This is a genomic window from Streptomyces sp. NPDC031064, from assembly GCF_055570965.1.
In genome coordinates this window covers 337,627-395,297 of the sequence record NZ_JBVIGF010000008.1, presented here as the reverse complement: position 1 = coordinate 395,297, position 57,671 = coordinate 337,627, and the positions used below count along the sequence as shown (strand labels likewise).

The following is a 57,671-nucleotide window of genomic DNA, read 5'->3' as shown; positions in this document are numbered from 1 at the left end:
GTGCTGCGGCATCTGGTGCGCCGGGCGCTGACCAAGCTGATAGAGCGGATGAACCGCAGCGCCCAGGCGGTCGAGGGGTCCGCGCTGGGCGGCCTCCTGGTGAACGCCGAGCGCCGCCGGCAGCGCTCGGAGGCGATCGGTTCGGTCCTCCGTTCCGTCGCCTCGTTCCTGATCATGGGCACCGCCGGGCTGATGATCCTCGGCGCCTTCAACGTCAATCTGGCGCCGCTGCTCGCCTCGGCCGGTGTCGCCGGTGTCGCGATCGGTTTCGGCGCGCGCAACCTGGTCACGGACTTCCTCTCCGGCGTTTTCATGATCCTGGAGGACCAGTACGGGGTCGGTGACTCGGTCGACGCGGGGGTCGCCTCCGGCGAGGTGATCGAGGTGGGGCTGCGCGTGACGAAGCTGCGCGGCGACAACGGTGAGATCTGGTACGTCCGCAATGGCGAGATCAAGCGGATCGGCAACCTGAGCCAGGGCTGGTCCACGGCCACGGTCGACGTGACGGTCCGCCCGACCGAGGACCTGGACCGCGTCCGCGCGGTGATCGGCGAGGCGGGCGACGCCATGGCCAAGGAGGAGCCCTGGAACGAGCGCCTCTGGGGCCCGGTCGAGATCCTGGGCCTCAACGAGGTGCTGCTGGACTCCATGACGATCCGGCTCTCGGCCAAGACCATGCCGGGCAAGTCCCTGGGCGTGGAGCGCGAGCTGCGCTGGCGCATCAAGCGGGCGTTCGACGAGGCGGGCATCCGCATCGTGGGCGGCCTCCCGGCGGCCCCGGCGGAGGACGGCCCGGCGGACCCGACGGCGGGCATGTCGCCCCCGTCCGCCTTCGCCTCCACCACCTCGCCCCAGTCGGTCGCGGCGACCCCGCTGACGCCCCCGCCGAACCTGACGAAGTAGCGCCCGGTACGACGCGAAGGGCGCCCCCGCCAGTACGGCGGGGGCGCCCCTTCGCCGTACCCCGCTCCCCGGGGTCTTGACGGGCTCCTGACATGCGCCTTACCGTCTCCGCAACCGAATAGGAAACTTTCCTAACAGTGTGAGGGCAGGTGCATCCCCTCGTGACCGGAACCTCCGGAACCACGCCCGGCACGCCCGGCACGCCACGCGTGCTGCGGGCCATGAACGACCGGGCCGCGCTCGATCTGCTGCTGGAGCACGGGCCCCTGTCCCGGACCCGGATCGGGAAGCTGACCGGACTGTCCAAGCCGACCGCCTCGCAGCTCCTGGCGCGGCTGGAGGCGGCCGGGCTGGTCGTGGCGACCGGGGTGACCGAGGGGCGACCGGGGCCGAACGCGCAGCTCTACGCCGTCAACGCGCGCGCCGCGTACGCCGCCGGGCTGGACGTGAACCCCCGGCGCATCCGCGCGGCCGTCGCCGACGTGACCGGCGCGGTGGCCGGGGAGTTCGAGCTGGCCACCCCGCAGCGGCCCGCCGGCGACGTCGTACGGCAGGTGACCGAGGCGCTGGACGGGGCGGTGAAGGCGGCCGGCATCACACGGGCCGAGGTGCACCGGCTGGTGATCGGCACGCCGGGCGCCTTCGACCCGTCGACCGGGCGCCTCCGGTACGCCTCCCACCTGCCGGGCTGGCACTCCCCCACGCTGCTGGAGGAGCTGGCGGCGGCCCTCCCCATGCCGGTCGAGTACGAGAACGACGTGAACCTGGTGGCGCTGGCCGAGCAGCGGCTCGGGGCGGCGCGGGGGCACGGGGACTTCGTCCTGCTGTGGAACGAGGAGGGGCTGGGCGCCGCGCTGGTGCTCGGTGGTCGGCTGCACCGGGGCTTCACCGGGGGCGCCGGCGAGGTCGGCTTCCTGCCCGTGCCGGGCGCGCCGCTGGTGCGGCAGGTCACCAGGGCGAACAGCGGCGGCTTCCAGGAGCTGGCCGGCGCCCAGGTGCTGCCCCGGCTGGCCCGCGAGTACGGCATCGACGACATCCCGCGCGGGGAACGCGGGGAGCGCGGCGAACACGCGGAGGTCGCCGCCGCGCTCCTGGCCAGGGCGGCGGCCGCGCCGGACTCGGAGCCCCACCGGCGGCTCCTCGACGCCTTCGCGACCGGGCTGGCCACCGGTCTCGCCTCGCTGGTCGCGGTCCTCGACCCCGAGCTGGTGGTGCTGTCCGGCGAGGTGATCGTCGCCGGGGGCGAGGCGCTGCGCACCCGCGTCCAGGCCGAGCTCGGCGAGCTGGCCGCCTCCCGGCCGCGGCTCGTCATCGGCGGCGTACAGCGACATCCCGTGCTGCGCGGCGCGCTGGAGAGCGCGCTGGCCGCCACGCGCGACGAAGTCTTCGACACCTCTCGCCACAGCTAGGGCGCGACGCCGGGCACCGGGCACCGGGCACGGCACCGGGCAGCGAACGGCGAGCACCGGGCAGCGATCCGGGACAGCGCACAGACGGTCCGCGAGCACGGAACGACTCGCGAGCGGAGAACAGCGAACGAAGCGAACTGGGAGACACCGCATGAAGCGCAGAACCGCCGCCGCAGCGCTCGCCTCGGCCGCCGCCGTAGCCCTGCTCACGTCCGCCTGTACGGGGTCGGCCGCGTCCGGCGCGAGCGATGACCCGAACGCCAAGGTCAGGCTGACGTTCTGGCACGGCTGGTCGGCGCCGAACGAGGTGAAGGCGGTGGACGCCGCCATCGACCGGTTCGAGGCCGCGCACCCCAACATCACGGTGAACGCCGTCCCCAACATCACCGACGACAAGATCCAGCAGGCGCTGCGCGCGGGCGGCTCGAACGCCCCGGACGTGGTGTCGTCCTTCACCACCGACAACGTGGGCAAGTTCTGCTCGTCCGGCGCCTTCGCCGACCTGAAGCCGTTCATCGAGAAGGCGAAGATCGACCTGGAGAAGACGTTCGCCAAGCCCCGCCTGGACTACACCCGGTTCGAGGGCAAGCGCTGCGCACTGCCGCTGCTGGGCGACGCCTATGGGCTGTACTACAACAAGGACGCCTTCAAGGAGGCGGGGATCACGGCGCCACCGAAGACGTGGAGCGAGTTCGACAAGGCCGCCGAGCAACTGACGAAGCCGAAGGGCGACTCCTACGAGCGGCTCGGCTTCATGCCCACCTTCCACGGGTACGAGTCCACGCCCGGCCACCTGGTCGCCCAGTGGAGCCCGACGTACTTCGACGAGAACGGCAAGTCCGCCATCGCCAAGGACCCCGCCTTCGCCGCCATGTTCACCTGGCAGAAGAACCTCGTCCGCAAGCTGGGCGGCTTCGAGAAGCTGGAGAGGTACCGCAACACCTTCGGTGACGAGTGGGGCGCCAAGCACCCCTTCCACACCGGCCAGGTCGCCATGCAGCTCGACGGCGAGTGGCGCCTGGGCATGACCGCCGACGCCAAGGTGCCCTTCGAGGTGGGCGTCGCGCCGCTGCCGGTCCCCGACGGCCAGGCCGCCGACTACGGCAAGGGCTACCTGTCCGGGACGATCGTGGGCATCGCCTCCACCAGCCGGAAGCAGAACGCCGCCTGGGAGCTGGTGAAGTACCTGACCACCGACACGGACGCGGTGGTGAACTTCGCCAACGAGCTGCGCAACGTCCCCTCCACGCACGCCGCGCTCGCCTCGCCGAAGCTGAAGCTCGACCCGCGCTTCAAGACGTTCCTGGACATCGCCCGGCACCCGAAGTCCAACACCACCCCCGCGTCCGTCAACGGGGGCGCCTACCAGGTGACCCTCCAGGAGTTCGGCTACCGGTACGAGGCCGGCAAGGTGGCCGACCTGAAGGCCGGCCTGGAGCGGACCGCCGCGCAGATCGACACGGACATCGAGAAGGCGAAGTGACGGTACGCACGCTGCGCGCGAAGCGCACCCGTGGCACGCTCCGCACCGTCGCCTTCCTCTCCCCCTGGCTGGTCGGCTTCGGCGTCTTCTTCGCCTACCCGCTCGTGTCGACCGTGTACTTCTCGTTCATGGACTACGACGGGTTCGGGGCGCCCGTCTTCAACGGCCTGGAGAACTGGCGTTACGTCTTCGCCGACTACCCGGCCTTCTGGCCGTCGATGGGGAACACCCTGTGGCTGGTGGTCGTCATGGTCACCTGCCGGGTCGTCTTCGGGCTGGGCGTCGGGCTGCTGATCACCAGGATCAGGACGGGCGCGGGCGTCTTCCGCACCTTGTTCCACCTGCCCTACCTGGCCCCGCCGGTCGCCGCGACGCTGGGGTTCGTCTTCCTGCTCAACCCCGGTACGGGCCCGGTCAACGCGATCCTCGCCGACCTGGGCCTGCCCGCCCCGGGCTGGTTCAACGACCCCGCCTGGTCCAAGCCCGCGCTGACGATGCTCGCGGTGTGGGGCGTCGGCGACCTGATGGTGATCTTCATGGCCGCCCTCCTCGACGTGCCGAAGGAGCAGTACGAGGCGGCCGAGCTGGACGGGGCGTCGGCGTGGCAGCGCTTCCGGTACGTCACGCTTCCCAACATCTCGCCGATCGTGATGTTCGCCGTGGTCACCGGGGTCATCCAGACCATGCAGTACTACACGCAGCCCCTCGTTGCCGGGAAGGTCGCCTCCGGGATCATCGGCAACAGCGGGCAGCAGTTCGAGCCGGGCTACCCGGAGCAGTCGACGCTGACCCTTCCGCAGCTCGTGTACAACCTCGGCTTCCAGCGCTTCGACTACGGCTCCGCCTGTGTCGTCGCCCTGGTGCTGTTCGCTCTCGCCATGGCCTGCACGGCGCTGCTGATGCGGCGCCGTGGCGGTCTCGTACAGGTGGGTGACTGACCGCCATGACCCATGTGCTGGACACGCCGCTGAAGGTCACGCCGGCCGCGCGCACGGCCCGCCGCAAGGCGGTGCTGCACTGGATCGCCGTGCACGCGCTGGGCGTGGCGGCCGCGCTGTTCTTCGTGCTGCCGTTCGTCTTCCTCTTCCTCACCTCGCTGATGAGCGACCAGCAGGCGCTCACCCGCGATCTCACCCCCGACACCTGGGAGTGGGGCAACTACGTCCGGGTGTGGGACACCCCCGGCTTCCTGACCTGGTGGCGGAACACCCTGCTCTACGCGGGGCTGGGAACGCTACTCACCGTGCTGTCGTCGATCCCCGTGGCGTACGCGCTCGCCAAGTTCCGCTTCCGGGGACGGCGGCCGGCGCTCATGCTGGTGATCTCGATGATGATGCTGCCGCCTCAGGTGATCATCATCCCGATGTACCTGTTCTGGGCCCGGCAGATGGACCTGTCCGGCTCCCTGTGGCCGCTGATCATCCCGATGGCGTTCGGTGACGCGTTCTCCATCTTCCTGCTGCGGCAGTTCCTCCTCACCATCCCGGACGAGTACCTGGACGCGGCCAGGGTGGACGGCTGCGGCGAGCTGAGGACACTCCTGCGGGTGGTTTTGCCGATGGCGAAGCCGGGCATCGCGGCTGTCGCGCTGTTCCAGTTCTTCTACGCCTGGAACGACTACTTCGGGCCGCAGATCTACGCGTCGGAGAACCCGGCCGCCTGGACGCTGAGTTACGGCCTGGAGTCCTTCAAGGGCGCGCACCACACCGACTGGAATCTGACCATGGCCGCGACCGTCCTGGTCATGGCCCCCGTGATCCTCGTCTTCTTCTTCGCCCAGAAGGCGTTCGTCGAGGGCGTCACGCTGACCGGAGTGAAGGGCTAGAAGGTATGAAGCTGGCTGTTGTGGGGGGCGGTTCCACGTACACCCCCGAGCTGGTCGACGGGTTCGCGCGGCTGCGCGACACCCTCCCCATCGGTGAGCTGGTCCTCGTCGACCCGGCCGCCGACCGCCTTGAGCTGGTCGGCGGGCTCGCCCGGCGGATCTTCGCCAAGCAGGGCCACCCCGGGCTGGTGACCACCACCTCCGACCTGGACGCCGGCGTGGCCGGCGCCGACGCCGTCCTGCTGCAACTGCGCGTCGGCGGACAGGCGGCCCGGCAGCAGGACGAGACGTGGCCGCTGGAGTGCGGCTGCGTCGGGCAGGAGACCACCGGGGCCGGCGGGCTCGCCAAGGCGCTGCGCACGGTGCCGGTCGTGCTGGACATCGCCGAGCGGGTACGGCGGTCCAACCCGCGCGCCTGGATCATCGACTTCACCAACCCGGTCGGCATCGTGACCAGGGCGCTGCTCCAGGCCGGGCACCGGGCCGTCGGGCTGTGCAACGTCGCCATCGGCTTCCAGCGGAAGTTCGCCCGGCTGCTGGACGTCCCGCCGGGCGCGGTCCACCTGGACCACGTGGGGCTCAACCACCTGACGTGGGAGCGCGGGGTGCGGCTCGGCGGGCCGGAGGGCGAGGACGTGCTGCCCGAACTGCTCGCCGAGCACGGGGACGCCATCGCCGACGACCTGCGGCTGCCTCGCCAGGTCCTGGACCGGCTGGGCGTGGTCCCCTCCTACTACCTGCGGTACTTCTACGCGCACGACGAGGTCGTACGGGAGATGCGCACCAAGCCGTCGCGCGCGGCGGAGGTAGCGGCGATGGAGCGGGAGCTGCTGCGGATGTACGGCGACCCCGCGCTGGACGAGAAGCCGGAGCTGCTCGCCAAGCGGGGCGGGGCCTTCTACTCGGAGGCGGCGGTGGACCTGGCGGCGGCGCTGCTGGGCGGTGCCGGCCCCGGTACCCAGGTGGTCAACACGTACAACCGGGGCACGCTGCCGTTCCTGCCGGACGACGCCGTGATCGAGGTCCAGGCCGCCGTGGACCGCTCCGGCGCCACGCCCCTGGCCGTGCCGGAGCTGGACCCGCTGTACGCGGGGCTCGTCGCCCATGTGTCGGCGTACGAGGACCTGGCGCTGGAGGCCGCGCTGCGCGGCGGGCGCGACCGGGTGTTCAAGGCGCTACTGGCGCACCCGCTGATCGGCCGGTACGAGGCGGCCGAGGGGCTCACCGACCGGCTGATCGCGCACAACCGGGAGCACCTGGCGTGGGCGTGACGGCCGCCGTCCTCGCGATCGACGCGGGCAACAGCAAGTCGGACGTGGCGTTCGTCGGCGAGGACGGCACGGTCCTGGCCTCGGCGCGCGGGCCCGGCTTCCAGCCGCCGAGGGTGGGCGTCGGGGCGGCGCTCGACGTGCTGGCGGCCACGGTCGGCGAGGCGCTCGCCTCCGCGCGGACGGATGTCGACGGCGTACGGCACGTGTCGGCCTGCCTGGCCAACGCCGACTTCCCCTCGGAGGAGGCGGAGTTGGCGGCCGCCGTGCACGCGCGCGCGTGGGGGCGCTCGGCCACGGTGCTCAACGACACGTTCGCGATCCTGCGGGCGGGCGTCGACGAGCCGCGGGGCGTGGCGGTGGTGTGCGGCGCGGGCATCAACTGCGTGGGCATGCTGCCGGACGGGCGCACCGCCCGCTTCCCCTCGGTGGGCCGCATCTCCGGTGACTGGGGCGGGGGTTCGTTCCTCGCGGACGAGGCGATGTGGTGGGCTGCCCGGGCGGAGGACGGGCGCGGTGAGCCGACGGAGCTGGCGCGTACCCTGCCCGCCCACTTCGGTCTGGACTCGGTGTACGCGCTGATCGAGGCGCTGCACCTGGGGAGCGTCCCGGCCGGGCGGCGGCACGAGCTGACGCCGGTGCTGTTCGCCACGAGCGCGGCGGGCGACCCGGTCGCGCGTGCCGTGGTGGAGCGGCAGGCGGAGGAGGTCGTCGCCCTGGCGGCGGTCGCCCTGGACCGGCTCGGGCTGCTGGACGAGGAGGTGCCGGTGCTGCTGGGCGGCAGCGTACTGGCGGCCCGGCACCCGGAGCTGACCGGCCGGATCGCCGAACTGCTGGCCGTCAAGGCGCCGAAGGCCGCCGTCCGCGTGGTGACCGAGCCCCCGGTGCTGGGCGCCGCGCTGCTGGGCCTGGACCACGTGGGGGCGCCCGCCGGGGCCCTGGCACGGGTGCGGGCGCACTACGGGCAGGGGCCGCGATAGCCGGGGCGGGGAACCGACCGGGACCGGGCGACGTGTACGGAGTGGGGAGATCGAATGGTGGTGCGAACGGGGCGGGGGCACCACGGCGGGCACGATAAGAACAAGATCGAGTCAAGCCTGGTGTGAAGACCGGCCCCTTTGGCCATACTGCGGTGAGCGACCGAGGGGGAGGTCACGTGACATACGCACCGGATGCGCCGGCCGCGCCGAGCACGCCACGTGCGCCGGCGACGCCCGCCGCGCCGCCACCGCCGCCACCGCCACCGCCGTCCGTGACGCCGCCCGCCGGGCGCGGGGCGTGGGCCGAGGGCGTGGCGCGGCTGCGTGCCGCCGCGACGACCGAGCCTGGGCGGCTGCGGATCATGGGTGCCGTCCTGGCCGTGCTGGTCGTGGCGTTCGGGGCGGTCACCGCGTTCGAGGTCGCCGACCGCGCGACGGCCGCCGACGACGTGGTGAACCGCAGTCAGCCGCTGAGCGCGGACGCGGCGGACATCTACCGCTCGCTCGCGGACGCCGACACCGCGGCCGCCGGGGGCTTCCTCGCCGGGGCGCAGGAGCCCACCGAGGTGCGCGAGCGGTACGAGAAGGACATCACCACCGCGTCCCGGCTGCTCGTCAAGGCCGCGGCGAACACGGACGGTTCATCGCCGTCCGCCCGTGACATCGCCACCCTCAACGAGTACCTGCCGCGCTACACGGGGCTCATGGAGCGCGCCCGCGCGGCCAACCGGCAGGGCCTGCCGCTGGGCGGCGCGTATCTGCGGTACGCCAACCAGCAGATGAGCACCCAACTGCTGCCCGCCGCCGAGCGGCTGTACGAGGCGGAGACCGCGCGGCTCGCCCAGGACGACCGGGACGCCCGCGCGTGGCCGTTCCTGTCGCTGGGCGCCGGGGTCGTGGTCCTGGCCGCCCTGCTGTGGGCGCAGCGCCGCACCTACCTGCGCACCAACCGGGTGTTCAACCAGGGCCTGCTGGCCGCCACCGCCGCGTCCACGGTGGTGCTGCTGTGGCTGGCGGCCGGGCACACGGTGGCGCGGGCGGAACTGAACGAGGCCAAGGTGCACGGCCAGGATTCGCTCAAGGTGCTGAACGAGGCGCGGATCAACTCCCTCAAGGCCCGCGCGAACGAGAACCTGACTCTGGTCGCCCGTGGCGCGGTGCTGACCGCCGACGGCAAGAGCGACAAGTACGAGACCGACTACGGCACGGGCATGCGCAAGTTGACCGCCGCGCTCGGCGAGGCGGGCCGGCTGGCCGACGACAACCCGGGCAAGGAGCCGGTCGCCGACGCCGCGCGGCGGGTGGCCGAGTGGCAGAAGCGCCACAAGGACGCCCGGGACACGGACGACGGAGGCGACTACGACGGCGCGCTGGCCAAGGTGATCGGCGCCAAGGGCTCCACCGGGGAGTCCTTCGACGACGTGGACGCGGCGCTGGAGAAGGCCCTGGACCACGAGCAGGGCGAGTTCACCCGCGCCGCCGACGACGGGCGCGGAGCGCTGACCGGCCTGCCGGCCGGCGCCGCCGCACTGGCGGTGCTGGGCGCGGCCGGGGCCATCATGGGGGTCAACCGCAGGCTGTCGGAGTACCGGTGAGGGCGAGGGGAGGCACGATGAAGGGCGACGACGACGCGGGCGCGCCGCACCCGGAGGGCGTGACGTGCCCGGACGGCGGCGCGTCCACGGCTGACGGCGGTGCCGCCGGCGCCTCCGGCACGGCCGCCGCTCACCCCGGGCCGCCGGCCGCCGGTGCGGGCCCCGAGGCGGCCCGACGCGAAGCGGCCGGCTCCGTCGGCACCGGCACGGGTGCCGGCCCCGGCGCGGACGTGGACGCCGCCGGCGGGCGCGGGCCCGGCGTGGGCGGCTCGGCCGCCACCGGGCGGGCGGCCAGGGGCGGGCGGGCCCGGGTGGCCGGGCGGCTGCGCGGGTGGGGCGGGGTCGGGGCGATGGCCGTGGCGTGCGGGCTGACCGCCGCGCTGACCCTGGTGCCGCTGTCGCGGAGCGACCTGGGCGCCTCCGAGGTGTCCGGCGTGGGCCGCGTCCTGACCGGCAAGGCCGACGCCTGCGAGGACCCGGAGGCCTCCCTGACGCCGTCCGCCGCCGACGGTCCGGCCATCGACGCCATCAAGGCGCGCGGCAGGCTCGTCGTGGGCGTGGACCAGAACAGCTACCGGTGGGGGTACCGCGATCCGGCCAGCGGCGAGCTGGAAGGGTTCGACATCGACCTCGCCCGGGCCATCGCCGAGGACATCCTCGGCAGCCGGGAGGCCGTCATCTTCCGCGCCATCCCCACCAACCAGCGCATCGCCGCCCTGGAGAACGGGACGGTCGACCTGGTGGTGCGCACGATGACGATCAATTGCAGCCGCATCAAGCAGGTCGCCTTCTCCACCGCCTACTTCCAGGCCGGGCAGCAGGTCCTCGCGCCCGAGCTGTCCGACGTCAAGGGGTACGACTCCTCGCTCAAGGGCAAGCGGGTCTGCTCGGCGGAGGGTTCGACGGCGTACGAGGCGCTGGAGAAGAACTCGTTCGGCGCCGTCTTCAAGGACGAGCACGACGGCCGGCCCGAGGACGAGGACATCCTCACCGTGCCCAACCAGCTCGACTGCCTGGTGCGGCTCCAGATGGGCGAGGTCGACGCGGTCGTGACCGACAACGCGCTGGCCGCCGGCCAGGCGGCCCAGGACCCGGCCGTCGAGCTGAAGGGCAAGCCGTTCACGACGGAGTACTACGGCGTCGCCGCGAAACTCGGCAACGACGACCTGGTGCGGCGCGTCAACCAGGTGCTCGTCGACTATCGCAAGGGGGCGTGGGGGAAGGCGTACGACACCTGGCTGCGCCCCGTCCTGCCCGGCATAGCCGGGCCGCCGGCGCCGAAGTACCGGACCGGCTGACCTTCTTGAGACCCTGCGGGCACGAGTGGAGAGGTGATCGATGGGCGTCACGGGACCCCCTGGGCCGGTGATGGACCGGGACGAGGTGGACCGTGCGCTGGCGCGGCTCGGGGCGGAGCACAAGGCGGTCGAGGACTCGCTGCTCGCCCTCCAGGACCACGCGGGCCGCAGACTCCTCGAAGGCGCCGAGCTGACCGGCACGACCAAGGACCGCTGGGCCACCACCGAGCAGACGATCACCCTGCTGTGGACGTACTTCGACGCGTACACGGCGGCGTTGAACGAGGCGCGCGAGGTGCGCGCCCGGCGCCGGTGGCCCGGCCGCGAGGAGCTGGCCGAGCTGACGGAGCGGCTGCGCGGCGAGAGCGTGACCGTATCGGGTACGTCGGCCAAACTGGCCGAGCGGTTCACGCTGGAGCGGCTGGTGGACCGGATGAACGAGCTGTACGCGAGCTCCCTCGACATGGTGGTGACGGCGGACGCGGTGTGGTCCGCGCTGCCCGCCCGGATAGACCTCCTGGCGGCCGAGCTGCACCGCACCCGCTCGCTGGCGCACTCGGTGGGGGTACGGCCCGGTGAGCACCCGGCGGGGGACGAGCTGGAGTCCATCACGCACGAGCTGGCGACACTGCGGGCGCAGGTGGTGACCGACCCGCTGGCGTTCTGGCGCCCGGCGGCGGGCAGTTCGGCGCCCGGCGGCGGGCGGCCGGACACCGACCGGTACGACCGGGCGGCACGCGCGCTGGAGGACGTGCGCCGCGAGATCGAGGCGGTGCTCCAGGTCCGGCAGGACTCCGAGACACGGCTGCTGCGGCTGCGGGACGTCCTCTCGCGCGCCGACCGGACGCTCGCCGAGGCGCGGGCGGCCCGGGGCGAGGTGCTCGCCAAGATCGCCGCATCGGAGGTGCCGGCGGTCAGCGGTCCGCCGACCGCCCTCCAGGAGCGGCTCGCGACGGCCGCCGAGTACCGGCGGCACGCCCAGTGGCACCGGCTGTCCCCGCTGCTGGAGGCGTTGGAGCGGGAGGCGGAGGACGAACTGCTGCGGGCCCGGGAGCAGTTGACGGCGGTCACCGCGCCGCTCGCGGTCCGGGCGGAGCTGCGCGGCCGGCTCGACGCGTACAAGGCGAAGGTCGCCCGGCACGGCCTGGCGGAGGACCCGCTGCTGATCGAGCGGTACGACGCGGCGCGCCGCATGCTGTGGAGCGCCCCGTGCGACCTGCGGGTCGCCGAGCAGGCGGTGCTGCGCTACCAGCAGGCGGCCGCCGAGGCGCTGTCCGGGTCCGGGCCGGCCGACCGGAGGGGGATGTGATGAACGGCACGTGTCAGCGGCCCGGTTGCGGGGGCTCGTACGAGGACATGGGCGGCGGTGAGCTGTACTGCGACACCTGCGGCCTGGCCCCGGTCGTGTCGGCGACGGGGATGGTGGCGTCGCCGCCGACGGGGATCGCCGGCGGCGGCAAGGGGTCGGCGGGCAGCGCCCGGTCGTCGTCCGGATCGTCCTCGCCGTCGTCCCGGTCGTCCCGGTCGTCGACCTCGCGGCGCTCGGTGTCGGGGCGGCTGTCGCGGTCACTGTCGGGCGGGACGGGGTCCTCGCGGTCGGTGTCGGTGCGCAGTTCGGGTTCGTCCACCGGCCAGTCGGGGCGGGGCAGGCTGGGCGCGGGGCTCGTGTCGATCCCGGCCGTGCCGCGCCCCGATCCGCGCTCGGTGGTGATGGCGAACCCGGAGGTCCCGGAGCGGAAGCGATTCTGCTCCCGTTCGGACTGCGGGGCGCCGGTGGGGCGGGCGCGCGGTGACCGGCCGGGGCGTACGGAGGGCTTCTGCACCAAGTGCGGCCACCCGTACTCGTTCGTGCCGAAGCTGCGCGCCGGGGACGTCGTGCACGGCCAGTACGAGGTGGCCGGGTGCCTGGCGCACGGCGGGCTGGGCTGGATCTACCTCGCCGTGGACCGGGCGGTCTCCGACCGGTGGGTGGTCCTCAAGGGCCTGCTGGACACCGGGGACCAGGACGCGATGGCCGCGGCGATCTCGGAACGGCGCTTCCTCGCCGAGATCGAGCACTCCAACATCGTCCGCATCTACAACTTCGTGGAGCACCTGGACCAGCGGACGGGCTCCCTCGACGGCTACATCGTCATGGAGTACGTCGGCGGCAAGTCCCTGAAGGACATCGCCAACGGGCGGCGCGGGCCGGACGGGCGGCGCGACCCGCTGCCGGTGGAGCAGGCGTGCGCGTACGGCATCGAGGCGCTGGAGGCGCTGGGCCACCTGCACAGCCGCAACCTGCTGTACTGCGACTTCAAGGTCGACAACGCGATCCAGACCGAGGACCAGCTCAAGCTGATCGACATGGGCGCGGTGCGGAGGATGGACGACGACGAGTCGGCCATCTACGGCACGGTCGGCTACCAGGCGCCGGAGGTGGCGGAGGTCGGCCCGTCGGTGGCGTCCGACCTGTACACGGTGGCGCGGACGCTGGCGGTGCTGACGTTCGACTTCCAGGGCTACACCAACGTGTTCGTGGATTCGCTGCCGGACCCGGACAACATCGAGGTGTTCCGGACGTACGAGTCGTTCTACCGGCTGCTGGTAAGGGCCACCGACCCCGACCCGGCGCGCCGGTTCGCCTCGGCGCAGGAGATGGCCGAGCAGTTGACGGGCGTGCTGCGGGAGGTGGTGGCCCTCCAGACGGGCCGCCCCCGCCCGGCCCTGTCGACGCTGTTCGGCCCGGAAACGCGCGTGACGGACACCCGGTTGTTCGCCGAGCCGGACGGCGAGGTGTCGGCCCTGGGCGCCCGGGAGGTGCCGAAGGGACTGGGCCTGTTCGGACGCGGGCCCGTGCCGACGACGTCCGCACCGGCGACGCCCGTACCGGCGCCCGTCGGGGGCGCCGTCCCCGCGCCGCGTACGGAACCGGCCGCCGTGGCCCTCACGCCGCTGCTCGCCCCGCTCGACGCCCGCGCCACCGCGCTGGCGCTGCCCGTGCCGCACGTCGACCCCGGCGACCCGAACGCGGGGTTCCTGGCCGGGCTCATGGCGTCCGCGCCGGCCGAGCTGATCGCCGCCCTGCACACCGCCCCGGCGGCCTCCCTCGAACTGCGGCTGCGCGAGCTGCGCGCCCGCCTCGAAATGGGCGAACCCGGCTCGGCGGTCCGGCTGCTGACGACCCTGGAGGCCCAGCACCCCGACGACTGGCGGGTCGTCTGGTACCGGGGCGTGGTGGCCCTGGCGACCGGCGACAACGAGAACGCCGCCCTGTCGTTCGACGCGGTCTACGACGCCTTCCCGGGCGAGCCGGCGCCCAAGCTGGCGCTCGGCGTGTGCGCCGAGGTGCTGGGCCAGTTGGACAACGCGGCCGAGTACTACCGGCTGGTGTGGACGACGGACCCGAGCCACGTGAGCGCCGCGTTCGGTCTGGCGCGGGTGCGGCTGGCCGCGGGCGACCGCGGCGGAGCCGTCCAGGTGCTGGAGTCGGTGCCGGAGGCGTCGATCCACTACACGGCCGCGCGCGTGGCGGCCGTACGGGCCCGGCTGCGGCGCCGTTCCGCCGCCGAGCCGCTGATCGGCGACCTGACGGCGGCGGCCGACCAGGTGTCCGTGCTGCGGCAGTTCGGGCTGGACGCGGTGCGTCACGAACAGTTGTCCACAGAGGTGCTGGGCAAGGCCCTGGACTGGGTACTCTCCGGTAGTCCCGGAGCGGGGAACGTACGGACCCCGCTGCTGGGCAGCGAACTGGACGAGCGCGGCCTGCGCCTCGGACTGGAACGCTCCTACCGGGTGCTCGCCCGGCTCGCTCAGCGGGGCGAGGAGAGGATCGACATGGTGGAGCGGGCCAACCGCTTCCGCCCCCGGACATGGGTGTGATTGATGTCGCAGAGGCACCAGCTCTCCGCCTGTCCCGGCTGCCAGGAGCCGCTGGAGTCGGGCGACCTGTTCTGCGGTGCGTGCGGGTACGACCTGTCGGCCGTACCTCCGCCGCCGCAGGACCGTCCGACGATGGTCATGGGCTCCCCCGGCTCGGCCGGCTCCACTGCCTCTCCGGGCTCCCCGGTGGGCGGCGCGGCATGGCCCACGGCCCCGGCGGCGCCGCCGTCCGGCGGCCTGCCGGGAGACCAGCCGGACGGCCGGCCGGCCCCGGATCCCTCGGCGGTACGGTTCGACGCCCGCACCACGGACGACGGCGACTTCGAACTCCCGGCGCCCACCACCGGTTCGGCGCCCGCCGCCGGTTCGGCGCCCGCCGCCGGTTCGGCGCCCGCCCCGGGGGCCGCGCCCGGAAGTGCGGCCGCCCCCTGGGAAGCGGCGCACGCGCCCGTCCCGGAGGGCGCCCCCCAGCCCGGCCCCGGAGCGTGGGCGCCCGCCGAGCCGGCCTCGCCGCACGCCACGGGCGAACCGCACGCCACGGGCGCGCCGGACGGCACCGGCGCGCCGGACGGCACCGGCGCGCCGGGCGGCGCGGGCGTGCCCGATCCGCGGGCGGCCGGGCACGCGACGGCTCCGGCGGCCGCCGGGGCCAGGGTGTGCGTGGCCTGCCGGGCGGGGCAGGTGGACGCGGACGGGTACTGCGAGAACTGCGGGCACGCCCAGCCGCGAGAGCGTGACCACATGGAGGAGGAGCTGGGCGCGGTCGCCGCCGTGAGCGACCGGGGTCTGCGCCACCACCGCAACGAGGACGCGTTCGCCGTGTCGTCGACCGCCCTGCCGGACGGCTCGCCGGCCGTCGTCGCGATCGTCTGCGACGGGGTGTCGTCGGCGACCCGCCCCGACGAGGCCTCGGCGGCCGCCGCGGCCGCCGCCAACGAGTCGCTGCTGGCCTCCCTCCCACGCGGTACGCACCCGCAGGCGGCGATGCACGACGCGATCGTCGCCGCCTCCGAGGCGGTCAACGCCCTGGCGGCCGGCGACGGCCGGGACGCGGGGGCGATGGAGCACGACCCGCACCGCCACCAGAACGCCCCGGCCTGCACGCTCGTCGGCGCGGTCGTCGCCGGTGGCCTGCTGGTCGTCGGCTGGGTCGGCGACAGCCGCGCCTACTGGGTGCCGGACGACCGGGGCGGCCCGCCGGCCCGGCTCACCGAGGACGACTCGTGGGCCGCGCAGATGGTCGCGGCGGGCCTGATGAACGAGGCCGAGGCGTACGCGGACGAGCGCGCCCACGCCATCACGGGCTGGCTGGGGGCCGACGCGTACGAACTGGAGCCCCACACGGCCGCGTTCAAACCGGACCGCCCCGGCGTCGTCGTGGTGTGCACCGACGGGCTGTGGAACTACGCGGAGGGGGCGGAGGACATGGCGCGGGTCGTACCGCCCGACGCGGCCGCCCGCCCGCTGCACAGCGCCCAGGTCCTGGTCGGACACGCGCTCGACGGCGGCGGCCACGACAACGTAACAGTGGCCGTCCTGCCGTTCGCCGTGGCGCCCCAAGGGGCAGGATCGGCCTGACCGTTTCGTCCGACGACCAACCGCCCTTCCCCTTACGTCTGTTGTGTGTGCGGAGTCCGAGTCTCCAGGAGCCGATCAGATGGCGAACTTCTCCAAGTCGAACGTGCCGCAGTTCTCGGTGGACGTGTACCAGAACGAGTACCTGCCGGAGGGCGGGCGCGAGGTCAACGCGATCGTCACGGTCACCTCGACGGGCGGCGGCACCAGCGGAGGGGTGCCGCTGGCGGGGACCTCGGTCTCGCCCTCCCACATACCGGGGCAGGCGCCGGCCGCGGCGGTCGTCATCATGGTCGACTGCTCCGGCTCCATGGACTACCCGCCGACGAAGATGCGCAACGCGCGGGACGCCACGGCCGCCGCGATCGACACCCTGCGCGACGGGGTCGCCTTCGCGGTGGTCGCCGGCACCCATGTCGCGAACGAGGTCTACCCGGGCGGCGGGCGGTTGGCCACCGCCGGGGCGCGTACCCGCGCCGAGGCGAAGGAGGCGCTGCGCAAACTGAGCGCGGGCGGCGGCACCGCGATCGGCACGTGGCTGACGCTCGCCGACCGGCTGCTGGCGTCCGCCGACGCACCGATCCGGCACGGCGTCCTGCTGACCGACGGCCGCAACGAGCACGAGACGCCGGAGGACCTGCGGGCGGCCCTCGACGCCTGCGCGGGCCGCTTCACCTGCGACGCCCGGGGTGTGGGAACGGACTGGGAGGTCAAGGAGGTCACCGGGATCGCCTCGGCGCTGCTCGGCACGGCCGACATCGTCGCCGATCCGGCGGGCCTCGCCGCGGACTTCACGCGGATGATGGAGAACGCGATGGGCAAGGAGGTCGCCGACGTCAGCCTGCGCCTGTGGACCCCGGTGGGGGTCGAGATCGTCTTCGTCAAGCAGGTGGCGCCGACGGTGGAGGAGCTGACGGACCGGCGTACGGAGGCGGGGCCCCGGGCCGGTGACTACCCGACCGGCTCGTGGGGCGACGAGTCCCGCGACTACCACGTGTGCGTCCGGGTGCCGGAGGCGGGGATCGGCCAGGAGATGCTCGCGGCCCGTGTCTCGCTGATCCTCCCCGATCCCGCGGGCGGTGCGCCGCAGCCCCTGTCGCAGGGTCTGGTACGGGCCGTGTGGACCGACGACATGGCGGCCTCCACCTCCATCAACCCCCAGGTCGCGCACTACACAGGACAGGCCGAACTGGCACAAGTCATCCAGCAGGGACTGGATGCCCGCAAGTCCGGCGATTTCGACGGCGCGACGGCGAAGCTCGGCCGCGCCGTGCAGTTGGCGGCCGCTTCCGGGAACGCGGACACCGCGAAACTCCTTTCGAAGGTGGTGGACGTGGTCGACGCGGCGACAGGTACTGTGCGACTGAAGGCGAAGGTCGCGGAAGCGGACGAGATGACACTCGAAACCCGCTCCACCAAGACGGTTCGCGTGAAGAACATCCGGAAATAGGTCACGATCTGCACGGCCCGCGGGCCGGTTGAGGAGAGGGGGAAGCGCCGACATGCCGACCTGCCCGAACGGACACCAGTCGGGTTCCGACGACTGGTGCGAGGTCTGCGGCCACCGCATGACCGGGGCGGGCGCGCCTGCGGGTGCCGTTCCGCCGCCGCCTCCTCCGCCCCCGCCGCCGCCCGCGTACGGCTACCCCGGCCCGCCCGGACCCGGTGGCCCCGGCGCTCCCGGGGGCCCCGGTGGGCCCGGCGGCTTCCCGGGCGGTGACCCGAACGCCACCGCCCAGGCGGAGCTGTGCCCGCAGTGCCGTACTCCGCGCGAGGCCATGGCGCCGTTCTGCGAGGAGTGCCGGTGGAACTTCCTCACCAACACGGCGACCTCGTACACCCCCGTGGCACCGCCCCAGAGCCGCCCCGGCGGCCCCGGCGGCCCCGGCGGTCCGCCGCCCGGGCTGAACCTGCCGCCCGGCTTCCAGTCCCAGCCGCCGTCGCCGCCCCAGCCGCAGGCGCCGCGCCCGCCGGACCCGTACGAGTACCAGGGCTCCCGCCCGTCGCAGATGAACCGCCCGGCCGAACCGCTGCCGCCCGAGCCTTCCACGCCCCAGCGCCCGCCGCAGGGCCCCCCGCCGGGTCCGCCGCCTGTTCCCCAGGGGTTCCAGCAGCCCGGCCCGCCGCCTCCGCAGGCCTTCCAGCAGCCCGGCCCGCCGCCCCCGCCGCAGCCCCGGCCGCAGGCCCAGCCCCAGCCGACCGGTGGTGGCGGGGACGACTGGATGCTGCCGCCGCCCGCACAGCAGCAGCCGCAGCAGCAGCCGCCCCAGGCACCCCAGCCGCAGCCGCAGCCGCCCCATCAGCAGCCGCAGCAGCAGGCGCCCGCGGGCTGGACGGCGGTCGTCGCGCCCGACCGTGAGTACTTCATGGCGATGATGCGGCGCAGCGGCCCCGAGGCCGCGGGTCTCAACCTGCCCGCGTACTCCCCGGAGCAGCGGCTGCCGCTGTCCGGCAACCAGATCAGCATCGGCCGCCGACGGCACTCCACGGGCGAGTCACCGGACATCGACCTGTCCGTGCCGCCGGAGGACCCGGGCGTCTCCCACCAGCACGCGGTGCTGGTGCGGCAGCCGGACGGCTCGTGGGCGGTCGTCGACCAGAACTCCACCAACGGCACCACGCTCAACGGCGCCGAGGACCCGATCCAGCCCTATGTCCCCGTCCCGCTCAAGGACGGCGACCGGGTCCATGTGGGCGCCTGGACGACGATCACCATCCGGCGCGGCTAGGCCCTGGCCACCAGGGGCCAGCTATAGGGCCCCTCGGGGTCGTCCAGCCACGCCCACTGGTGCTCGCCGCTGACCGTCACGCCGAATCGTTCCCGCGCGGGGCGCCGCTCGCGCTGCCACAGCGAGTACGCCTCGTGCGGGTCCAGGCTGCCCGCGGTCAGCGTCAGCAGGAAGCGGAACAGCTCGTTATCGGTGGCGTGCCGGGGCAGCCCGCCCGTGTGCACCGGCGCGGGCGGGGTCCCGCCGCGCAGCGGCACGAAGTACGCGGACGTGTGCAGGAACCGCCCCTCGGCGTGCTCGGCGTCCCGCACCCGCAGCCGGATGAGCCCGGTGGACAGCGGCGCCAGGACGCGGGCGCCGGGGCGGCACTGCGCGAGCCACGCGGTCGGTACGGAGGACACCGCGCAGGTCGCGATGACCGCGTCGAACGGGGCCCGCTGCGGGCAGCCGCGCGCCCCGTCGCCGGTGACCACGACCGGGTGGTAGCCGGCCGCCGCCAGGTGGGCGCGGGCCGCCTCCGTGATGTCCTCGTCCAGGTCGATGGTGGTCACCCGCTCGTCGCCCAGCCGGTGCGCCAGGAGCGCCGCGTTGTACCCGGTCCCGGCGCCGATCTCCAGGACGGCGTCCCCGTCCCGTACCTCCAGCGCGTGCAGCATTCCGGCCATCAGGGACGGCTGGCTGGCGGACGAGACCAGTTCCCCGTCCCGTACCCGGGTGGCGAGCGGCCGGTCCAGGTAGGCGCCCTCCAGCCAGCGCCTCCGCCGGTCCGGGTCGGAGTCCTCGCACCACAGCCGCTCGTAACCCCCCATGACGCCCACGTAGAAGTACGGCACGAACAGGTGTCGGGGCACCTGTTCGAACGCCGCCCGCCAGGCCGGGTCCTGGAGGTCCCCGCCGGCGGCGATCTCCCGCACCAGCTCGCGCCGCGCCTCGGCGGCGGCTTCGGCGAACGGATCCTCTCGGTGTGTGCGCATATCTCCACCATGCTGCGCGCGCGGCGCAGGCGAGTAGCCCGCGAGGTCCTAGGGCCCGGGTCCTCGGCCGGGGCGTCTGAGACGATGGACTCGTGAATGAGATCCCGCGCGGCACGCTTCAGGAGCAGACCTTCTACGAGCAGGTCGGCGGCGAGCCCACCTTCCGGCGCCTCGTCCACCGCTTCTACCAGGGCGTCGCCCAGGACCCCCTGCTGCGGCCGATGTACCCGGAGGAGGACCTGGGGCCGGCCGAGGAGCGGCTGGTGCTGTTCCTCATGCAGTACTGGGGCGGCCCCCGCACCTACAGCGACAACCGCGGCCACCCCCGGCTCCGGATGCGGCACGCCCCCTTCACCGTGGACCGGGCGGCCCATGACGCCTGGCTGAAGCACATGCGTGCGGCGGTCGACGAGCTCGGCCTCTCGGAGGAGCACGAGCGGACGCTGTGGAACTACCTGACGTACGCCGCCGCGTCGATGGTGAACACCCCGGACTGAGGCGGTTCACACTCGGTGACGGGTAAGTGACAGAAAAGGTTCCGGCCAACTCCGCCGCACCCCGTCCCCATGGGCACCCACGACCCCCTAAGTTCACAGCCGCAACACATCGAACGGGCATCCGCAGTCGGCGGGTGCCCCTCGTCTTGTGGAGGTGCGACGTGCGACGGAGGACCACACGGCTGGGTGCCGTGGCGATCGCGACGGTGACGGCGCTGCTCGGTGCCGGTACCGCCTTCGGTGACACCTTCTACGTCTACGAGGGCGAGGACTTCGGCTACATCGGCCGGGACCACAAGTACGCCGGGGTATGCGACCGCGAGTACGACGGCTTCAACGTCTACGTCAACTTCAAGCGGACGACGCCGGACACCGTCGTGCGCATGGAGGAGACGAACGGCTACTGCAAGACCTCCTCGACCGGTACGTACTCGATCTACACCATGCAGACGTGCGAGAACCGTCCGCTGGTGTCGGACGCGTGCTCCGCCTGGAAGAGGCACCCCTGACCGTCATGACCGCACCCACCGTCATGGTCTCCGGGCTGACCTGCGAGCTCGGCGGCCGCACCCTGCTGCGGGACGCCGGGATGACCGCCCGCCCCGGCGAGTCCGTCGCCGTCACCGGGCCCAGCGGCAGCGGCAAGTCCACCCTGCTCTCCTGCCTCGCCGGGCTGCACCGCCCCCGTGCCGGGACCATCCGGGTGTGCGGCACCGACACCGCCGCGCTGCGGCCCGCCAAGGCCGCGGCGTGGCGGCTGAACACCCTCGGCTTCGTCTACCAGTTCGGCGAGCTGCTGCCCGAGCTGAGCGCGGTCGAGAACGCCGCCCTGCCGCTGCTGATCGCCGGGAAGGGCCGCCGGGAGGCGTACGGGACGGCCGGGCGGCTGCTGCGCGAGCTGGGCGTGGGCAAGGTGGCCGACTCGCCCGCGGGCGTCCTGTCCGGCGGGGAGCGCCAGCGGGTCGCGGTGGCCCGCGCGCTGTCGACCCGGCCGCCGGTGGTGCTCGCCGACGAGCCGACCGGGGCGCTCGACGAGCGGGCCACGGACGATGTGTGCGCGCTGCTGTTCGGGCTGCCCGTCCAGTACGGCTGCACGCTGGTCGTGGTCACGCACAATCCCGTGGTCGCCTTCTACGCCGACCGCCAACTGACCCTCCGGGACGGCGCGTTGCACGAGGCCACGGACACCACCGACACCACCGCGGCGGGCGCGTGAGCGGGGCCCGGCGCCGTGGCGCGACCGCACACCTGCTCGCCGTGGGCCGCCGCGCCTCGGCCGGGGCGGGCGGGGCGGCCGGCCGGCGCGATCCCCGGCTGACCGTCCAGGCCCTGGCCCTGGTGCTCGCCGCGATGGCGGCGGCGCTGCTGGTGTGGTCCGCGCAGGCGGTGCACGCCGTGTACGAGGGGCGGGACTCGCGCGTCTCGGCCCGGCTGCCCGTGCCCGCCGCGCAGCCCGGTACGGAGCCGGCCGCGTGGTGGACGCAGAGCGACGACAGCTTCCGGGAGTGGACCTTCTCGGTGGTGTACCTGGAGCCCGCCGCCCCCTCCGCTCCCCTGCCGCCCGGCCTGCCCCGCTGGCCGGAGCCGGGGGAGGCGTTCGTGTCACCGGCCCTGCTCGACGCCATGCCGGCGGCCAGCACCCGGTTCGGCCGGCTCGCGGGCACGGTCGCGGAGGAGGGGCTGGCCGACGCCGGAGAGCTCTTCGTGTACGCCCGCCCGTCGGCCGGCGTGACCATCCGGGGGTACGAGACGACGCTGGGGATCACCGGCTTCGGCGCCGAGCGGCCGGCCGGCCCGCCGTACTTCGTCAGCCAGTCGTTCGACCGGCCGGAGAGCGACCTGTACTGGCTGCTGGTCCCCCAGCTCGGGCTGCCCGTCGCCGTGCTCCTCGTCGTCGCCTCCCGGCTCGGGGCCCGGCAGCGGGACCGGCGGCTCGCGGTGCTGTACGCGATCGGCGGCGGGCGTTCCGTACGCGCGAGGATCGCGGCCGGGGAGTGCCTGCGTCCACTGGCGGCCGGGACGCTCCTCGCGGGCCTGCCGCTGCTGGTCGTCACGCTCACCGGCGTACGGCTGCCGCTGACCGGTTACGAGGTGGCGGCGGCCGATCTGGCGCCGCTGCGGTGGCAGTTCCCGATCGCGCTGGCGGCCGGCTGGGTGGCCCTGTGCCTGCTGTTCGCCGCGCTGCACCTGCGGGTGCGGCCCGCCGGGCCGGGGCGGCCCCGGCCCGCGCGGCCCCTGCCGTCGGCCTGGCCCGGCGTGCTGAGCGGCATCGGTGGCCTGGCGGTGGTGTCCGGGGCGGCGGCGGGCGGGGCGATGGGCATCCGGCTCTTCGTGCTGGGTACGACCCTGACGCTCATCGGGCTGCCCCCGCTGCTGGGGCGGGCGGCGGCCCGGGTGTCCGTCAGGCTGACCGGGCGCGGCACGGGCAACGCGGCGCGGCTGGTCGGCGGGCGCTGGGCGGCCGCCCACCCCGCGGTGATCGCCCGGGCGGGCGCGGCCCTCGTCGTCATGCTGGGCCTGGTCGCGCAGGCCGTGGTGATGGTGACCGACCTGACGAGCGAGGCCCGCAACGCCACGGTGCTCGGTGAGCGTTTGGACGACCGGCTCCTGGAGGTCTACAGCGCGCCCACGGGCGAGGCGGCCAACGCGCGGTTCACCGCCGCGCTGGCCCCGGAGGACCGGGTGCTGCGGGTGGTGCCGGGCGGCGGCCCGTCCGGCTCCGGACCGCCCGTGCTGCGCGGGGACTGCCGTGACCTCGCGGCGCTGGGGGCCATGCGGTCCTGCCCCCGGGACCGGCCCGTGCCGGTGCAGGAGGTCTACCGCGAACGCACGCCCCGAACGGAGGCACTGCGCTGGATGAGCTTCGGACTCGTGCACGTCCAGGCGGCCGCCTCCCGGGAGCGGTTGCTGAAGGAGCAGGGGCCCTTCGTCGTCCTGACGAGCGGGCCGGAGGGGCGGGAGCGGGCGGAACGGGCCGCCCGTGCGACGCTGCCGCTGCCGCACGTCGGTGTTCCCGGGGACACCAGTGTCATCGGTGCCCAGGCCCGGGCGCGGCAGGCCGACTGGGTGGTGCTGGTGGCGGCCGTCGGGTTCCTGCTGCTCGCGTTCACGGGGGCCGCCGGGCTGCTGCACGCCTTCCTGGACCGGGCCGACGAGCTGCGGGCGCTGGCCGGGTACACCTCGGGCGCGCGGTTCCATCTGCGGGTCGCCTGGTGGGGCATGGGCGTTCCGATGGCGTGCGCGCTGGGCCTGGCCGCGCTGTTGGCGGGGGTCCTGGCGGCGGTGAACCTCGGTTTCCTCTCCCCGTCGGGGAGTTCACCGCTCGGGCTGCTGGGCGGCGGGCTGGCGCTGGCGGTGGTGGTGTGCGGGGCGGCGACCGTACTGGGCGGGTGGCTGGGCGCCCGGTTCACGCACCGGTGGGTGCCGCGCGGCGACTGAGGCGTACGGACGTGCCCGCAGGGCGGTACCGCGGCGCCGGATAACGGTCACGATCCAGTCAAGGTCCGCCCGCAAGCGGTTACTCGGGCGCGTGCCCTCTGAAAGCATCCGTTGAACGATCAGGCGTTCGACGGCGCTGGGGGGCTGTGTGACCGGCTTTGTGTTCCTGCGCGTCCGCGCGCACCGGTTACTTCTGGCCGCCGCGCTCCTCGCCGTCCTGCTGACCACGTCGGTACTCGCCGCGCTGGCCGCCTTCTCGGGGTCCATCGGCGACGCCGCCCTCCGCCACACCCTGCACGGCCGGGCCGCCTCCGCGGCCTCGCTCGTGGTCACCGCCCACGTCCCGCTGGAGCGCCGCGACGCCGCCGACCAGGCCGCCCGGGAGGGGGCCCGCGAGGCGTTCGGCGGGCTGCCGGTGACCGTACGGAAACTGGAGCGCTCCGGTTCGTACGCCCTGCCGCGGGCGCTCCAGCCGCCCACCGCCCGCACGGGCGAGCCCGACCTCACCCACTTCGCCGCCCTGGACCGCTCGCGCGTCCGCCTGGTCCGGGGCACCTGGCCCGTCTCCGGTGCGCGGATCCAGGCCGCGCTCCCCGCGGCCGCCGCCCGGAAACTCAGCCTGGAGCCCGGGGACCGGCTCACGGTCACCGACCGGCTCGGCGGGAAGCCCGTCACGGTGAGGATCACCGGCCTGTACCGGCCGGCCGACCCCGCCGACCCGTACTGGCGGTTGGACACGCTCGGCGGCCGTGGCGTCCGCACGGTGGTCTTCACCACATACGGTCCCCTGCTCACCGACCCGGCGGTGCTCGGCTCCGGCCGGGTCAGCGCCGACGAGACGTCCTGGCTGGCCTCCGCCGACTTCCGCACGCTCACCACCGACGACATCGGTGCTCTGCGCGAGGCGGCGACGTCCGGTCCCGCCGCCCTCGCCACCGACCCGGCGTTCGGTGGCGCGGCGACCGCGCGCACCTCTCTGCCGACCGCCCTCGGCGAGACCGAACGGGCGCTGCTGGTGGCGCGCTCGACGCTGATGATCGTGGCCGTGCAGTTGGTGCTGCTCGCCGCGTACGCGCTGCTGCTGGTCGCCCGGCTGCTCGGCACGGAACGGGCGGGCGAGACCGAGCTGCTGCGGGCCCGGGGCGCCTCGCGACGGCGGATCGCCGCGCTCGCGGCGGTCGAGGCGCTGCTGCCGGCCGTACCGGCGGCGGTGGTCGCGCCGTTGCTGGCCGGGCCGCTGACGCGGCTGCTGGCCTCCGGCGGTTCGCTCGACCGGATCGGGCTGCGGCTCGAGGACGCCCCGGCCGGTCAGGTGTGGCTGGTGGCCGTCGGGGTGGCGGTGTGCTGCGCGGCCGCCGTGGTGGCGCCGGCGCTCGCGGCGGCCGCCGGTCCGGTGCGGTTGCCGCGCGGGCGGGCGGGCACGTTGCCTGCGCCGGTGCGGGCGGGTGCGGACGTCGGGCTGCTGGTGATCGCGGCGGTGGCGTACTGGCGGCTCGACCGGCAGACGGCTTCCTCGGGCAGCGGGGTGCTGAGCGGGGGCCGGGACGGCGGCCTGGGCATCGACCCCCTGCTGGTGGCGGCGCCCGCGCTGGCGCTGCTGGCCGGGACGGTGCTGACGCTGCGGCTGCTGCCGCCCGCCGCCCGGCTGGCGGAGCGGCGCGCGGCGGGCGGGCGCGGGCTGTCGGTGGCGCTGGCGGGCTGGCAGTTCAGCCGGCGCCCGCTGCGCGGGGCGGGCCCGGTGCTGCTGCTGGTGCTGGCCGTGGCGATGGGCATGCTGGCGATCGGTCAGGGCGCTTCGTGGGACCGGTCGCAGCGCGACCAGGCGGACTTCGCGACCGGCGCGTCCATCCGCGTACTGGACGACCGGACCGGTGATCCGGGCCGCGCGGGGGCGTACGCGCGGCTGCCCGGGGTACGGGACGCGGCGCCCGCCCACCGCGCGGTGACGGAGCTGCCGGGCGACCGCTCGGCGACCGTGCTGGCGCTGGACACCGCCCGCGCCCGTGAACGGCTGCTGCTGCGCGGTGACCTGGCGGACGAACCGCCCGGCCCGCTGCTCGACCGGGTCGCCCCGCCGCGCGAGGCCCGGCCCGGGGTGCCCCTGCCGGACGGCACCGTGCGGCTGCGGCTCACCACCCGGGTGACCGGCGCGGGCGGCGCCGTCGACGCCGCCGTGACGGTGGAGGACCGCCACGGCCTGGCCTACCGGCTGCCGCTCGACGAGGACGGCACCGTCGACCTGGGCGCGGCCTCCGGCGGCCCCGCCGGTCCGGTGACCGTGACCGGTGTGGAACTGTCCGGCCCGCTGCCCTACGAGAAGGGCGAGCGGCACCGGTTCACGCTGGAGCGGCTGGTCGCCGTCACGTCGGACGGCGCCGAACGGCCGGTACCGGCGGCGTCGTTCGCCACCTGGCGCGGGCGGCTCACCCACAGCGAGGACGCCGCCCGGGTCAAGCCCGTGACGGTCACGTCCTCCGCCCGTACGCCGCTGACCGTGGCCTACGACCCGGGCGTCACGCTCGTCGACCCCCGCTTCGACCCGCACCACTTCACGGTCCTCGCCACCGCGCCGCCCCCGGCTCGCGCGGACGCGGTGCCCGCGATCGCGACCGACGCGTTCCTCGACGCCGCCGGGGCGCGGCGCGGCCAGAGCCTGGACGTGACGCTCGCGGGCCGCCAGGTGCGGGTGACGGTCGTCGGCACCGTACGGGACCTGCCGACGACCACCTCCGGTGCCCTTCTGGTCGACCTGGACGCGGTGAACCGCACCGGGCTCGCCCTCGCGCCCACCGAATGGTGGCTCACCCCCGCCCCGGGCCGGGCCGCCGGGGTCGCGGCGGCGCTGCGGGCGCAGCCCGACCGGGACCGGGCGCAGGTGCTGGTGCGCGACGAGGCGGCCGCCGAGCTGCTGGGCGACCCGCTGGGCGCGGGGCCGCGCTCGGCGCTCATGGCGGTGGCGGCGGCCGCGGCCGCTCTGGCGGCGGTGGGCTTCGCGGTGAGTGCGGCCGGGACGGTGCGGGAACGGGCCGCCGAGTTCGCGGTGTTGCGGGCGCTGGGCGCGCCGCGCCGCCGCCTGGCCAGGCTGCTGGCGGCCGAACAGGGCCTGCTCGTCGGCATCGCGCTGCTGCTGGGCCTCGCCCTCGGCACCGTACTGACCCGGGCCGTCGTGCCGCTGGTGGTCCTGACCGGCCGGGCGGCGCAGCCGGTGCCGCGCGTGCTGGTCGAACTGCCGCCGGGGCAGGTGGCCGTGCTGCTGGCGGCCGTGGCGGCGCTGCCCCTGCTGACGGTGGCCGCCATCGCGCTGCGCCGCCACGACCCGGCCGTCACGCTGCGGCACCAGGCCCCTGCCCCGGGAGGCAACTGACATGCGGCTCAAGGGGGTTGTCGCGGGTGACGCGCCTGCCGCGCCCGTCGCGCCCTGGGTGCGGACCCGGCTGCGGACCTTCCCGGGGGCGGCCGTGGCACTGGCCCTGCTGGTGACGGTGACGGCGTTCCTCGCCGCCGCGTTCCCGCGTGCCGTCGACGCGTACGAGACGGAGGGGCTGCGCCACCGGATCGGCACCGCCGCCCCGCGCGACAGCGTCGTCGAGGTGACCGTGCGCGCCGACCGGGACACCAGGGAGGCGGACGTACGGCCGCAGTCCTTGCGGGCGCTGCACCGGGCGGTCCTGGAGGCCCTGCCGGAGCCCGTACGGGCCGTCGCCGCGCAGTCGTCGTACGGCGTGCGGACCGCCAAGCCGCTGCCCGCGACCGACGTCTCGCTCCCGGCGCCCGACGGCCTGCCGCCCGAGTTCACCCTGGCCACGCCCTCGGACCTGTCCCGGCACGCCACCGTGCGCGCCGGCCGCCTCCCGGCCGGCCGTGCGACGGCGAGCGCCGCCGAGGTGGAGGCGGCGGTCACCAGCGACACCGCGAAGTCGCTGAAGCTGTCCGCCGGTTCGGTGGTCCATCTGTCGCGTGACGGGCGCGCGCCCCTCACCGTACGGATCACCGGCATCCTCCAGCCCCGGTCGCCCGAGGGCGCCTACTGGTCGGTCGAACCGCTGCTGCGCACACCCGTGCTCACCGCCAGGAACTCGACGGGCGCGCCGAGGTTCTTCTGGGACGCCGCCCTGCTCCTGCCCCCCGACGCGGCGCCCGTGCTGCTGGGCACGGGCGGTGAGCCGCAGGCCTTCTGGCGGATCGCCCCCGGCACCGCGCACCTGACCGCCGCGGACGCTCCCGCGCTGACCGGCGCGGTCGCGTCGCTGACGGGCGGACCCGATCTGCTGAAGGTGCGTCAGCGGCTGGGAGCCGGCGCGTTCGTGGACACCCGGCTCGGTGACCTGCTCGCCTCCTACGACGGGATGCGGGCCGCCATAGGACCGGTCGTCGCGGTCGCGGCGTTCGGGATCGGGTCGGTGGCCGTCGTCGTGGTGGTGATGGCGGGCGGGCCGGCCGCCGCGCGGCGGCGGGACGAGCTGGCGCTGCTGCGTGCGCGCGGTGGTTCGCTGCCCGGGATCGGCGGGCGGCTGCTGGCGGAGACGGCCGTGGTCGCGGTCCCGGCCGCCGCGCTGGGGCTGCTGCTCGCCGTGTGGCTGGTGGGCTCGGGACGGCTCGGGTACGCGGTCGCCGGCGCGGGTGCGGTGGCGCTGGTGGCGTGCGCCGCGCTGCCACTGCGGGCCGTGTACCCGCACCGGCGGCCGGGGGCGCACGGGGGCCGGGACGACCTGGTCGGCGCGCGGCCCTCGCGGGGGCGCACGGTCGCCGAACTGACGCTGCTGGTCCTGGCCGCGGGCGCGGTGACGGCACTGCGGCGGCGGGGCGTCGGTGCGGAGTCGGGCGACCCCTTCGCGGGCTCGGCGCCGGTGCTGGTGGGCCTGGTCGCCGCCCTCGTCCTCGTACGGCTGTATCCGCTGCCGCTGCTGTGGCTGGCCCGTCCGGCGCGGAGGCTGCGGGGCGTGGTGGGGCCGCTGTCGCTGGCGCGCGCGGGCCGGTCGTCGGCGGCCGGGGCGCTGCCGCTGCTGGCGCTGCTGGTCGCGTTGACGACGGCCGCGTTCGGCGGCTCGGTGCTGGCGGGGGTGGCGGCGGCCCGGGAGGACGCGTCGGTGCTGGCGACGGGCGCGGACGCCCGGGTGGCGGGCGCGGCGGAGGCGGTGCCGCTGCCGGACGGGCTGGCGGAGGCGGTACGGGGCGTCGGGGGCGTGCGGGACGCGGTGGCGGTACAGGTCGAGTACGGCGTGCCGGTGGCCGCCCAGCCGGGTGTGCCGGGGTCGATGAGCGTGACGCTGATCGGCGTGGACCCCGACGCGTACGCAGAACTGACGCTCCGCACCGGCCTGGGCGGCTTCCCGGCCGCCCGGCTGAAGAACGCGGGCGCGGGGGACGGCCGCGTGCCGCTGCTGCCCGCGATCGTCTCGCCGTCGGTCGCGCGGCTGATCGGTACCGAGCAACGGCTGATCCAGTCCCACGCCGGGAACTTCCGGGTGCGGGTGGCGGGTGTGCGGGAGCGGACCCCGGCCGTGCCCGGCGCGGACTTCATCATCGTGAACGCCGCCGACCTCACGTACCGGGCCGACACGGTGCTGCTGGTCAGCGGCTCCATGGCGGGCGGCGAGCTGCGGTCCGCCGTCCGGTCGGCGGCCGCCGGCTTCTCCGTCCTGCTCCGGTCGGAGGCGCGTGCCGCGTTCGTCGAGTCGCCGATGCAGAGCGGTGCCGAGCGGGTCTACGCGGCGGCCGTCGCGGCGGGCGCCGGGTACGCCGCCCTCGCGCTGCTGCTGTCGCTGCTGCACAGCGCGCCCGAGCGGGCGGCGCTGCTGGCGCGGCTGCGCACGATGGGCCTGACGCGGCGGCAGGGACGGTGGTTGCTGGTTCTGGAGGCGCTGCCGCAGGCGCTGCTCGCGGCGGCCGGCGGGGTGCTGGCCGGGTGGGCGGCGATCGCGCTGCTGGCGCCGGGTGTCGACCTGGCGCGGCTCGCGCTGGCGGCGGCGCCGGGGCTCGCCACGTTCGACGGCGCGCCGCTGCGGGCCGATCCGTGGTCGCTGGTGCTGCCCGCGGCGGGGCTGGTGGCGCTGGCGGTGGCGGTCGCGGTGGCACAGGCCTGGTGGGTGGCCCGCCGGGGCTCGATCGGGGAACTCAGGGCAGGAGACGTGCGATGACGGACACGACTGCGGCGACTGCGGCGACTCTGGCGGCTTTGGAGGCGCGCGTCGCGGCGCGCCGCGACGGCCCCGCGTACGGCGACGGCGCGATGATCGCCTGCGACCGCCTCGTCCGTGTCTTCACCGCCGACGGGGTGGAGGTACAGGCGCTCCAGGGGCTCGATCTGCTGGTCCGGCAGGGCGAGTTGATGGCGCTGGTCGGGGCGTCCGGCAGCGGCAAGTCGACGCTGATGAACATCCTGGCGGGCCTGGACGTACCGACGGCGGGCGCGGCGACGGTGGCGGGCTGCGACCTGCTCGCCATGGACGCGAAGGCGAGGCTGCGCTACCGGCGCGACGTGGTCGGCTTCGTCTGGCAGCAGACGGCCCGCAACCTCCTCCCCTACCTGACCGCCGCGCAGAACGTCGCCCTGCCGATGCAGTTGCGCGGCCGTGCGAAGCGGGGGCGGAGGGCCGAACGGGCGCTGGAGCTGCTGTCGATGCTGGACGTCGCGGACTGCCGCGACCGGCGCCCGCACCAGATGTCCGGCGGCCAGCAGCAGCGCGTCGCGATCGCCGTCGCCCTGGCCAACTCGCCGTCCGTGTTGCTCGCCGACGAGCCGACGGGCGAGCTGGACTCGGCGACGGGCGAGCAGGTCTTCGCCGCGTTCCGCCGGGCCAACGAGGAGCTGGGCACCACCATCGTGATCGTCACGCACGACCAGGCGGTGGCGGGCGAGGTCCGCCGCTCGGTCGCCATCCGCGACGGCCGCACGTCCTCGGAGGTGCTGCGGCGCACGGAGGTGGACGCACAGGGCCAGGAGTCGATGGTGGCCCGCGAATACGCCACCCTGGACCGCGCGGGCCGCCTCCAACTGCCCGCCGAGTACACGGAGGCGCTGGGCATGCGGCACCGGGTACTGCTGGAACTGGAGCCCGACCACATCGCGGTACGCCCGGACGACGCCCCCTGACGTCCGGGTCAGACCGCGGTGACCGTCAGCCCCGTACCGAGGCCGGCCTTGCGGACGGCGATCGATCCGTAGGGGGTGCGCAGCCGCAGCCAGGCGCCCGCGGTGAGCAGGGCCACCGGCACGTCGTGCGGGGGCAGGAAGCCCAGCGACTGGGCGGCGTGCACCGCCCGCAGCGGCAGGCCGGTGGAGCCGATCGTCCGGGACCAGATCTCACGGCCGAGCCGGTCGCGCTCCGCGCGTGTGCGGCGCTCGGCCGGCAACTCGCCGTCGCGGGCCCGGAATTCGGCCACCGCCGCCGCGATCGCCCCACGCAGTCCGGCGGCGTCCGGGAGGCCGGGGAGCTCCTGCCAGCCGCCGCGCGGGGGCAGGACGCCCGCCCACGGCGGGCCGGTGACGGGGGCGGGCACCATGGCCTTGCCCGCCGACTCCTCGATGCCCTCCAGGAGCTGCCCGGCGGACACGGTGACGTCCAACGGCGCGTCCTCCAGGAGCGCGGCCGTACGGATGGCCAGCACGTCGAAGGAGGCCGGCCGGCCGAACACGGCCAGGGCACCGCCACCCGCCTGGAGGCGGACGGCGGCGGCCCGGTCGTAGTGGATCAGCCGGGCCAGGAAGGCCGCGAGGTCGGCGGCCTCCCTGGGGTCGGCGAAGTGCAGCGGCGGCGTCATGCTGCCGCCGGCTCCCCGTGCATGCCGTCGTCCACGTACTCCTGGAGGAACGAGCGCTCCTCCGCCGTGATGCGGCGCGGGCGCTGGGCCTCCAGGTCGAACGGCACGACGACCGTCGAGGCCCGCACGTACACCTGGTCGGGGTCCTTGATCTCGTACGCGATCGTCAGCGACGCCGCGCCGATCTTCGTGACCCACGACTCGATGGTCACCGGCTCGTGCCGGTGGACCAGCGGCCGTACGTAGTCGATCTCGTGCCGGGCCACGACGGACCCGCCGGAGAACGACGGCGAGCCGTTCCCCGGCGCCAGCCGGAACATGAAGTCGATCCGCGCCTCCTCCAGATAGCGGAGGAAGACGACGTTGTTGACGTGCCCGAAGGCGTCCATGTCCGACCAGCGCAGGGGACAGCGGTAGATATGACGAGCCACTGCCGCTGCCTCAGCCCCGGGTGAGCTTCTTGTACGTGGCGCGGTGCGGCCGGGCCGCGTCCGGGCCGAGGCGCTCGATCTTGTTCTTCTCGTACGACTCGAAGTTGCCCTCGAACCAGAACCACTTGGAGTCGCCCTCGTACGCCAGGATGTGCGTGGCGACCCGGTCGAGGAACCAGCGGTCGTGGGAGACGACCACGGCCGCGCCGGGGAACTCCAGCAGGGCGTTCTCCAGCGACGACAGGGTCTCGACGTCGAGGTCGTTGGTCGGCTCGTCGAGGAGCAGCAGGTTGCCGCCCTGCTTGAGGGTCAGCGCCAGGTTCAGGCGGTTGCGCTCACCGCCGGACAGGACGCCGGCCGGCTTCTGCTGGTCCGGGCCCTTGAAGCCGAAGGCGGAGACGTACGCGCGGGACGGCATCTCGACCTGGCCGACGTTGATGTAGTCGAGCTCGTCGGAGACGACCGCCCACAGCGTCTTCTTCGGGTCGATGTTGGCGCGGCTCTGGTCGACGTAGGAGATCTTGACGGTCTCGCCGACGCGGATGGAGCCGGAGTCCGGCTCCTCCAGGCCCTGGATCATCTTGAACAGGGTGGTCTTACCGGCGCCGTTCGGGCCGATGACGCCCACGATGCCGTTGCGCGGCAGCGTGAAGCTCAGGTCGTCGATGAGGACCTTCTCGCCGAAGGCCTTGTTGAGGTTCTCGACCTCGACGACGACGTTGCCCAGGCGCGGGCCCGGCGGGATCTGGATCTCCTCGAAGTCCAGCTTCCGGGTCTTCTCGGCCTCGGCGGCCATCTCCTCGTAGCGGGCCAGACGGGCCTTGGACTTGGCCTGCCGTCCCTTGGCGTTGGAGCGGACCCACTCCAGCTCTTCCTTGAGCCGCTTGGCGCGCTTGGCGTCCTTCTGGCCCTCGACCTTCAGACGCGCCTGCTTGGTCTCCAGGTACTTGGAGTAGTTGCCCTCGTAGGGGTAGGCGCGGCCGCGGTCGAGCTCCAGGATCCACTCGGCGACGTTGTCCAGGAAGTACCGGTCGTGGGTGATGGCGACGACGGTGCCGGCGTACTTGGCGAGGTGCTGCTCCAGCCACTGCACGGACTCGGCGTCCAGGTGGTTGGTGGGCTCGTCGAGGAGCAGCAGGTCGGGGGCCTCCAGCAGCAGCTTGCAGAGCGCGACGCGGCGCTTCTCACCACCGGAGAGGTTGGTGACGGGCCAGTCGCCGGGCGGGCAGCCGAGGGCGTCCATGGCCTGTTCGAGCTGGGCGTCCAGGTCCCACGCGTTGGCGTGGTCGAGCTGCTCCTGGAGCTTGCCCATCTCCTCCATGAGCTCGTCCGTGTAGTTCGTGGCCATCTCCTCGGCGATGGCGTTGAACCGGTCGAGCTTGCCCTTGATCTCCGCGACGCCGTCCTGGACGTTCTCCAGGACCGTCTTCGTCTCGTCCAGCGGCGGCTCCTGGAGCAGGATGCCGACGGTGTACCCGGGCGAGAGGAACGCGTCACCGTTGGAGGGCTGCTCCAGACCGGCCATGATCTTGAGCACGGTGGACTTACCGGCGCCGTTCGGGCCGACCACACCGATCTTCGCACCGGGCAGGAAGCTCAGCGTCACGTCATCGAGGATGACCTTGTCGCCGTGCGCCTTGCGCGTCTTGCGCATCGTGTAGATGTACTCAGCCAAGAGAAACCGTCCGGCAATCCGAGAGTGGGCAGATACACCCCATCTTGCCTGACGTCCACCCCGCGAAGGAAACCAGTAAGACGGCCGCACCCCTACCGGCGCCTCCCCCGGGGCGCCTGAGGTAGCCGACCGGTCGCGCTCCGTCGCCACGGCCGGGCAGGGACCCGCGGGGCGGGGGCCCGGGGCGGGGCGGCGGTGGCGGTGGCGGTGGCGGGCGCCCGGCGGGTGAGGCCGGCGGGCGCCCGGCCGAGGGCGGGCGAAGTCGGCGGGGGCGGGGCCGGCCCGGGTCCGGGGCGGGTGCCCCGGAGGCGTCAGTCGTCGGTGCCCGGGTCCTTCTTCTTACGGAGGAGGAACACGGCGGCGCCGCCGAGCACCACCATCGCCAGGGCTATGCCCGCGATCATGGGGGTGGCGCCGGACGCGCCGGTCTCGGCCAGGTCCGGGCCGTCGTCCGCCGCGCCGAGGCCGGCCGAGGTGCCGCCGGCCGAGAGGGGGCTGGGCTGCGGGCCCTGCTGACCGGTCATGGTCACGGCCGTGCTGCCGGCGGTCCGGCAGTCGAGGATGCCCTTGAACGTCTTCCTGAAGCCGCCGGGTCCGGTGATGGTGAAGTCGTACGCCTGGTCCTCGGCGACCGGGATGGTCACCGTCCGGGACTCGCCCGCCTGGACGGCGTAGGTGAGGCCCATGAGCTCGAAGCTGAACGGGGCGGTGCCCTTGTTGGTGGCCGTGACGTCCACCCCGCCCTCGGCGCAGTTCTTCCTGGCCGAGAGCGCCGGGATGGCGCCCGCCGTGGCCCAGGTGGCCGTGGCGGTCGCGGAGACGGTCGACTCGCTGGAGCCGGCCAGGATCTGCGTCTGGCTCTTGGTGACCCCGGCGAAGGCCCGGCCCACCGGCACGGAGGTGGTGGCCTGCACGGTCAGGGCGGCGGACCCGTCGGCGGCCTTGGCGGGCACGTCGAAGTACAGGCGGCTGCCGTCGGCCGCCGACGTGACCGGCTTGCCGTTCTTGTCGGTGATCCGGATGCCACTGGCGGCCGCGTCGGCGGGCGGGGTCACCGTGACGCGTCCGGCGTCGGTGCGCACGGTCACCGGGCCGATCCGGGTGCCGGCCGGGCCGGACACGGCGCTGGGCTCCAGGCTGAGCGAGGCCCTGGGCTCCGGGGCGTTCTCGGCCTCTTTCTCCAGCCAGTCGGCGAGCTTCTCGGCCGCCGGGTCGAGCGCCTGGACCTGAGCGTCGTCCGAGTAGCGCCAGATGGCGACCTGGGTGCCGGCGGCCGCCGTCGCGGCGGTCAGCGGACCCGTGCCGGCCTTCTCGGCCAGCCCCACCAGGTCGTCGACCTGGGGGTAGGAGTGCTGGAGGATCCAGCGGATCCGGCCCGCGTCCCTGTTCCCGCCGAGGGAGGTCTGGTCCCAGGAGGTCTCCAGGTACCTGGCCTTGTCCTGGGTGGGGTTGTGGAGGTCGACGCAGTACGTCTTCAGGGTGCCGCCGCCGTCGACGGTCATCTCGAACAGGCCGGCGGGGATCTCCTGCTTCTCCCCGTCGAGGCGGAGCACCGCCTGGTCGAACGTGGTGAGCCCGTTGAGGGTGGCGGTGGCACCGCCCTGGTGCTGCGGCGCCTCGTCGGCCGCGGCGGCGGACGCCCCGGCCACGAGGCCCCCGGCGACCAGACCGGAGGTCACGACCGCGGCGAGGAGACGGGCGGGACGCCTCCTCCGCCTCCGTACAGAAAACGCAGCAAACACAGAATTCCCCTCCGGGCGAGACCCTTTCGCGTGTGGCGCGTGGGGGGAGTGCCTCGCCTGCCGACTCAAGTGCCCCGTGAGTACCCGGGAATCCTAGAGAGAGCCGACCCCGCACAGTCCCCTGTCATACCGTCAGACGACCATTCCGACTCGCAATCGTTATCGCGAACCCGTTTCAGCAGGTCCGCGCCCGTCGAATCTCCACGTCCCCGCGCCGCTCGGTGGTCCTCTCCTGACGCACCGTCACGACACCAGCTCCGCCGGTCGGTCCACCTCGGCGCCCGCTTCCCCGCCACCCGGCTCCGGCACGGTGTCGGGCACCGTGACCGGCACCGCGACCGGCACCGCGTCCGGCCGGTCCACCGCACGTGGCTCACCCTTCAACACCCTTCGGAACGCGGAGGTCCCGCGCGTCAGGTCGTGGCCCACCGCCGACGCTTCGATGTCCACGAACGTCCTGCGCTGACCGTCCCAGTCCTCCTCGCGCACCTTCAGCCGCCCGTGCACCACCAGCGGGTCACCGACCGCCACCGAAGCGGCCAGATTGGCGCCGAGCGCCCGCCAGGCGCACACCGTGTAGAAACTCGTGTGCCCGTCGACCCAGCCCGCCTTCTCGCGGTCCCAGCGGCGCGCCGTCGCGGCGAACCGGAATTTCGCCATGCCTCCCGTCGCGGTCTCGCGGTAATCGACGCTCGTCGCGACATTGCCCACTACGGTCACCATCGTGTCGTTCATGACACCCACCCCTCGCGGTCGTCCTGCTGACTGAGCCCTGCTGACTGAGCCCTGCTGACTGAGCTCATGCTGGCCCGCCCGCCAAAATCCCGCTCGGCCCTGTGGACAAGCCCCCGTTTGTGCAGAACTCCACCACCCGCAAGAGGGACGCCCAACCGGCCGACCCAACCCCCAAGGCACTCCGCCCAAGGGCCTCGGCCCAAGGCACTCAGCCACCGAGCGTCACACCACGACCGCCGTGGCCCCCGCTCCCGCGCCCGGCCCCCCGCCCTCCGCGCGACCGCGCGCCACATGCGCGTACCGCTCGCGCACCTCCCGGTACCGCATCAGCTCCGCGGCGATCGGGTCGAGGACCATCGCCCGCCCGCACCCCGCCGCCGCCTCCCGCAGCCGGCGCTCGGTCTCCTGCCCGTACCGCCGGGCGGGCCCCCGGGCCGCCGCCGCGCACGCCCACTCGACCAGGGGCCCGCCGAGGATGCCGGCCAGCATGATCAGGACCGGCGGGACCAGCCCCGGCTCCAGTACGCCGACGATCTGGCCGACCAGCCACAGGGCGCCGTAGAACTGGAGCAGCGTCATGGCCGCCTGGGCCAGCACGGCGGCCGGCCACCACGCGGGCCGGGGCGGCCGCCCGCCCGCCGGCGGCGCGCCCACCGACACGGCCAGCTCGTCCAGCGCCTCCGGGAGCCCGCGCGACCCGCGTACCGCCGCCTCGCGCACCGCCTGCGCCCAGGGCACCGGCAGCCCGCGCGCCGCCTCCTCCGCGACCACCCGCACGGCCTGCTCGACGCGCTGGCGTGCCGTCAGCTCGTCCTCCGCGGCGACCACGGCCTCCGGTTCGCCGTCCCCTTCCGAACCGCTTCCCTGCGTGCGCAGCCGCTCGTACCAGCGCCACAGCCGCAGCCACGGCGTGCCGCACGCCCGTCCCGCGTTGCGCCGCCACTCGCGTTCCGCCGCCTCCCCGGCCGCCCGCGCTCCGACGGCGACCGCGAGCCGCGCGCCGAAGTCCTCGCGGGAACGCTCCCCCAGCCCGGGGTGACCGTCGGCCACGTACACCGGGCGCAGCCGGGCCGCCGCCGCGTCGACGTCCGCCGACAGGCGCCGCTCGGCGGCGCGGCGGCCCTGCACGAACGCCCCGAGGATGTCGCGCAGTTCCCCCACGCCCTCGCCCGTGAGCGCCGAGACGGCGAGGACGGTGGCGCCCGGTTCGCCGTGCTCGCCGAGCGCCATCCCGTCCTCGTCGAGCAGCCGTCGCAGATCGTCCAGCACCTGGTGGGCGGCGTCGCCCGGCAGCCGGTCGACCTGGTTGAGGACGACGAACGTGACTTCGGCGTGGCCGGCGAGGGGGCGCAGGTAGCGCTCGTGCAGCGCCGCGTCCGCGTACTTCTCCGGGTCGACGACCCAGATCACCGCGTCCACCAGGGCCAGCACCCGGTCGACCTGCTCGCGGTGCGCGGTGACGGCCGAGTCGTGGTCGGGCAGGTCGATCAGGACCAGGCCCTGCAACGCCTCGTCACCGACGCCGCCCGCCAGTGGCCGGCGCCGCAGCCGGCCCGGGATGGCGAGCCGGTCCAGCAGCCCGGCGGCGCCCTCGGACCAGGTGCAGGCGATGGGGTTGGCCGTGGTGGGCCGTCGCAGTCCGGTCTCCGAAACGGGTACTCCCGCCAGCGCGTTGATCAGCGTCGACTTGCCGCTGCCGGTGGGGCCGGCGATGGCGACGACGGTGTGCCGCGACGACAGCCGCTGTCGCGCGGCGGCCTCGTCCAGCACCCGCCCGGCCTCGGCGAGCGTTTCGCCGTCCAGCCGGGTCCGGGACAGCCCGACCAGCTCCCGCAGGGCGTCGAGCCGCGTACGCAGCGTCCCCGCGTACGCCTCGCCGATCGGCGCGGGCGGCTCGTCCGCCAGGGGTCCGCCGTCCTCCAGGGCCTGCCGCAGTGCCTGTTCCTGCGCGCGGCGGGCGATCAGTCCGTCGTCCCAGCGTTCGTCAACGGCGCTCACCGCCGTCACCTCTCCTTCTGCAGTCGGGACAGCGCGGCGATGAGCTCGGCCTGCGGTTCGGGGGTCACGTCGAGGGCCCGCAGCGGTTCCAGCCGCCGGGTCCGCTCCTCGTCCAGTACGCGATCGATGTACGTGGTCACCAGCTCGCCGCCCCGGTCGCGCAGCCGCAGGGCGCCCTGGGCACCGAGCAGCTCGGCGAGCCGTTCCCCGGCGCCGCGCGCCCGGCGCCCGCCGAGCAGGGCGGCCGCCAGGAGCGCCGCCGCGGTCTCCGCGTCGGGGGCGACGGCCCGGTCCATCCGCCGTACCTCGTCCTCGGCCAGCTCCTCCAGGACGCGCCGCCAGCGCCGTACGGCCATCCCGATCCGCTCGCCGGTCTCCCGGTCGGGCCCGGCCGGCGCCTGGGGTCCGGTGTCCAGCGCGCGGGCCGCCGGTTCACGCCGCCACGACTCCCGTACGTGATCGTCGGCGGCGGCGACGGCGCACTGGAGCAGGGCGGTCAGGGACTCGGCGAGGGAGTCGAGCAGTTCGGTGGCCGAGCAGTCGCGGGGGTAGCCGCGCCAGCGGGTGCGGGCGTCACCGGCGAGGACGGCGCCGCGCCGCAGTTCGCGGCGTACCCGCTCGCCCTCCTGCTCGTACGCCGCCTGGACGGCGCCGGTGAGCCGCACGGCGGCGGCGTACTGGGCGGCGACGGCGCCGGCCAGCTCCGGCATGCGGACGTTCAGCGAGTCGATCACCCCGCCGGCCGTGCGCCCGACGGCCTGCTGCCGGGCCGCGGGGTCCTGGGCGTGGTGCGCCAGCCAGGCGCGCAGCGGGGCGACGGCGGTGTCGGGCAGCAGGCCGCTGCCGCCGCCCGCCGACTCGGGCAGCTCGGGGATGGTGAACCGGGGCACGTCGCCCAGACCGGCGCGGACGAGGAGCGCCTCGTACTGCCGCGACACCTCGTTGATCACCTGGTGCGGCACCCGGTCGAGGACGGTGACGAGCGTGGCGTCGTACTCCTTCGCGGTACGCAGCAGGTGCCACGGCACGGCGTCGGCGTACCGGGAGGCGGTGGTCACCATCACCCACACGTCGGCGGCGCAGATCAGCTCGGCGGCGAGCTCGCGGCTCTCGACGACGAGCGAGTCGATGTCGGGCGCGTCGAGCAGCGCGAGCCCGCGCGGCACGGTGTCGGCGGTCTCCACCCGCAGGGCGCGCTCCTGCCCCGCGTCCCCGTCCGCCTCCCCGTCCCCGTCCCCGCCCCCGGGCGTCCACACGCGCGTGAGCTGCGGCAGCACCCGCATCCCGGCGAACCAGTGGTGATCCTCCGGATGACAGACGAGGACGGGGGTACGCGTGGTGGGTCTGAGGACCCCGGCCTCGCTGACCCGCCGCCCGACGAGCGAGTTGACGAGCGTCGACTTCCCCGCCCCGGTGGACCCCCCGATGACGGCGAGCAGCGGCGCTTCGGGTTCCTTCAGGCGGGGCACCAGATAGTCATCGAGCTGCGCGAGCAACTCGGCCCGCGTCTGCCGCGCCCGTGGCGCACCCGGAAGGGGGAGTGGAAGACGCACGGCGGCGACACGGTCGCGCAGGGCGGAGAGTGCGTCGATGAGCTGAGGCCGTACGTCCAAGGTCACCACATGCGAAGAATGCCCAATTTCATGACCTTTTTGAAGCGTATGGCGCCCTCTGCGCGCCGATCAGACACACGGGACAGACGGGATGAGTGGGGCGCAGGCATAACGAGTAGACAACACCCGAGGCGTGAGACGCGAAAAGCGCTGCGGGAATCGCACCTACCTGCGATTATCGGTTCGCTTCACCGAACCTCCACATCGTGCCACGCAGGTGAAGCGACCGGGTCAAGGCGATCGGAGCCCTATCCTTGTCCCCGGCGAGGTCACGGACCACCCAGCAGGGGCTCCAGGCCACAAGGCCACCACCGGCCCCCGTAGCTCAGTGGATAGAGCAGGCGCCTTCTAAGCGCTTGGCCGCAGGTTCGAGTCCTGCCGGGGGCGCCACTGACCGCACGGTGGGGGCACCCGTTGTCCACCACGCGGCGGCCCGCTCGGCCCCCGCCGGCCGCTCCGGCGCGCCGGTTCGCCCCGGCGGGGCGGCTCAACGCGCCGGAACACCCGTGTGCGGGTGGTGTCGGCACATCAGCCCTCGGCGACGGCGAATCCGGGCAGCCAGCGGAGGGCCTCCGCCCGGTACGGGATCTCGCACTCCATCTGGCACAGGACGGCCGTGGCACTGCCGACCACCCGGTTCACCAGGACGTAGGACGGCGGCAGGTTGAAGCGGCGCAGCAGGCCGTCCTTGCGCAGGTCCACCGCCGGCACCACCTCCTCCCGGAGCCATTCGCGCGTGAAGCGGTAGGTCTCGCCGGTCGACGGCGTCGCGATGGGCAGGAGGAAGGAGGCCAGCGCGGCATCGTCGAGCGGGACGCCCGGCCTGACGAAGCCCTCCTGTACGAGGACCTCGTGCGCGGCTGCCCAATCACCCTCCCGGGCCAACCGGTTGAGGGTGCCGAGCGCGGGCGGGAAGCCGTCGGGGAGGTGCTTCACGGCCCCGAAGTCGATGACGCCGAGACGACCGTCATCGAGCATCCGGAAGTTGCCCGGATGCGGGTCGGCATGCAGGAGCCCGGCGCGCTCGGGCCCGGAGAACAGGAAGCGGGCGTACAGGAGGCCCGCCCGGTCCCGTTCCTCCTGGGTTCCCTCCCGGATGAGGGTGCTCAGCGACGTCCCTTCCATCCACTCGGTGACGAGCACCCGCTCGGTGAACGCCACGACGCCGGGAACCGCGACCTCCTCATCACCGTCGTACGCGGCGGCGAACCGCTTCTGCGCCGCCGCTTCGAGGCGGTAGTCGAGCTCATCGGCGATCCGCTCCCGCAACTCGTCGAGCATGGGCTGGACGTCCAGCGAGGGGGAGACGGCGGCGAACATCTTGATCAGCCGGCCCAGTTTGGCGTAGTCGCCGAGCAGTGCCTCACCGGCCCCGGGGTACTGGATCTTCACCGCCACCGTGCGGCCGTCCTCCCACACCGCCTTGTGCACCTGGCCGATGGAGGCGGCGGCCGCCGGGGTGTCGTCGAAGGACGTGAACCGCTCGCGCCAGTTCTCCCCCAGCTCGGCCGCCAGTACCGCGTGGACACGTGCGGCGGGCAGCGCGGGCGCGCACTCCTGGAGCATCGTCAGCGCGTTCCGGTACGGGCCGATCACCTCGGGAGGCAGGGCCGCCTCGAAGACCGACAGCATCTGGCCGAACTTCATGGCGCCGCCCTTGAGCTCACCGAGCACGCGGAAGAGGTGCTGCCCGGTGCGGCGCTGCAGTTCGGCCGTCGCGAGGTCGACCGGCCGGCCGACGAGACGCTTACCGATCCGCAGCGCCGAGCGGCCGGCGAAGCCGAGGGGGAGGGACGCCAGGCGGGCGCCGCGGGTGAAGGCCGAGCGGGGGATGTCGCGGGCCGGCCGGCCCGGGTCCACAAAGCGCCCCCCGAAGGCCACCGGCTCCGGCGTAGGCGGCTCCGGCGTAGGCGGCTCCGGCGCGGGCGGCTCCGGCGCGGGCGGTTCCGGCGCGGGCGGCTCCTGCGCGGGCGGCTTCGGCGCGGACGGCTTCGGCGCGGGCGGCTCCTGCCCCGGTGGCTCGTGTCCGGCCGGTTGCTGGGCGTTCACCGGGCGCTCCCGGCGGCGGCGGGTGCCGCGGCGGTGCGGGTCAGGCCGGTGACGGCATTGGCTATCAAGGTCTGCCCGGCCCCGTCCTCCATCGTCATGATCGACTCCGGGTGGAACTGGACCGCCGCCATGGGCAGTTCCCGGTGCTCGATGGCCATCACCGTGCCGTCGACGGTCCGGGCCGTCACCTCGAACACCTCGGGCAGCGTGCTGGGCTCGGCGTACAGGGAGTGGTAGCGCCCGGCCCTGATGCGCGGGGGGAGCCCCTTGAACAGCGTTCCCCCGTCACCGGTCAGTACGACGGGGGACGGCTTCCCGTGCACGGGCACCGGCAGCGTGCCGAGTGTCCCGCCGAAGTGCTCGACCAGGCCTTGCAGGCCCAGGCACACGCCGAAGACCGGAAGTCCGCGCTCCAGCGCCGCGTCCAGCAGTCCCGACATGCCGAAGTCCGCGGGGCGGCCGGGCCCCGGTGACAGGACCAGGAGGTCGGGCGCCAAGGCGTCGAGCAGCGACGGCGGGAAGCCGGCACGGTAGGTGGTGACCTCGGCACCGGCCTGCCGGAAGTAGTCGGCGAGGGTGTGCACGAAGGAGTCGTGGTGGTCGACGAGCAGTACCCGGCGCGGAGCACCGCGGTCCGCGGCCGGGCCGGGCATGGGCTTCCGCGGCCGGGGCAGGGTCAGCGCGGTCCGGGCCGGCTCGCCGCTCCCGGCCTTCTCCACGGCCTCCAGCAGCGCGAGGGCCTTCAGCAGCGTCTCGCGCTCCTCCGCGTCGGGGTCGGAGTCGTACAGCAGCGTCGCCCCCGCCCGTACCGTGGCGATCCCGTCCCGGATCTGGATGGTGCGCAGCGTGAGTGCCGTCTCCATGCCGCCGTCGAAGCCGATCCGGCCGACCGCCCCGCCGTACCAGCGACGCGGGCTGCGCTCGTGCTCCTCGATGAACGCGATGGCCGCGCGCTTGGGCGCCCCGGTGACGGTGACGGCCCACATGTGGGACAGGAACGCGTCGAGTGCGTCGCGGTCGCTGCGCAGCCGGCCGCGGACGTGGTCGACGGTGTGGATGAGCGTGGAGTACAGCTCGATCTGGCGGCGGGCCAGCACTTCGACGGTGCCCGGCACACAGACCCGGGCCTTGTCGTTGCGGTCCACGTCCGTGCACATCGTCAGCTCCGACTCCTCCTTCCGGGACGCGAGCAGCGTGCGGATCTGCTCGGCGTCCTCCAGAGGCCCGCGGCCGCGGGCGATGGTGCCGCTGATCGGGCACGACTCGACGGTGGCGTCGGCCGGGTCCACCCGTACGAACATCTCGGGCGAGGCGCCCACGAGGTGTTCCCCCTCGGCCAGGTTCATCAGCAGGCCGTAGGGGGCCGGGTTGCGGCTGCGGAGCCTGCGGAAGATGTCGCTGGGGGGCGCGGTGCTCGCCCGGTGGAAGCTCTGGCCCGGGACCGCTTCGAACATCTCCCCGTCGTGGAAGTGCTGCTGGGCGCGGCGCACCAACTGCGCGTACTCCCCCGGGGCGTGGTCGCGGTACGCCGCCGGCTCGGCCGGCCCGCCGTACGACGCGTCGGGTGTCTCCCGGCCGAGTCCGGTGGTGGCGCGGCCGGCGTAGCCGAAGTCGTAGCTGTGCCGCACGGCGGTGCCGGCACGCCGGTCGATCTCCAGGATCGTGTCCGGAAGGTGCAGCACCATGGTGCGGTCCCCCGGGTCACGGTCCTGATGCAGCGGTACGGGGTCGAACTCCAGCACGAGGTCGTAACCGAACGCCCCGTAGAGCCCCCAGAGGGGGTCGTCCGGGCTCGCGAAGCCGGTGACGACCGTGCGCAGCAGGGTCAGCACGGAGGGGCGCCGGGTGCGGTCCTCCTCCGGGACGCGGTGCCGGGCGCGGCCGGCCTCGGCGGTGATCGTGCCGGCCTCGGCATCGTGGCACGCCCCGTGCGGGACGAGTACGGCGGCAAGGGCGGGCAGCAGCACCCGGCCCCGCTCGTTCAGGGCGCGCAGCACGACGCGATCCCGGGTGGCGCTCACTTCGACGGGCGGGTCGACATGGCCCAGGTCGTGCGGCCGGTACCGGCCGGGCTGGTCGGTTCGCCCGGAGAGCAGCAGACCCCTGCGGGAGTCGAGCGCGGTTTCCAGGCGGGCCAGTTCCGCCGCGGCCTGGTCGGGGTCCATGGGTTCGGACAGACGTGTCACCTCCACCCCGATCGGCGTCATCCACCGGCGTGTGCTCGCGGTCATCGTGTGGTCCTCAACTCGTCGTCGGGGTGGCGGAGCGGAAGGTCGGCGGGCACGCCGTCGGAGTGGCCGCAGCCCCCTGGATCCGTCGCCGGCCGGGCCGTCCCGCGTCGGCGGGTGCGCTCGAACCGGGCCAGCACCCGGTCCACCAGGAGCCCGGCGGCCCCGGTGTAGTGCCGGGGGTCGCACAGCTCTCGCAGCGCCGCCTCCCGCCCGGCGAGCGCGGGGTCCTCGGCCAGGACCTCCGCCAGGTGCCGCCCGCCGCTCGCGGCCCGCGCCGACGCCGTGCCGACCAGTGCCTTGGCGGGCGCCCGGCCCAGTTCGGGCGAGAGGGCGGCGGCGAGCCGTTCGGAGACCACCAGGCCACCGGTGAGTCCGAGGTTGGCGCGCAGCCGGTCCTCGTGCACGGTGAGGCCCTCCGCCAGTTCGGCGGCGGTGTGGGCGGCGCCACCGGCCAACCGCAGGCACTCGCGCAACGGCTGCCATTCGGCGTGCCAGGCACCGGCGGGCCGTTCGTCGTCGGTGACCGATACGTGGGTGAGGGTGCTCACGAGCCCCGGCACCTGATAGGCGGCGGAGCGGATCAGGGCGGCCAGCGCGGGGTTGCGTTTGTGCGGCATGGCGGAGGACGCGCCCCGGCCGTCGGCGGCCGGCTCGCTCACCTCGGCCGTCTCGGTACGGGACAGCAACTGTACGTCGGCCGCGAAGGTGCCCAGGGCGCTGGTCGTGAGGGCGAGCGCGGCGGCGAGAGCGGACACCGGGGTCCGCACGGTGTGCCAGGGGACGCCGGGATCGGCCAGACCCAGCTCGGCGGCGACGGCGGCGGGCAGCCTCGCCGCGTACGAGGCCGAGCCGGACGGGTCGTGGATGCGGGCGTACTCGACATAGCCGGCCATGGTGCCCGCCGCGCCCCCCAGTTGAACGGGCAGCCCGCCGTCCCGGACCCGGCGCAACCGCTCCTCCGCGTCCAGTACGGCAGCCAGCCAGCCGGCCGCCTTCAGCCCGAACGTCGTGGGCACGGCGTGCTGGCCCAGGGTGCGTGCCGCCATCGGGGTGTCCCGGTGCAGGCGCGCGAGGCCGGCCAGCGCCCCGGCGGTGCGGTCCAGGTCGGCCAGCACCAGGTCCGTGGTCCGGGCGGCGACCAGCATGAGGGCGGTGTCGAGGATGTCCTGGCTGGTGGAGCCCTGGTGGACGTAGTGGGCGGCCTCCGGGTCCCGTTCCGCCACGGCCTCGGCTAGCAGCCGCACGAGCGCGACCACCGGGTTGGCCGCCGCGCGGGATCTGAGGGCCACCTCCCGCACGTCGAACCGCTCCGCCCGCGCGGCGGCCGTGATGGCCCGGGCGGCCGGCGCGGGCACCGTACCGAGACGGGCCTGGGCGCGCGCCAGTGCGGATTCCGCGTCGAGCATGGCCTGGAGACAGGCGGTGTCGCCGGTGGCGGACTCGGCCGCGACTCCGGCGCGCACCGGCGAGAGGAGTCCGGTGTCCGGGGCTGTTTCCGGCAGGGAGTAAGAGGTTGTCACTGGGGCCTTCCAGGTGGTGGGGCCTTCTGAGTGGTGGGGTCTGCTGGGTGGTGGGTTGGCGGGGCTGCCCGGTGGGGGGCACCCGCTAGGCGGTGGGGACGGCGGGCTGCTGCCCGACGGCCGCCACACGCGTCCCGGCCTGGGCGGCGAGGCCGAGCACGGCCAGCGCGATGGCGTCGGAGTCGCCGAGCGTGACGGAGTTGACGCCCGGCCGGATGCCGGCCGCGGTCACCCAGTGCACGGACTCCGTCGGAACGCCGTAGGCGAAGCGGCGCGGATGGGCCCGCCCGTTGGCGTCGATCACCCGGTAGGGGCGGTCGGTGACCGCGAGCCCGCCGGTTTCATGACCGCCACCCTCCGGGTCGGGTATCGCGAAGGCACGGCACTGCCCGGTGGCGGCCAGGTCCCGGAGCAGCGGGTCAGCGGTACGCCGCAGATCGGGTTCGGGCAGCCGGGCCTCCACCAGCGTGGTCACCCGGACCCGCGAACCGGGCACGGCGGGCGACTCGACGGTGAAGACACCGGCCCGCTCGTCCGCCGACACACGCATGCCGGGGCCGAGGACCCGGAGGACGCCCGCCTCGATGAGAGCGATCATCTCCTCGATGCGGCTGGGCGGCGGACCGATGGACAGGAAGGCGTTGAGCGGGGTGTACCAGCCCTCCAGGTCGTCCCGGTGGGACCGGCCGGTGAGCCCGCCGTGGTCGACGGCCAGCCGGATCTCGTTGCGCAGGTCCCGCAGTACGTCGAGGGCCGCCTTCAACGGGCCGTCCACGTTGCCCTCTTCGGCTGCCGCGAGGTCCTCCCGGAGGACTTCGAGCAGCCAGGCCCGGTAGTCGTCCCCGTCCCGGAAGGAGCGGTCGCCGTAGGGGCGTGCGACGCGGTCCCAGTCCCAGCGCTCCTCGGGTGCGATCCCGAACTCGGCCAGGAGGACGGCCTCTTGTGGTGCTCCCCAGGGCAGCGCGAGCGTCCGGTCCCGGAACCGGCGTGCGGCACGGGCGCCGGAACGGCGGGTCAGGAGGGCCGCGTAATAGACCGTCTCCACCTCCTTGGCGATGAGCGGCCACAGGTCCCGGGAGAAGTCGAGGCCGCCGAGCGCGGCGGTGTCGCGGAGCTCCGCGAGCTTGCCGGGGGTCAGCAGCCAGGAGTGGTGCCGGCCGTGCGCGCCCTTCTGGTTGCGGCCCCGCGAGTGGTACGGGACACCACGGCGGGAGGCCGCGTACAGCTTCGGTTCGCGGCCCGACGGGCGGTAGACGAGGGTGCCGCCCAGGCGCTCGAACGTACCGCCGCGGCCGAGGGTGAACAGCGCCATATGGTCGAAGAAGTTGAGGCCCAGGCCGCGCAGGGCGACCGCCTCGCCCGGCCGTACCGAGGACAGGTCGGCGTCCGCGGGATTGGCCGGCCGGACGTACGTCAGCCCGTGCGCCTCGGCGAAGCCCACGAGCCGCAGCTCCCCTTCGTCGGGCCGCAGCGGGAGGTGTCCCTGCGCCAGGACGACCGCGTCCAGGCCGCCGACGCGGGTTCCGTTCGCCAGCGTCACGCACTGGCGGCCGTCCGCCTCGTCCTGGAGCCGGACCGCGCGCATCGGGTGGACGACGACACGGACCTCCGGCGGGGCGGTGCGGACGACCTGTGCGAAGACCCACTCGAGGTAGTGGCCGTAGAAGGCACGTGTCGGGTAGGAGTCGGGGGTCAGGTCGCGGGCCTCGGCGAGCACTTGGTCGTCGTACCGCGCCTCGCCGCCCGGCCGGGTGAGGCCGCGGGCCCACTCGTAGAGGCTCGGCCCCGGGGCGAGGACGCCCGCCATCTCCACGCTGGGGTCGGTGAACAGGGTCACCTGCGAGGCCACCGTGTTCATCAGCAGGTGGTGGGACTGGTCGGTGCGCCAGACTCCGCCCGCGCCGGGGCGATCGGGGTCCACGAGGTGCACCACGACCGTGGTGCCGGGGGCGTATTCGCCGGCGTCGGCGCAGAGCCGCTCCAGCACGGATAGGCCACGGGGTCCGACGCCGATGACGCAGACCTCGAGCTGCCTGTCCCTCACGTGATGTCTCCGTTCCGGTGGGAAGTCGGGATGCTCAGGGGCTCCACGGGCGGGCCTAGACGCCAAGGTCCCGGCCGATGATCTCTTTCATGATTTCGTTGGTTCCGCCGTAGATCGGGTGCACCCGGTTGTCGACGAAGGCCCGGGCCACCGGCGTCTCGCGCATGAAGCCGTAACCGCCGTGCAGCTGTACGCAGCGGTCCAGCACCCGGCGCTGCACATCGGTGGCCCACCACTTCGCCTTGGCGGCGTCCACCGCGTCGAGCCGGCCGGCGTTGTGCTCGCCGATGGCCCGGTCGACGTAGGTGCGGGCGACGTCCAGCTCGGTGGCCAGCTCGGCCAGCTCGAAGCGGATGTGCTGGAAGCCGCCGATCGGCTGCCCGAACGCGTGGCGGTTCTTGCAGTACGCCAGCGTCTGCGCGAACGCGGTCTCCGCGGCCGCCACGGCGTACGCGGCGATGCCGAGCCGCTCCTGTGGCAGGTTGTTGGCCAGGTGGAGGAAGGCCCGTCCGGGCCGGCCCAGCAGATTGGCCGCCGGTACCCGCACGTCGTCGAAGAACAGTTCCGCGGTGTCCTGCGCCGCCATGCCGATCTTCTCCAGCTTGCGGCCGCGCTCGAAGCCGGGCATGCCGCGCTCGACCACCAGCAGGCTCAGGCCGCGTGAGCCCCGTCCCGCCTGGGTCCTGGCCACCACGATCACCAGGTCGGCGTGGATGCCGTTGGTGATGAAGGTCTTGGCACCGTTCAGGACGTACGCGTCGCCGTCCCGGTACGCGGTCGTGCGCACCGCCTGGAGGTCACTGCCGGCCTCCGGTTCGGTCATGGCGATGGCGGTGATCAGATCGCCCGAGCAGAACCCCGGCAGCCACCGCCGCTTCTGCTCATCGGTGGCGAGCTCCAGCAGGTAGGGGGCGACCACGTCGTTGTGCAGCGCGAAGCCGACGCCGGTCGCGCCGACCCGCATGATCTCCTCGCTGATGATCGCCTGGTAGCGGAAGTCGCGTACGCCGCCACCGCCGTACTCCTCGGGTACGTCGATGCCGAGCAGCCCGGCCTTGCCCGCGGCACGCCACACCTCGCGGTCGACCAGACCGGCGCGCTCCCACTCGGCGTGGAAGGGGACGATCTCCCGCTCGACGAAGTCGCGCACCATATCGCGGAACGCCAAGTGCTCCGGCGCCAGTTCGGTCTCACGCATCGCGGCCTCCGCCGCGGTGCACGATCTGCTCGACGGTGCCGGTGCAGGCGCGTCGTCCGTCCTGTACGAAGCGCACCTCGGCCACCGCGCGCCGGCTCGAACAACTGGTCAGCCCGGTCTCGATCGAGACGGGTCCGGGCACCAGCGGCGTGTGGTACTCGACCGAGAGCCCCGCGGTCAGGAAGCGGGCTCCGTCCGGGATCACCGACAGCATCACCAGACCGGCGAAGTGGTCGACCAGACAGGCGATCCAGCCTCCGAACACCACGTGCGGGGTGAGGGTGAGGGCCTCGTCGAACTCCGTCTCACAGGTGATGAGCCCGGGCTGCCAGGACGTCGCGGGCGGCAGGGCGAGCGTGTGCGCGGCCGGCGGGTCGGGCACGGTGCCGTCGGCCAGGCCGGCCAGCATGCGGCGGCCCCGGGTGTCGGCGCCGGACGGCGCCAGCCCGCGCAGCCGGGTGGTGGGCGGGGCAGAGGGCAGGGTGGATACGGGCATGGTGACTTCTCCGCTGTTCCAAGGGGTGGGGCCGCGCAGACCCGCCGCCGCCGGGCCGGGGGAAACCTCGAGCGGCGGCGGGCCTGGTTCGGTGGGCACCGGATGTCCGGTGCCGACGGTCTCTCCCGGCCGGCCATGCGGCCACGGCGGCCCGACGGGACAGCCCCGCACGGGCCGTCCCCGCTCGCCCGGACGTGCCGGGTGGGCGGGCGGCCGGGGGGACCGGCCGCATCGGACCGGCCTACGCGGCCGGGCGTACCGGGCGGGCCAGACGCCGGGCGTGCCGGGTGCGCCGGGGGGACCGGCCGCAATGGACCGGGTTATGCGGTCGGGCGGCCGAGGTCGACGACCGATTCGATGTCGCGGCGGCGGAAGTCCATCTCCCGCCTGGTCAGCGCGTCGACGGCCGCCTTGTCGTCCAGTTCGCGCAGCGCCGCCTCGTCGACCTCCTGGAACCCGAGGACGCCCATCTTCTGGAGCGCGTCCTGCACGCGGGGCCCGAACATGCCGATCTCCTTGAGCCCCGGCACGATCCGCATGAAGACCAGCCGGCGGAACTCGCGCTTGGCGGGCGAGCGGCGGGAGGCCTTGATGGCCTCGTCGCCGTAGCCGAGGGTGGTCCAGATGTCGTCGTCCACGTACCGGTCCCGCAGCGCCCAGCAGCCCTCGACGACGAAGTCCTCGCGGTCGCGCAGTTCGGACGCGCTCAACTGCGGGTACAGCTCGCGCAGCAGGAGCCGCCCGAAGGCCACATGGCGCGCCTCGTCGCGGGCGACGTAGGCGCTGAAGGCGCGGGCCAGCGGGTCCTGGAGACGTTCACGGTGGACGCCGAAGGTGGCCAGACCCATGTTCTCGACGAGGATGTGAGCGGCCAGGACCCCGAAGTCCCAGCGGGGTTCCCGCATGGCGTGCTCGAACATCGCGGCGATCGACGGCGACAGCCCGTACCGCAGCCCGATCTTGGTGTGCAGGAAGCGGTCGAACCCCTCGACATGGCGGGCCTCGTCCACCAGTTGCGTGGCCGCGTACAGCTTGGAGTCCAGGCCGTCCACCGTGAGCAGGATCTTGCCCACCGCGATCAGCGCGGCCTGTTCGGAATGGAGGAACTGCGAGTACAGCCACCCGCTGGTGTGCCGGCGGATCGTGCGCCGCTCCGCCTCGGGCAGCCGGTCCCACAGCGCGGACCCGGCGATGGAGATGAACTCGTCGGGCAGGCCCAGCGGGTCGTCCGGGTCCACCTCGTGGTCCCAGTCGAGGCGTTCGTCCATGTCCCACTGGCGCTGCTTGCCCTGCTTGTACAGGCGGACCATCTTGTCGTTGCGCCGGTCGTAGTCCCAGTTGATCACGGCATCGCCGTGCACCGGGACCGCCCACGCGCCGGCCAGCGCCGTCAGCACCTCGGGGCGCGTGTAGTCGGTGGTGCTCATGTGGTGTGTTCCCCCTCGGTGATGAGCTGGTGGGCGCGGTCCCGCAACTGCGCCCGCAGCGCCTTGCCGGCCGCGTTGCGCGGAACGCGGTCCAGCGGCAGGAAGTGACTGGGCCGCTTGTAGGCGGCGAGCCCCTCGACGCACAGGCCGAGCAGCTCGGCCTCGTCGAACAGCTCGGGTGAGACGGGTTGTACGAAGGCCACCGGCGTCTGCCCCCAGACGTCCGACGCCAGCGGTACGACGACGACGTCGGCCACGTGGGGCGAGCGCCGGAGGGTGTGCTCGATCTCGGCCGGGTAGACGTTCTGTCCCCCGCGCAGGATCAGGTCGTTGCGCCGGTCGACCACCCACACCCGGCCGTCGCCGTCGACACAGCCCAGGTCGCGGGTGTTGAGCCGGCCGTCGCGCAGCACTTCGGAGGTGGCGTCCGGGTTCTTCCAGTACCCCTGCATCAGGCCGTCGCCGGACACCTGGAGCTCACCGACGGTGCCCGCCGGAACCTCGCGTCCCTCGTCGTCGGTGATCCGCAGCCCGGTGCCGAGCATCGGCACCCCCACGCAGACCGCGCCGGGGACGGGCGGCTCGCCGACGGCCGTGTCCGGGCGCAGCGAGAGCACCGGGCCACCGCCCTCGGTGATGCCGAAGACCGTCTGGAGTTCGGCGCCGAGCCGCTCCCGCGCCTCCCGCGCCAGCTCGTACGGCATCGGAGCCGCACCGTGCAGCAGCAGCCGCAGCGCACTGAGGTCGGTGGTGGCCAGGCTTCTGGCGGCGAGGAGGAGCCTGACCATGGAGGGCACGAGGAAGGCGTGCTCGATCTTCCAGTTCTGGAGGGCGGCCAGGCAGCCTTGCGGGGTGAAGCGGTCCAGTACGCAGACGGTGCCGCCCGCCGCGAGGTGGTCGAGGGCGATCACCACGCTGCCGTGGAACAGCGGCCCGGCGTTGAGGAACGCGGTACCGGGTGCCGGCCGTACGTCCGCCAGCCAGGACAGCGCGTTGAGCTGGAGCGAGCGCTGGTCCACGACGACGCCCTTGGCCCTGCCGGTGGTCGCCGAGGTGTGCAGGATCAGCACCGGATCGCTCAGCGAACCTTCCGCGTCGTCCTGGAAGGCGGTGTCCGCGTCGGGCAGTTCGCCGACCCCGCCGATGTCCGCGCACGGCAGGCCGGGGCAGAGGCCGTGCAGCCGTGCCAGGCCCGCCGAGTCGGCCACCGCCGTGGACGGCTCCACGGATTCGACGATCGCGAGGAGCTCCGGGTCGGTGAGCGCCGGGTTGACCGGCACCGCCACCAGCCCGGCGGCGGCGCACGCCAGATAGGTCTCCAGGACCTCGACGCGGTTGCCGCTCAGCACCAGGACACGGTCACCGGGCCGGGTGTCCCCGCTCAGCAGGGACGCCGCCAGGGCCCGGACGTCCCGGTGGAGCCGGCGCCAGGTGACGTCGCGGCGGCTGTCCCGCAGGGCGAGGGCGTCGGGGTCCCGGTCGAGCCCGCGGCGCACGAGGTGCGTGAGCCACATCTCAGCCCACCTCGCCGTCGACCAGTTCGGCGACCGCACGCACCGTCGTCAGGCCGAGGAGCTCCTCGTCCTCCAGGGGCCTGCCCAGGTGGCCCTCCAGGCGCAGGGCGAGCTTGATGAGCTCACCGGAGTTGACGCCGGCGCCCGCCAGGTCCTCGTCGTCGCCGACGCGGTCCAGCAGGGCCGGGTGGTCCAGGCTTTCCCGTACGAGGGAACGGGCCACGCTCATGAGTTCCTCCCGGGGCGGGCGCTGACCCCGACCATGGCCCAGTAGGGGGCCGGTTCGCCGTCGAAGTAGACGAGGGGTTCGGCGCTCTCCGTGCGGCACGGCAGCAGCCGGTTGAAGCGGCTGCCGAAGCAGGCGCGGGCGAATTCGGGGGATTCGGCGACACCGCGCTCGTCCCCCACGGTGGCGACGAAGGCGAACACCGGGTCGAGCGACTTGTGCACGCCGTCCTCGACGACCTCGCACCAGGCGTGGTCGCTGCCGAACAGCCCGAGCAGGTAGCCGCGCCGCGCCCGTGCCTCGACACCGGCGGCGCGCAGCCGGTCGGTGAGCAGCCGGGAGGCCACCACGCAATCGGCGATCCCCAGGTCCCAGGCCCGGTGGTGGTCGGCGCGCAGCGCCTCGGGCACGGTCTGGTAGACGACCCGGCGGGCGGCCAGGGCGTCGACGACCTCGTTCCACGCCTCATGGATGCGCGGATCGCGTACGGTCTGCTCGGCCCCGGTCAGCCGTACGGTCGCCCGGTAGCCGGACACCCGCAGCGCGTCCTCGAACGGCTCGTCCGACAGCAGCTCCACACCGGGGGCGGTCAGGTCGGGTACGCGTACCGTCACCTCGGGTAGTCCGGCGGTCCCGGCGGCGGTCTCCTCCCCGCCGGCCGTACGGGCCGGGTGGACGCCGATCCGCCAGTCGCGCGGTGCGTACCAACTGGCGCGGGGCGAGGCGGCGAACCGCATCAGGAAGCGCAGTCCGAGCTCGGGCACGGTCTGACCGGTGCCGCAGAACATGCCGACGTTCATCACGTCGTCGTAGTCGAACAGCGGGCCGCGGGCGGAGTCCACCACGTGCGGCAGCCCCTCCTGCGCCAGCCGGGCCACCTGCGCCGGCTCCGCGCGCAGCGCCAGGGCGGCGGTCGTCGTGTCCGTGTCGTAGCGGCCGATGTCCCGGGGCACGGTGGTGAACCGGCCGAGCGCGCCCAGCAACACGTCGGGGGATGTGTTCTGCACGGGCTGCACCGTCATGCGGAGCCGCCCTCCCGCGCCAGGGAGGCGACGAAGTCCGCGAGCTCGCGCACCGTGGCGGTCTCGAAGAGGAAGTCGTCGGGTATGACCACGTCACACTCGTCCTCGATGTCGGTGATCGCGCGCAGGGCCTTGACCGACTCGATGCCGGGGACCGCCGAGAGCGGCTTGGTGGTGTCGATGCCGGCGGCGGGGACGCCGGCCTGGCCGGCCAGGGCCCGTACGACGATGTCCAGGGTGTCGGTGACGCTCACTGGTGGTGTCCTTCCGAAGCAGGGGAGAGGGTGGGGGCCTGCCGGCGGTAGAGGTCGGCCGCGCCGGAACGCTTGACCTTGCCGGAGCTGGTGAACGGGAGGGTCTGCGGGGAGACGGCGACGGTCTCGACGGCGCCGAGCCCGAGGTGTTCGGCCAGCCGCTGCCGGATGGCCTCGCCGACGGCGGCGGCCCGGTCCCCGTCGAGCTTCGTCTCCCAGATCACGACCATCCGCTCCTCCCCGTCGGCGTCCCAGGCGAAGGCCGCGCAGTGCCGCCGGTCCACGCCGGGCGTCTCCTTGACGACCTCCTCGACGTCCTCGGCGTAGTAGTTCTGGCCACGGACGACGGCCATCGCCTTGAGCCGCCCGATGACGTACAGCTCCCGGTCGTGCAGGAAGCCGATGTCCCCGGTGCGCAGCATCCCGTCGGGGGTGAACGGCTGCTCCTCCGCCGGGAGGCCGAGGTAGCCGGAGGTGACGGGCTCGCCGCCGATCTGCACCTCGCCCACGGTGCCGTCCTCGTACGCCGCGCCGCCGGCGTCGCCGATGCGGACGGTCAGGCCCGCCACGGGCGGGCCGCAGGAGATGACGGTGCGGGCGGTGGCGCCGTCCTCGGCGGTCACCTTCACCGTGTCGCCGACGGACAGGCTGGTGCGGTCCACCCGCAGGCTGCGGTAGTCCGACAGCGGCAGGCCGCTGCTGACGATCAGCGTGGCTTCCGCGAGACCGTAGTTCGGCTGGACCACCTGGGGTCGCAGGCCGTAGGGCGCGAACGTCTCCTGGAACGCCTCCAGGCTGCTGCGGCGGACGGGCTCGGAGCCGTTGCCGCCGTAGCGCCACGCGGAGAGGTCGAGGTCGTCCGGGATGCCCTTGGCCGCGGCGGCCACCAGGTAGTCGTAGAAGAAGTTCGGGGCGGGCAGGATCGTGGACCGGGAGGCCGCGAAGTCACTGAGCCACTGCATGGGGCGGCGTACGAAGTCGCCCGGCTGCCACAGGTACAGGGGCGTGCCCTGGCGTATCGAGGCGAGCATGGTGAACAGCCCCATGTCGTGGAAGAGCGGCAGCCACTGGCCCAGCCCGTCCTCGTCGGTCCATTGCGTGCCGTCCTCGATCGCGTCGAGGCCGGCGGAGACGTTGTCGTGCGTGACCACGACGCCCTTGGGCGCGGAGGTGCTGCCCGAGGTGTACTGGATGACGGCGGGCGACGAGCCGCCGCCGCGGACGGGGGGCAATTCCACCGTGCTGTGCGGCGGCTCGCCGATGTCGATGAACGGCAGGTGCGGTACGGCGGCGGCGACCCGGGAGACGATGCGGCTGCCCAGGCTGCCGTCGACCAGCAGCGCGTCCAGCGAGGCGTCGGCCACGATGCGCCTGACGTGCGCGGCGTACGCCTCCACTCCGCCGAAGGCCACCGGCAGGGCCAGCGGTACGGCCGCGGCGTCCAGCCGCAAGCACGCGAGCAGGCCACGCACCCACGGCTCGCCGTTGGCCATGAGCAGGCCCACACGGCGCGGGACGCGGCCGTCGAGGGCTTCGACGACGCGGCCGGCCGTGCGCTCGGCGCGCGCGAACAGGGCGGGCCCCGAGACCGGCTCCTCCTGGCGCGAGGGGGTGTGCAGCATGGTGCCCTCGTGGACCGAGAGCAGAAGCTGGTTCCACAGCTGGACCATGTCGGTCAGTTCTCCTTCCCGGACGTGACGGTGCGCTGGATACGGCCCGCGAGCTTGCGGCGGAGCACGGACCGGCGGACCTTGTACGAGCCCGTGACGGGCATCGCCTCCCACTCCCAGAACCGCACCTGCAGGTCGGGCAGCCCGGCCTCGGCGGCGACGGCCTGGAACCGCTCGCGGTCGGGTACGGTGCCGGGCCTGGGGCAGGCGACGGCGAAGACGGTGCTGTCGTCGGTGTCCTCGGCCTTGACCAGGACCAGCTCGACGAGCTCGGGCATCGCTTCGAGGAGGTGGTCCTCCTTCTCCAGCAGGCTGCCGACGCCGTCGACGTGCTCGACGATGCGGTCGAGCAGCTCCAGGGAGCCGTCGTCGAGCCGGCGGCCGATGTCGCCCATGGGCCACCAGGCGTCGTCCGGCGGCATGGGACCGCCGCCGACGTAGCCGCGCATCCGTCCCGGGGAGCGGGTCTCGATGAAGCCGGGCGTGTTCGCCGGCTGCGGGGCACCGTGCTCGTCGACGATGCGGATCTCCATGCCGCCACCGGGGTGCCCGACGTTGCGCGGCGAGTACTCCGCGGACTCCTCGCGGGTCACGATGCGCAGGCAGATCGGGCCGGACTCGGTCTGTCCGTACGCCTGGAAGTAGTGGGCCCCGGGGTGTTCCGACGCGTTGAGCAGAGTGCGGACGGTGCGCGGGTGCATGGCGTCGAAGGTGCTGATGAACCGTTCGACGTGGGAGAAGGGGCGGTCCGGGTCGGTGGCGAGGGACTCCCACTGGATGTAGACGTTCGGGTGGGTCTCGACGGAGCTCGGGCGGTGCTCCAGCATCAGCCGCTTGACGTTGGCCGGGTCGGGATCGGCGATGGCCAGTGCGGGCATCGCGGTCTCCAGCGAGGCCAGCGTGCCGGCACAGGTGCGGGCGTGCACGAACGACAGGTGCTTGGCGTTCAGGTCGGTGGGCGCGTACTGGTCCCGGAAAATCATGATCATCGGCGCGACCATGCCGAACAGCGAGCGCGTGGAGTGCGCGGCCATCTTCGGGGAGCCGGTGGTTCCCGAGGAGTGGGTGATGACGAACCACTCGTCCTCATCACGCGGGTCGGCGGTGTGCGGCCGGCGCTCCTGGACCGGCCGCACCCACGTCTCGTCCGCGTCCTCCAGGCCGAGCACGGCGCGGGTGAGCAGTCGCACCGCGTGGTGGGACTCGGTCAGCCGGGACAGTCCGAAGGAGTCGACGAGGAGGTAGGGGTTCTCCAGCCGGGCGAAGCAGTCGAGGAGTTCGCCCACCTCCATGCCGGATGACAGCAGGGCCGGCAGGGCGCCGATCTTGCCCAGGGCGCACATCACGGCCTCGACCTCGATGTGGTTGCGCTGCACGACGGCCACCACGTCCCCGCGGCGGATGCCCGCCGCCCAGAACCGGTCGGCGTAATCGTCGATGGCCACGGCGAATTCGGCGAACGTGCGCACCGGACCGTCGTAGGTGCGCCAGGGCGTGTCGGAGAGGAACGGTGTGTCGGGGTGCTTTTCCGCGGCGACCGCCGGGAGTATCCCGAGGGACGTGGTGGGCTTCGGTATTTCGTCAAGGTTGAGTGCGGACACGTCGGGCATGCGATTTCCCTCTGCTCGGCCTGGCTTTTCTCTGTGGGCAGCGCAAATGCAGCCCTGGTAAGGGGGGTTGTTGCGAAGGAGGGTGCGGAACGGTTGTTCGCCGGACGTCGTGAAGCGTCCGACATCAGATAAGAGTCGGAACCCGGCTCGTACACTCCACCGGGATTCGAGAATTTTTCCAGCGCTTTCCGCCGGGTGCGTCGAAGGCTGATACGCCGGTGCCGCCGGACCTGGACGGTCGGGCGGCACCGGGGCGTACGGGGCGGGCCGGCCCCGGCGGGCCGGTCCGGCGGTCGGTCAGGGGCGGTCGGTCAGGGGCGGTCCGTGGCGCACAGCTCCGCGGCCAGCGCCGCGATCCGGGCGGTCTGGGCTCCGTTCAGCCGTGGGTCGCACGCCGTCTCGTACCGCAGCGGCAGTTCCTCCTCGGTGACGCCCGGGAATCCGCCGACACACTCGGTGACGTCGGCGGGCGTCGCTTCGAGGTGGATCCCGCCGGGCCGGCCGCCGGCCTCACGGACCGCGTCGAAGAACCCGCGGATCTCGGCGCCCACCGAGTCGACGTGCCGGGTCTTGTGGCCCGTACCGCTCGTGTACGTATTGCCGTGCACCGGATCGCACAC

At 74.0% G+C, this 57,671-nt stretch carries 43 protein-coding genes and 1 tRNA gene (2 of these 44 only partly in view); 22 read left to right on the top strand and 22 right to left on the bottom strand.

What is annotated here, in order from left to right; genetic code table 11:
* The 14 genes from ACZ46W_RS28435 to ACZ46W_RS28370 form a co-directional block, all read left to right on the top strand.
* Positions 1-903: the 3' portion of a mechanosensitive ion channel family protein gene (locus ACZ46W_RS28435; RefSeq protein WP_468343442.1), read on the top strand. The gene continues 162 nt to the left of window position 1, outside the view; the window shows 903 of its 1,065 coding nt (coding positions 163-1,065); its start codon lies beyond the left edge, outside the window; the stop codon is at positions 901-903.
* Positions 904-1,124: 221 nt separating this feature from the next.
* Positions 1,125-2,312, top strand: coding sequence for an ROK family transcriptional regulator (locus ACZ46W_RS28430; RefSeq protein WP_468343439.1), 1,188 nt, complete (start codon positions 1,125-1,127; stop codon positions 2,310-2,312).
* A gap of 151 nt (positions 2,313-2,463) precedes the next feature.
* A complete protein-coding gene (locus ACZ46W_RS28425) occupies positions 2,464-3,795 on the top strand; it encodes an ABC transporter substrate-binding protein (protein WP_468343263.1) in 1,332 nt (443 codons plus the stop codon).
* Entirely contained in the window at positions 3,792-4,733 is a 942-nt protein-coding gene (locus ACZ46W_RS28420) for a carbohydrate ABC transporter permease (protein ID WP_468343260.1), read from the top strand. Before ACZ46W_RS28425 ends, ACZ46W_RS28420 begins: the two co-directional genes overlap by 4 nt.
* A gap of 5 nt (positions 4,734-4,738) precedes the next feature.
* Entirely contained in the window at positions 4,739-5,620 is an 882-nt protein-coding gene (locus ACZ46W_RS28415; protein WP_468343257.1) for a carbohydrate ABC transporter permease, read from the top strand.
* Between the two features lie 5 nt (positions 5,621-5,625).
* A complete protein-coding gene (locus ACZ46W_RS28410; protein WP_468343254.1) occupies positions 5,626-6,891 on the top strand; it encodes a 6-phospho-beta-glucosidase in 1,266 nt (421 codons plus the stop codon).
* Positions 6,882-7,868: an N-acetylglucosamine kinase gene (locus ACZ46W_RS28405; protein WP_468343251.1), complete on the top strand. Its 987-nt coding sequence runs from the start codon at positions 6,882-6,884 to the stop codon at positions 7,866-7,868. The genes ACZ46W_RS28410 and ACZ46W_RS28405 overlap by 10 nt, the downstream gene beginning before the upstream one ends.
* Positions 7,869-8,044: 176 nt before the next feature.
* The gene (locus tag ACZ46W_RS28400) at positions 8,045-9,463 is read left to right on the top strand and encodes a hypothetical protein (RefSeq protein ID WP_468343248.1); all 1,419 of its coding nucleotides are present in this window, start codon (positions 8,045-8,047) and stop codon (positions 9,461-9,463) included.
* A gap of 350 nt (positions 9,464-9,813) precedes the next feature.
* Positions 9,814-10,761 carry a glutamate ABC transporter substrate-binding protein gene (locus tag ACZ46W_RS28395; protein WP_468343436.1) on the top strand — a complete coding sequence of 316 codons (948 nt, stop codon included), beginning with the start codon at positions 9,814-9,816 and terminating at the stop codon, positions 10,759-10,761.
* Positions 10,762-10,801: 40 nt separating this feature from the next.
* Positions 10,802-12,070: a hypothetical protein gene (locus ACZ46W_RS28390; RefSeq protein WP_468343245.1), complete on the top strand. Its 1,269-nt coding sequence runs from the start codon at positions 10,802-10,804 to the stop codon at positions 12,068-12,070.
* Complete coding sequence (locus ACZ46W_RS28385; RefSeq protein ID WP_468343242.1) at positions 12,070-14,622, top strand: serine/threonine-protein kinase; 2,553 nt, start codon at positions 12,070-12,072, stop codon at positions 14,620-14,622. Before ACZ46W_RS28390 ends, ACZ46W_RS28385 begins: the two co-directional genes overlap by 1 nt.
* Before the next feature lie 3 nt (positions 14,623-14,625).
* Complete coding sequence (locus ACZ46W_RS28380) at positions 14,626-16,200, top strand: PP2C family protein-serine/threonine phosphatase (protein WP_468343239.1); 1,575 nt, start codon at positions 14,626-14,628, stop codon at positions 16,198-16,200.
* Between the two features lie 79 nt (positions 16,201-16,279).
* Entirely contained in the window at positions 16,280-17,647 is a 1,368-nt protein-coding gene (locus ACZ46W_RS28375) for a vWA domain-containing protein (protein WP_468343235.1), read from the top strand.
* A 52-nt stretch (positions 17,648-17,699) separates the two neighbouring features.
* A complete protein-coding gene (locus ACZ46W_RS28370; protein ID WP_468343232.1) occupies positions 17,700-18,926 on the top strand; it encodes an FHA domain-containing protein in 1,227 nt (408 codons plus the stop codon).
* Here ACZ46W_RS28370 and ACZ46W_RS28365 read toward each other — a convergent pair.
* On the bottom strand, positions 18,923-19,900 hold the full coding sequence (locus ACZ46W_RS28365) for a methyltransferase domain-containing protein (RefSeq protein ID WP_468343229.1): 978 nt from the start codon (positions 19,898-19,900) through the stop codon (positions 18,923-18,925). The genes ACZ46W_RS28370 and ACZ46W_RS28365 overlap by 4 nt on opposite strands.
* A 92-nt stretch (positions 19,901-19,992) precedes the next feature.
* On the opposite strand from ACZ46W_RS28365, the gene ACZ46W_RS28360 reads away from it, so the two are divergent.
* From ACZ46W_RS28360 to ACZ46W_RS28330, 7 genes are all read left to right on the top strand, one after another.
* Entirely contained in the window at positions 19,993-20,397 is a 405-nt protein-coding gene (locus ACZ46W_RS28360) for a globin (RefSeq protein ID WP_366131341.1), read from the top strand.
* A 161-nt stretch (positions 20,398-20,558) separates the two neighbouring features.
* A complete protein-coding gene (locus tag ACZ46W_RS28355) occupies positions 20,559-20,906 on the top strand; it encodes a hypothetical protein (RefSeq protein ID WP_468343226.1) in 348 nt (115 codons plus the stop codon).
* Between the two features lie 5 nt (positions 20,907-20,911).
* Entirely contained in the window at positions 20,912-21,613 is a 702-nt protein-coding gene (locus ACZ46W_RS28350) for an ABC transporter ATP-binding protein (protein ID WP_468343223.1), read from the top strand.
* Positions 21,610-23,835, top strand: coding sequence for a hypothetical protein (locus tag ACZ46W_RS28345; RefSeq protein WP_468343220.1), 2,226 nt, complete (start codon positions 21,610-21,612; stop codon positions 23,833-23,835). The genes ACZ46W_RS28350 and ACZ46W_RS28345 overlap by 4 nt, the downstream gene beginning before the upstream one ends.
* Before the next feature lie 148 nt (positions 23,836-23,983).
* The gene (locus tag ACZ46W_RS28340) at positions 23,984-27,199 is read left to right on the top strand and encodes an FtsX-like permease family protein (protein ID WP_468343217.1); all 3,216 of its coding nucleotides are present in this window, start codon (positions 23,984-23,986) and stop codon (positions 27,197-27,199) included.
* A 1-nt stretch (position 27,200) separates the two neighbouring features.
* On the top strand, positions 27,201-29,972 hold the full coding sequence (locus tag ACZ46W_RS28335) for an FtsX-like permease family protein (RefSeq protein WP_468343214.1): 2,772 nt from the start codon (positions 27,201-27,203) through the stop codon (positions 29,970-29,972).
* Positions 29,969-30,928, top strand: a complete 960-nt coding sequence (locus tag ACZ46W_RS28330) for an ABC transporter ATP-binding protein (RefSeq protein ID WP_468343212.1) — start codon at positions 29,969-29,971, stop codon at positions 30,926-30,928. The genes ACZ46W_RS28335 and ACZ46W_RS28330 overlap by 4 nt, the downstream gene beginning before the upstream one ends.
* An 8-nt stretch (positions 30,929-30,936) precedes the next feature.
* Here the strand turns inward: ACZ46W_RS28330 and ACZ46W_RS28325 are convergent, their stop codons facing one another.
* The 7 genes from ACZ46W_RS28325 to ACZ46W_RS28295 all read right to left on the bottom strand — a co-directional run bounded on the left by ACZ46W_RS28325 (position 30,937) and on the right by ACZ46W_RS28295 (position 39,790).
* Positions 30,937-31,596: a DUF8010 domain-containing protein gene (locus ACZ46W_RS28325; RefSeq protein WP_468343209.1), complete on the bottom strand. Its 660-nt coding sequence runs from the start codon at positions 31,594-31,596 to the stop codon at positions 30,937-30,939.
* The gene (locus ACZ46W_RS28320) at positions 31,593-32,027 is read right to left on the bottom strand and encodes an acyl-CoA thioesterase (RefSeq protein WP_468343207.1); all 435 of its coding nucleotides are present in this window, start codon (positions 32,025-32,027) and stop codon (positions 31,593-31,595) included. Before ACZ46W_RS28320 ends, ACZ46W_RS28325 begins: the two co-directional genes overlap by 4 nt.
* Before the next feature lie 10 nt (positions 32,028-32,037).
* Complete coding sequence (gene ettA, locus ACZ46W_RS28315) at positions 32,038-33,702, bottom strand: energy-dependent translational throttle protein EttA (RefSeq protein WP_468343204.1); 1,665 nt, start codon at positions 33,700-33,702, stop codon at positions 32,038-32,040.
* Positions 33,703-34,013: 311 nt separating this feature from the next.
* On the bottom strand, positions 34,014-35,444 hold the full coding sequence (locus ACZ46W_RS28310) for a Cys-Gln thioester bond-forming surface protein (RefSeq protein ID WP_468343201.1): 1,431 nt from the start codon (positions 35,442-35,444) through the stop codon (positions 34,014-34,016).
* A gap of 243 nt (positions 35,445-35,687) precedes the next feature.
* Positions 35,688-36,179, bottom strand: a complete 492-nt coding sequence (locus ACZ46W_RS28305) for a single-stranded DNA-binding protein (RefSeq protein ID WP_468343198.1) — start codon at positions 36,177-36,179, stop codon at positions 35,688-35,690.
* A gap of 222 nt (positions 36,180-36,401) precedes the next feature.
* Positions 36,402-38,186: a GTPase gene (locus ACZ46W_RS28300; protein ID WP_468343195.1), complete on the bottom strand. Its 1,785-nt coding sequence runs from the start codon at positions 38,184-38,186 to the stop codon at positions 36,402-36,404.
* Positions 38,183-39,790, bottom strand: a complete 1,608-nt coding sequence (locus tag ACZ46W_RS28295; protein ID WP_468343433.1) for a dynamin family protein — start codon at positions 39,788-39,790, stop codon at positions 38,183-38,185. Before ACZ46W_RS28295 ends, ACZ46W_RS28300 begins: the two co-directional genes overlap by 4 nt.
* A gap of 314 nt (positions 39,791-40,104) precedes the next feature.
* Between ACZ46W_RS28295 and ACZ46W_RS28290 the strand changes: the two genes are divergently transcribed.
* Positions 40,105-40,180: transfer RNA gene (locus ACZ46W_RS28290), tRNA-Arg, on the top strand.
* Between the two features lie 138 nt (positions 40,181-40,318).
* Here the strand turns inward: ACZ46W_RS28290 and ACZ46W_RS28285 are convergent.
* From ACZ46W_RS28285 to ACZ46W_RS28220, 14 genes are all read right to left on the bottom strand, one after another.
* Positions 40,319-41,650, bottom strand: a complete 1,332-nt coding sequence (locus ACZ46W_RS28285) for an ABC1 kinase family protein (protein WP_468343192.1) — start codon at positions 41,648-41,650, stop codon at positions 40,319-40,321.
* Between the two features lie 185 nt (positions 41,651-41,835).
* A complete protein-coding gene (locus tag ACZ46W_RS28280) occupies positions 41,836-44,070 on the bottom strand; it encodes an anthranilate synthase component I (RefSeq protein WP_468343189.1) in 2,235 nt (744 codons plus the stop codon).
* Positions 44,067-45,590 (bottom strand): nitrosuccinate lyase, encoded by a 1,524-nt coding sequence (locus tag ACZ46W_RS28275; protein ID WP_468343186.1) that lies wholly within the window; start codon positions 45,588-45,590, stop codon positions 44,067-44,069. The genes ACZ46W_RS28280 and ACZ46W_RS28275 overlap by 4 nt, the downstream gene beginning before the upstream one ends.
* An 85-nt stretch (positions 45,591-45,675) precedes the next feature.
* Positions 45,676-47,634 carry an FAD/NAD(P)-binding protein gene (locus ACZ46W_RS28270; RefSeq protein WP_468343183.1) on the bottom strand — a complete coding sequence of 653 codons (1,959 nt, stop codon included), beginning with the start codon at positions 47,632-47,634 and terminating at the stop codon, positions 45,676-45,678.
* Positions 47,635-47,689: 55 nt separating this feature from the next.
* Positions 47,690-48,832: an acyl-CoA dehydrogenase family protein gene (locus tag ACZ46W_RS28265; protein WP_468343180.1), complete on the bottom strand. Its 1,143-nt coding sequence runs from the start codon at positions 48,830-48,832 to the stop codon at positions 47,690-47,692.
* On the bottom strand, positions 48,825-49,328 hold the full coding sequence (locus ACZ46W_RS28260) for a PaaI family thioesterase (RefSeq protein ID WP_468343177.1): 504 nt from the start codon (positions 49,326-49,328) through the stop codon (positions 48,825-48,827). Before ACZ46W_RS28260 ends, ACZ46W_RS28265 begins: the two co-directional genes overlap by 8 nt.
* 320 nt (positions 49,329-49,648) lie before the next feature.
* Complete coding sequence (locus ACZ46W_RS28255) at positions 49,649-50,755, bottom strand: diiron oxygenase (RefSeq protein ID WP_468343173.1); 1,107 nt, start codon at positions 50,753-50,755, stop codon at positions 49,649-49,651.
* Positions 50,752-52,269 (bottom strand): class I adenylate-forming enzyme family protein, encoded by a 1,518-nt coding sequence (locus tag ACZ46W_RS28250; protein ID WP_468343170.1) that lies wholly within the window; start codon positions 52,267-52,269, stop codon positions 50,752-50,754. The genes ACZ46W_RS28255 and ACZ46W_RS28250 overlap by 4 nt, the downstream gene beginning before the upstream one ends.
* A gap of 1 nt (position 52,270) precedes the next feature.
* Positions 52,271-52,498 (bottom strand): acyl carrier protein, encoded by a 228-nt coding sequence (locus ACZ46W_RS28245; RefSeq protein WP_468343167.1) that lies wholly within the window; start codon positions 52,496-52,498, stop codon positions 52,271-52,273.
* Positions 52,495-53,502 (bottom strand): hypothetical protein, encoded by a 1,008-nt coding sequence (locus ACZ46W_RS28240; protein WP_468343164.1) that lies wholly within the window; start codon positions 53,500-53,502, stop codon positions 52,495-52,497. Before ACZ46W_RS28240 ends, ACZ46W_RS28245 begins: the two co-directional genes overlap by 4 nt.
* Positions 53,503-53,513: 11 nt before the next feature.
* The gene (locus ACZ46W_RS28235; protein WP_468343161.1) at positions 53,514-53,771 is read right to left on the bottom strand and encodes an acyl carrier protein; all 258 of its coding nucleotides are present in this window, start codon (positions 53,769-53,771) and stop codon (positions 53,514-53,516) included.
* The gene (locus ACZ46W_RS28230; RefSeq protein ID WP_468343159.1) at positions 53,768-55,441 is read right to left on the bottom strand and encodes an AMP-binding protein; all 1,674 of its coding nucleotides are present in this window, start codon (positions 55,439-55,441) and stop codon (positions 53,768-53,770) included. Before ACZ46W_RS28230 ends, ACZ46W_RS28235 begins: the two co-directional genes overlap by 4 nt.
* A gap of 5 nt (positions 55,442-55,446) precedes the next feature.
* Positions 55,447-57,051, bottom strand: coding sequence for a class I adenylate-forming enzyme family protein (locus ACZ46W_RS28225; RefSeq protein WP_468343156.1), 1,605 nt, complete (start codon positions 57,049-57,051; stop codon positions 55,447-55,449).
* A gap of 311 nt (positions 57,052-57,362) precedes the next feature.
* Positions 57,363-57,671, bottom strand: partial view of a 3-deoxy-7-phosphoheptulonate synthase gene (locus tag ACZ46W_RS28220; RefSeq protein WP_468343153.1) — the 3' end only. The gene runs 948 nt beyond the window's last position; 309 of the gene's 1,257 nt are visible here — the last part of the coding sequence; its start codon lies off the right edge, out of view — the gene reads right to left on this strand; it ends in the stop codon at positions 57,363-57,365.

Coding starts and splice junctions, on each gene's coding strand:
- ACZ46W_RS28280 (WP_468343189.1), bottom strand. CDS start 44,070: ATGACCGCGAGCACACGCCGGTGGATGACGCCGATCGGGGTGGAGGTG.
- ACZ46W_RS28370 (WP_468343232.1), top strand. CDS start 17,700: ATGCCGACCTGCCCGAACGGACACCAGTCGGGTTCCGACGACTGGTGC.
- ACZ46W_RS28260 (WP_468343177.1), bottom strand. CDS start 49,328: ATGCCCGTATCCACCCTGCCCTCTGCCCCGCCCACCACCCGGCTGCGC.
- ACZ46W_RS28250 (WP_468343170.1), bottom strand. CDS start 52,269: ATGTGGCTCACGCACCTCGTGCGCCGCGGGCTCGACCGGGACCCCGAC.
- ACZ46W_RS28380 (WP_468343239.1), top strand. CDS start 14,626: ATGTCGCAGAGGCACCAGCTCTCCGCCTGTCCCGGCTGCCAGGAGCCG.
- ACZ46W_RS28375 (WP_468343235.1), top strand. CDS start 16,280: ATGGCGAACTTCTCCAAGTCGAACGTGCCGCAGTTCTCGGTGGACGTG.
- ACZ46W_RS28395 (WP_468343436.1), top strand. CDS start 9,814: ATGGCCGTGGCGTGCGGGCTGACCGCCGCGCTGACCCTGGTGCCGCTG.
- ACZ46W_RS28225 (WP_468343156.1), bottom strand. CDS start 57,051: ATGCCCGACGTGTCCGCACTCAACCTTGACGAAATACCGAAGCCCACC.
- ACZ46W_RS28410 (WP_468343254.1), top strand. CDS start 5,626: ATGAAGCTGGCTGTTGTGGGGGGCGGTTCCACGTACACCCCCGAGCTG.
- ACZ46W_RS28415 (WP_468343257.1), top strand. CDS start 4,739: ATGACCCATGTGCTGGACACGCCGCTGAAGGTCACGCCGGCCGCGCGC.
- ACZ46W_RS28245 (WP_468343167.1), bottom strand. CDS start 52,498: ATGAGCGTGGCCCGTTCCCTCGTACGGGAAAGCCTGGACCACCCGGCC.
- ACZ46W_RS28350 (WP_468343223.1), top strand. CDS start 20,912: ATGACCGCACCCACCGTCATGGTCTCCGGGCTGACCTGCGAGCTCGGC.
- ACZ46W_RS28390 (WP_468343245.1), top strand. CDS start 10,802: ATGGGCGTCACGGGACCCCCTGGGCCGGTGATGGACCGGGACGAGGTG.
- ACZ46W_RS28325 (WP_468343209.1), bottom strand. CDS start 31,596: ATGACGCCGCCGCTGCACTTCGCCGACCCCAGGGAGGCCGCCGACCTC.
- ACZ46W_RS28425 (WP_468343263.1), top strand. CDS start 2,464: ATGAAGCGCAGAACCGCCGCCGCAGCGCTCGCCTCGGCCGCCGCCGTA.
- ACZ46W_RS28365 (WP_468343229.1), bottom strand. CDS start 19,900: ATGCGCACACACCGAGAGGATCCGTTCGCCGAAGCCGCCGCCGAGGCG.
- ACZ46W_RS28265 (WP_468343180.1), bottom strand. CDS start 48,832: ATGCGTGAGACCGAACTGGCGCCGGAGCACTTGGCGTTCCGCGATATG.
- ACZ46W_RS28230 (WP_468343159.1), bottom strand. CDS start 55,441: ATGGTCCAGCTGTGGAACCAGCTTCTGCTCTCGGTCCACGAGGGCACC.
- ACZ46W_RS28305 (WP_468343198.1), bottom strand. CDS start 36,179: ATGAACGACACGATGGTGACCGTAGTGGGCAATGTCGCGACGAGCGTC.
- ACZ46W_RS28255 (WP_468343173.1), bottom strand. CDS start 50,755: ATGAGCACCACCGACTACACGCGCCCCGAGGTGCTGACGGCGCTGGCC.
- ACZ46W_RS28335 (WP_468343214.1), top strand. CDS start 27,201: ATGCGGCTCAAGGGGGTTGTCGCGGGTGACGCGCCTGCCGCGCCCGTC.
- ACZ46W_RS28430 (WP_468343439.1), top strand. CDS start 1,125: ATGAACGACCGGGCCGCGCTCGATCTGCTGCTGGAGCACGGGCCCCTG.
- ACZ46W_RS28330 (WP_468343212.1), top strand. CDS start 29,969: ATGACGGACACGACTGCGGCGACTGCGGCGACTCTGGCGGCTTTGGAG.
- ACZ46W_RS28385 (WP_468343242.1), top strand. CDS start 12,070: ATGAACGGCACGTGTCAGCGGCCCGGTTGCGGGGGCTCGTACGAGGAC.